50 protein-coding genes, 1 other RNA gene, 1 pseudogene and 1 riboswitch are annotated in these 49,181 nt (G+C 63.8%); of the genes and pseudogenes, 23 read left to right on the top strand and 29 right to left on the bottom strand.

Annotated features, from left to right (window positions below; translation table 11 throughout):
• Positions 1 to 75: 75 nt before the first annotated feature.
• From PSET11_RS10955 to PSET11_RS10925, 8 genes are all read right to left on the bottom strand, one after another.
• Positions 76 to 1,221 (bottom strand): phage major capsid protein, encoded by a 1,146-nt coding sequence (locus PSET11_RS10955; RefSeq protein WP_124092227.1) that lies wholly within the window; start codon positions 1,219 to 1,221, stop codon positions 76 to 78.
• 281 nt (positions 1,222 to 1,502) lie between these two features.
• Positions 1,503 to 1,784, bottom strand: coding sequence for a hypothetical protein (locus PSET11_RS10950; protein WP_124092225.1), 282 nt, complete (start codon positions 1,782 to 1,784; stop codon positions 1,503 to 1,505).
• Positions 1,784 to 2,116 (bottom strand): hypothetical protein, encoded by a 333-nt coding sequence (locus tag PSET11_RS10945; RefSeq protein WP_124092223.1) that lies wholly within the window; start codon positions 2,114 to 2,116, stop codon positions 1,784 to 1,786. Before PSET11_RS10945 ends, PSET11_RS10950 begins: the two co-directional genes overlap by 1 nt.
• On the bottom strand, positions 2,113 to 2,439 hold the full coding sequence (locus PSET11_RS10940) for a hypothetical protein (RefSeq protein WP_124092221.1): 327 nt from the start codon (positions 2,437 to 2,439) through the stop codon (positions 2,113 to 2,115). Before PSET11_RS10940 ends, PSET11_RS10945 begins: the two co-directional genes overlap by 4 nt.
• A gap of 260 nt (positions 2,440 to 2,699) precedes the next feature.
• The gene (locus tag PSET11_RS10935) at positions 2,700 to 4,775 is read right to left on the bottom strand and encodes an AAA family ATPase (RefSeq protein ID WP_160118985.1); all 2,076 of its coding nucleotides are present in this window, start codon (positions 4,773 to 4,775) and stop codon (positions 2,700 to 2,702) included.
• The gene (locus PSET11_RS16655; RefSeq protein WP_160118984.1) at positions 4,772 to 4,924 is read right to left on the bottom strand and encodes a hypothetical protein; all 153 of its coding nucleotides are present in this window, start codon (positions 4,922 to 4,924) and stop codon (positions 4,772 to 4,774) included. Before PSET11_RS16655 ends, PSET11_RS10935 begins: the two co-directional genes overlap by 4 nt.
• On the bottom strand, positions 4,921 to 5,109 hold the full coding sequence (locus PSET11_RS10930; protein WP_124092217.1) for a MerR family transcriptional regulator: 189 nt from the start codon (positions 5,107 to 5,109) through the stop codon (positions 4,921 to 4,923). The genes PSET11_RS16655 and PSET11_RS10930 overlap by 4 nt, the downstream gene beginning before the upstream one ends.
• Before the next feature lie 238 nt (positions 5,110 to 5,347).
• Positions 5,348 to 6,769: a recombinase family protein gene (locus PSET11_RS10925; protein ID WP_124092215.1), complete on the bottom strand. Its 1,422-nt coding sequence runs from the start codon at positions 6,767 to 6,769 to the stop codon at positions 5,348 to 5,350.
• A 20-nt stretch (positions 6,770 to 6,789) separates the two neighbouring features.
• Here PSET11_RS10925 and PSET11_RS17180 point away from each other — a divergent pair.
• The 11 genes and pseudogenes from PSET11_RS17180 to ssrA form a co-directional block, all read left to right on the top strand.
• Positions 6,790 to 6,888 (top strand): annotated as a pseudogene (locus PSET11_RS17180) (type II secretion system F family protein); the annotation flags it as partial.
• An 86-nt stretch (positions 6,889 to 6,974) separates the two neighbouring features.
• Complete coding sequence (locus PSET11_RS10920) at positions 6,975 to 7,208, top strand: hypothetical protein (protein ID WP_124092213.1); 234 nt, start codon at positions 6,975 to 6,977, stop codon at positions 7,206 to 7,208.
• 222 nt (positions 7,209 to 7,430) lie between these two features.
• Entirely contained in the window at positions 7,431 to 7,775 is a 345-nt protein-coding gene (locus tag PSET11_RS16910) for a TadE family protein (protein WP_282432691.1), read from the top strand.
• The gene (locus PSET11_RS10910; protein ID WP_124092209.1) at positions 7,756 to 8,250 is read left to right on the top strand and encodes a hypothetical protein; all 495 of its coding nucleotides are present in this window, start codon (positions 7,756 to 7,758) and stop codon (positions 8,248 to 8,250) included. The genes PSET11_RS16910 and PSET11_RS10910 overlap by 20 nt, the downstream gene beginning before the upstream one ends.
• Positions 8,247 to 8,705, top strand: coding sequence for a pilus assembly protein TadG-related protein (locus PSET11_RS10905; RefSeq protein ID WP_238989122.1), 459 nt, complete (start codon positions 8,247 to 8,249; stop codon positions 8,703 to 8,705). Before PSET11_RS10910 ends, PSET11_RS10905 begins: the two co-directional genes overlap by 4 nt.
• A gap of 63 nt (positions 8,706 to 8,768) precedes the next feature.
• Complete coding sequence (gene prfB / locus PSET11_RS10900; RefSeq protein ID WP_124092207.1) at positions 8,769 to 9,884, top strand: peptide chain release factor 2; 1,116 nt, start codon at positions 8,769 to 8,771, stop codon at positions 9,882 to 9,884.
• A gap of 176 nt (positions 9,885 to 10,060) precedes the next feature.
• Positions 10,061 to 10,840: a cell division ATP-binding protein FtsE gene (ftsE, locus tag PSET11_RS10895; protein ID WP_124092205.1), complete on the top strand. Its 780-nt coding sequence runs from the start codon at positions 10,061 to 10,063 to the stop codon at positions 10,838 to 10,840.
• The gene (gene ftsX, locus PSET11_RS10890) at positions 10,837 to 11,751 is read left to right on the top strand and encodes a permease-like cell division protein FtsX (RefSeq protein WP_124092203.1); all 915 of its coding nucleotides are present in this window, start codon (positions 10,837 to 10,839) and stop codon (positions 11,749 to 11,751) included. Before ftsE ends, ftsX begins: the two co-directional genes overlap by 4 nt.
• 26 nt (positions 11,752 to 11,777) lie before the next feature.
• On the top strand, positions 11,778 to 13,202 hold the full coding sequence (locus tag PSET11_RS10885; protein WP_124092202.1) for a M23 family metallopeptidase: 1,425 nt from the start codon (positions 11,778 to 11,780) through the stop codon (positions 13,200 to 13,202).
• Positions 13,203 to 13,276: 74 nt separating this feature from the next.
• Entirely contained in the window at positions 13,277 to 13,750 is a 474-nt protein-coding gene (smpB, locus tag PSET11_RS10880) for an SsrA-binding protein SmpB (RefSeq protein WP_124092200.1), read from the top strand.
• A gap of 89 nt (positions 13,751 to 13,839) precedes the next feature.
• Positions 13,840 to 14,208, top strand: a transfer-messenger RNA (tmRNA) gene (gene ssrA, locus PSET11_RS10875).
• A gap of 176 nt (positions 14,209 to 14,384) precedes the next feature.
• On the opposite strand, the gene PSET11_RS10870 is transcribed toward ssrA, so the two are convergent.
• On the bottom strand, positions 14,385 to 15,995 hold the full coding sequence (locus PSET11_RS10870; RefSeq protein WP_124092198.1) for a DUF2142 domain-containing protein: 1,611 nt from the start codon (positions 15,993 to 15,995) through the stop codon (positions 14,385 to 14,387).
• Between the two features lie 198 nt (positions 15,996 to 16,193).
• On the opposite strand from PSET11_RS10870, the gene PSET11_RS10865 reads away from it, so the two are divergent.
• Positions 16,194 to 16,571: a GtrA family protein gene (locus PSET11_RS10865; protein WP_238989121.1), complete on the top strand. Its 378-nt coding sequence runs from the start codon at positions 16,194 to 16,196 to the stop codon at positions 16,569 to 16,571.
• A gap of 9 nt (positions 16,572 to 16,580) precedes the next feature.
• Here PSET11_RS10865 and PSET11_RS10860 read toward each other — a convergent pair whose 3' ends face one another.
• From PSET11_RS10860 to PSET11_RS10815, 10 genes are all read right to left on the bottom strand, one after another.
• Positions 16,581 to 16,949, bottom strand: a complete 369-nt coding sequence (locus tag PSET11_RS10860) for a hypothetical protein (RefSeq protein WP_124092194.1) — start codon at positions 16,947 to 16,949, stop codon at positions 16,581 to 16,583.
• 102 nt (positions 16,950 to 17,051) lie between these two features.
• Positions 17,052 to 17,453: a fluoride efflux transporter FluC gene (locus tag PSET11_RS10855; protein ID WP_124092192.1), complete on the bottom strand. Its 402-nt coding sequence runs from the start codon at positions 17,451 to 17,453 to the stop codon at positions 17,052 to 17,054.
• Positions 17,450 to 17,857 carry a fluoride efflux transporter FluC gene (locus tag PSET11_RS10850; protein ID WP_124092190.1) on the bottom strand — a complete coding sequence of 136 codons (408 nt, stop codon included), beginning with the start codon at positions 17,855 to 17,857 and terminating at the stop codon, positions 17,450 to 17,452. The genes PSET11_RS10855 and PSET11_RS10850 overlap by 4 nt, the downstream gene beginning before the upstream one ends.
• A gap of 2 nt (positions 17,858 to 17,859) precedes the next feature.
• A complete protein-coding gene (locus PSET11_RS10845) occupies positions 17,860 to 18,573 on the bottom strand; it encodes a metal-dependent transcriptional regulator (RefSeq protein ID WP_124092188.1) in 714 nt (237 codons plus the stop codon).
• Positions 18,570 to 19,367: a class I SAM-dependent methyltransferase gene (locus tag PSET11_RS10840; RefSeq protein WP_124092186.1), complete on the bottom strand. Its 798-nt coding sequence runs from the start codon at positions 19,365 to 19,367 to the stop codon at positions 18,570 to 18,572. Before PSET11_RS10840 ends, PSET11_RS10845 begins: the two co-directional genes overlap by 4 nt.
• 72 nt (positions 19,368 to 19,439) lie before the next feature.
• Entirely contained in the window at positions 19,440 to 20,864 is a 1,425-nt protein-coding gene (locus tag PSET11_RS10835) for an aminotransferase class V-fold PLP-dependent enzyme (protein WP_124092184.1), read from the bottom strand.
• A gap of 33 nt (positions 20,865 to 20,897) precedes the next feature.
• A riboswitch (SAM riboswitch) is annotated at positions 20,898 to 21,011 on the bottom strand.
• Between the two features lie 171 nt (positions 21,012 to 21,182).
• Entirely contained in the window at positions 21,183 to 21,995 is an 813-nt protein-coding gene (gene hisN, locus PSET11_RS10830) for a histidinol-phosphatase (protein WP_124092182.1), read from the bottom strand.
• Between the two features lie 48 nt (positions 21,996 to 22,043).
• Positions 22,044 to 23,159, bottom strand: coding sequence for a ribosome small subunit-dependent GTPase A (rsgA, locus tag PSET11_RS10825; RefSeq protein WP_124092180.1), 1,116 nt, complete (start codon positions 23,157 to 23,159; stop codon positions 22,044 to 22,046).
• On the bottom strand, positions 23,143 to 24,522 hold the full coding sequence (gene aroA / locus PSET11_RS10820) for a 3-phosphoshikimate 1-carboxyvinyltransferase (RefSeq protein ID WP_124092178.1): 1,380 nt from the start codon (positions 24,520 to 24,522) through the stop codon (positions 23,143 to 23,145). Before aroA ends, rsgA begins: the two co-directional genes overlap by 17 nt.
• Before the next feature lie 7 nt (positions 24,523 to 24,529).
• Positions 24,530 to 25,078, bottom strand: a complete 549-nt coding sequence (locus PSET11_RS10815; protein WP_124092176.1) for a DoxX family protein — start codon at positions 25,076 to 25,078, stop codon at positions 24,530 to 24,532.
• A gap of 187 nt (positions 25,079 to 25,265) precedes the next feature.
• Between PSET11_RS10815 and PSET11_RS10810 the strand changes: the two genes are divergently transcribed.
• Positions 25,266 to 26,198, top strand: coding sequence for a sigma-70 family RNA polymerase sigma factor (locus tag PSET11_RS10810; protein WP_124092232.1), 933 nt, complete (start codon positions 25,266 to 25,268; stop codon positions 26,196 to 26,198).
• Positions 26,195 to 26,455, top strand: coding sequence for a mycothiol system anti-sigma-R factor (gene rsrA, locus PSET11_RS10805; protein WP_124092175.1), 261 nt, complete (start codon positions 26,195 to 26,197; stop codon positions 26,453 to 26,455). Before PSET11_RS10810 ends, rsrA begins: the two co-directional genes overlap by 4 nt.
• 84 nt (positions 26,456 to 26,539) lie before the next feature.
• On the opposite strand, the gene PSET11_RS17175 is transcribed toward rsrA, so the two are convergent.
• From PSET11_RS17175 to PSET11_RS10790, 4 genes are all read right to left on the bottom strand, one after another.
• Positions 26,540 to 26,614, bottom strand: coding sequence for a 50S ribosomal protein bL37 (locus PSET11_RS17175; protein ID WP_369299106.1), 75 nt, complete (start codon positions 26,612 to 26,614; stop codon positions 26,540 to 26,542).
• Positions 26,615 to 26,741: 127 nt separating this feature from the next.
• Complete coding sequence (locus PSET11_RS10800) at positions 26,742 to 27,548, bottom strand: DUF4097 family beta strand repeat-containing protein (RefSeq protein WP_124092174.1); 807 nt, start codon at positions 27,546 to 27,548, stop codon at positions 26,742 to 26,744.
• 109 nt (positions 27,549 to 27,657) lie between these two features.
• Positions 27,658 to 28,257, bottom strand: a complete 600-nt coding sequence (locus PSET11_RS10795) for a GDSL-type esterase/lipase family protein (protein ID WP_124092172.1) — start codon at positions 28,255 to 28,257, stop codon at positions 27,658 to 27,660.
• Positions 28,258 to 28,446: 189 nt separating this feature from the next.
• Positions 28,447 to 32,253, bottom strand: a complete 3,807-nt coding sequence (locus PSET11_RS10790; protein WP_124092170.1) for a multifunctional oxoglutarate decarboxylase/oxoglutarate dehydrogenase thiamine pyrophosphate-binding subunit/dihydrolipoyllysine-residue succinyltransferase subunit — start codon at positions 32,251 to 32,253, stop codon at positions 28,447 to 28,449.
• 472 nt (positions 32,254 to 32,725) lie between these two features.
• Between PSET11_RS10790 and PSET11_RS10785 the strand changes: the two genes are divergently transcribed.
• From PSET11_RS10785 to PSET11_RS10765, 5 genes are all read left to right on the top strand, one after another.
• The gene (locus PSET11_RS10785) at positions 32,726 to 34,099 is read left to right on the top strand and encodes a hemolysin family protein (RefSeq protein WP_124092168.1); all 1,374 of its coding nucleotides are present in this window, start codon (positions 32,726 to 32,728) and stop codon (positions 34,097 to 34,099) included.
• Positions 34,096 to 35,166: a hemolysin family protein gene (locus PSET11_RS10780; protein ID WP_124092166.1), complete on the top strand. Its 1,071-nt coding sequence runs from the start codon at positions 34,096 to 34,098 to the stop codon at positions 35,164 to 35,166. Before PSET11_RS10785 ends, PSET11_RS10780 begins: the two co-directional genes overlap by 4 nt.
• 100 nt (positions 35,167 to 35,266) lie before the next feature.
• Positions 35,267 to 36,280 carry a metal ABC transporter solute-binding protein, Zn/Mn family gene (locus PSET11_RS10775; RefSeq protein WP_124092164.1) on the top strand — a complete coding sequence of 338 codons (1,014 nt, stop codon included), beginning with the start codon at positions 35,267 to 35,269 and terminating at the stop codon, positions 36,278 to 36,280.
• Positions 36,277 to 37,095 (top strand): metal ABC transporter ATP-binding protein, encoded by an 819-nt coding sequence (locus PSET11_RS10770; protein ID WP_124092162.1) that lies wholly within the window; start codon positions 36,277 to 36,279, stop codon positions 37,093 to 37,095. Before PSET11_RS10775 ends, PSET11_RS10770 begins: the two co-directional genes overlap by 4 nt.
• The gene (locus tag PSET11_RS10765) at positions 37,095 to 37,970 is read left to right on the top strand and encodes a metal ABC transporter permease (protein WP_124092160.1); all 876 of its coding nucleotides are present in this window, start codon (positions 37,095 to 37,097) and stop codon (positions 37,968 to 37,970) included. Before PSET11_RS10770 ends, PSET11_RS10765 begins: the two co-directional genes overlap by 1 nt.
• Positions 37,971 to 37,980: 10 nt before the next feature.
• On the opposite strand, the gene PSET11_RS10760 is transcribed toward PSET11_RS10765, so the two are convergent.
• Positions 37,981 to 38,442: a Fur family transcriptional regulator gene (locus tag PSET11_RS10760; protein WP_124092158.1), complete on the bottom strand. Its 462-nt coding sequence runs from the start codon at positions 38,440 to 38,442 to the stop codon at positions 37,981 to 37,983.
• Between the two features lie 92 nt (positions 38,443 to 38,534).
• Between PSET11_RS10760 and PSET11_RS10755 the strand changes: the two genes are divergently transcribed.
• Positions 38,535 to 39,191, top strand: coding sequence for an MBL fold metallo-hydrolase (locus tag PSET11_RS10755; protein ID WP_124092156.1), 657 nt, complete (start codon positions 38,535 to 38,537; stop codon positions 39,189 to 39,191).
• Between the two features lie 23 nt (positions 39,192 to 39,214).
• On the opposite strand, the gene PSET11_RS10750 is transcribed toward PSET11_RS10755, so the two are convergent.
• Positions 39,215 to 40,327, bottom strand: a complete 1,113-nt coding sequence (locus PSET11_RS10750) for a PLP-dependent cysteine synthase family protein (RefSeq protein ID WP_124092231.1) — start codon at positions 40,325 to 40,327, stop codon at positions 39,215 to 39,217.
• Between the two features lie 93 nt (positions 40,328 to 40,420).
• Between PSET11_RS10750 and PSET11_RS10745 the strand changes: the two genes are divergently transcribed.
• Genes PSET11_RS10745 through PSET11_RS10735 form a run of 3 tightly spaced genes read left to right on the top strand, consistent with a single transcriptional unit; the run spans position 40,421 to position 42,887 of the window.
• A complete protein-coding gene (locus PSET11_RS10745; RefSeq protein ID WP_124092154.1) occupies positions 40,421 to 41,326 on the top strand; it encodes a sulfurtransferase in 906 nt (301 codons plus the stop codon).
• A complete protein-coding gene (locus PSET11_RS10740; protein ID WP_124092152.1) occupies positions 41,323 to 42,462 on the top strand; it encodes an NAD(P)-dependent alcohol dehydrogenase in 1,140 nt (379 codons plus the stop codon). Before PSET11_RS10745 ends, PSET11_RS10740 begins: the two co-directional genes overlap by 4 nt.
• Positions 42,459 to 42,887, top strand: coding sequence for an HIT family protein (locus PSET11_RS10735; RefSeq protein WP_124092150.1), 429 nt, complete (start codon positions 42,459 to 42,461; stop codon positions 42,885 to 42,887). The genes PSET11_RS10740 and PSET11_RS10735 overlap by 4 nt, the downstream gene beginning before the upstream one ends.
• Here the strand turns inward: PSET11_RS10735 and hrpA are convergent.
• From hrpA to PSET11_RS10715, 4 genes are all read right to left on the bottom strand, one after another.
• Positions 42,884 to 46,888 carry an ATP-dependent RNA helicase HrpA gene (hrpA, locus tag PSET11_RS10730; RefSeq protein WP_124092147.1) on the bottom strand — a complete coding sequence of 1,335 codons (4,005 nt, stop codon included), beginning with the start codon at positions 46,886 to 46,888 and terminating at the stop codon, positions 42,884 to 42,886. The two genes, PSET11_RS10735 and hrpA, sit on opposite strands and share 4 nt — an antisense overlap.
• Before the next feature lie 49 nt (positions 46,889 to 46,937).
• Positions 46,938 to 47,225 (bottom strand): protealysin inhibitor emfourin, encoded by a 288-nt coding sequence (locus tag PSET11_RS10725; RefSeq protein ID WP_124092145.1) that lies wholly within the window; start codon positions 47,223 to 47,225, stop codon positions 46,938 to 46,940.
• 36 nt (positions 47,226 to 47,261) lie between these two features.
• The gene (locus PSET11_RS10720) at positions 47,262 to 48,302 is read right to left on the bottom strand and encodes a M4 family metallopeptidase (protein WP_238989119.1); all 1,041 of its coding nucleotides are present in this window, start codon (positions 48,300 to 48,302) and stop codon (positions 47,262 to 47,264) included.
• Positions 48,303 to 48,518: 216 nt separating this feature from the next.
• On the bottom strand, positions 48,519 to 49,181 hold a 663-nt coding region (locus PSET11_RS10715; RefSeq protein ID WP_203415958.1), incomplete at its 5' end, for a hypothetical protein.

The raw sequence follows: 49,181 nt of genomic DNA, 5'->3' as shown, positions 1-49,181 counted from the left end.
TATGGGTACACCCCCACCCCCGGGTGGGGAGGTGAGGGTGTGGTGGGGGTCCCTTGCCTGGGCCGTGACGGGGGTCTAGACGGTGACGAAAGTGCCCTTGAGGACGGCGGAGGGGCGCCGGACCTCGAGGTTGAACCGGCCCTCAGTCCGCGCCTGTACCTGGTTGCGGGTGAACAGGTCGCCGGGGACGCCCCACTCGGTGACGACGCCCTTGTCCCGCCCGATGACGGCGGCGTCCTCGCCCAGCAGGTAGTAGGTGTTTGCGGCCAGGGAGTTGGACAGGGCAACGGGGATGCCCCAGGCGGTACGCTTTTCCGCGTCAATGGCGTTGCCGGTGTCGAACTCCCCGGAGGCGTTCCGCTTGATGGTTAGCGCCTCCCAGTCGTTGGGGTTGAGGATGAACTGGACGGGGACCTCCCCAGCCGTTTCCAGCTTGGTGAGGGCCTTCCGGAGTTCCACCAGTTTGTCCGTGTTGCCCGCGGCGGACGTGAACAGCTGGATCCCGGACGTGTTGGCCAGGCCGGTGAGGTTGTCGCCGGTGCCGTCACCATTGAGGACTTGGGCCTCCAAGGCGGTGAGGATCGCCTGGGACAGCTCCGCGCCAATCCAGGTGTCGAGCGCCTGCGCGTCCTCCAGAACGAACTTGTCAATCGGTTCGGAAAGGGTGGCGATGACGGACAGCTTGCCCGGCTTTTTGACCAGGGACAGGACCGAGACGGGCTTGACGTTGCCGCTGGACACGACGGCGGCGTTTTCGGTCCGGACGGACTGGGCCAGGTAGGAGTAGGCGGCGGGCCGCTCAACCGCCGGGATAGCCTGGAGGAAGGACCGGAGCGGGCGCCCCAGGGCTACCGGGGTGCTGTCGATAATGGGCGTTCCCACCACCACGGAGCCGTTGGGGACTAGGGCCTTGGTACCGTCCGGGCGTGTGCCTTTCATGGCGTTTGCCAGGCTGGTGGCGTGGGCTTTGGAGCCGAGGTCCAGGTAGTGGGCGCCGTCGGTTTCCCCGCCCTGCGGTCCCGCCAGGTCGGCAATCGCCTGGACATAGGACTTCTGGCCGGAGATCCGTGCAATCTCCGCGTCAAGGCCCTTGATTTCGGCGACGGAGGCCTCAACCTGCCGGTATTCCTGGTCCGTGAGGTCACGGCCTCCGGCTTTGGCCCCGTCGATCAGTTCAGTGGCGGACTTGAGGGCGGCTTGGCGCTTCTCTTTGAGGTTCATGATGTTTACCCGTTCATGCTGTGAGAGGGGACGCCGCGGTCCTTTGGGGACGGGCTGGCGCCGATGAGGGGGTGACGCGGAGGTGAGCGGACGGGGTTACCGCGGGCATCTGCCTTGCGCGTCATGCATGAGACGGGTTACTGGAGCTACTTACTCGCTGGTTACCGGGTTGCCCCGGCCTCCACAGCTTTAGCGTGCTCCGCTATGTGGCCTCAGAAACAGAATAGCCCGCGGACCGGCCGATTAACAGCCAGCCCGCGGGCGCGTCCGGTTGGGGCGTCCTAGGGGCGCGTCTCCAGTTGGTACAGCCGGGCTAACACCTGCTCCACGCGCGGCGTCAAGACGCTCACCAGGACCACCCTGGCGCCCGCGTAGTGGGGGGATTCCAGCCCGCGCTCCGCCAGGCGGTCCTGCTCATCACAGGCGAGGGCGTGGAACTCGTCCTCCGCGGATTGGCTCCATTCGTGTTCCTCCCGCCGTTTGGCTAGTTCGATCCTGGAAACGTCCACCCCGGGGGAGATGACCAGGCGGTGACCGGCTGGGGTGAATCGCTTGGCGCCCATCAGAGGTCCCTCGGTCCCAGTTCGCGGCGGAGCGCCTCATACCGGGTTTGGGCTACGCCGTGGCGCTGGCGTGCCATGAGGTCTGCCGCCAGGCACAGCAGGGCGACCGTGAACTCATCATGGCTTTGGTGGCCCAGGATTTTCGACACGAATTGCCCCATGGTCAGCCCGTCCGCGAGGCCGGAGGCGTGGAGGTTGTCCATGTACTGAACCCCGATGATTTTGACGACTTGCGGGTCACCCTCCACCAGGGCGGTGACCGCCTGGACGGCCAGGGTGTGCTTGTCCGTGCTCAAGGCGTTCATGACGGGCCAGACTTCGTTGGTGTTCACTTTGTGCCCCTGCTTTCGATGGTGAGAGTTGCCTCATTGATGAGGTGGCGGAGTCCCGCCGTCGCTGCGTTGTCGGTGTGTTCGTCCAGGGCGCCAACGTTCATTCCCAGAATGCGGCCCAGGCCCAAGATGAGGCCCGTTACGGCCCGGTCGTCTTTGTCCACCGCGGCGGCCGAGAGGACGTCTTCCAGGAGGGCGGCGATTCCCATCCGGTCCTGGTGGCGGAACGCTACGGCCAGGCGGGCCGCGTTCCGGAGATCCTCCGGCCGGATTACCACGGCCTCCTCAAACGGTTTGGTTGTTTGGAAATGGTTGCTTGTCATGCTGTCCTCCGTGGGTGTGTCTGTGTGGTTGTTTTCTCGTTTGTGGGCCGCGGTGACCGGGACGCCGCTCCTATAGGGAGGAGGAGCGGCGGTCACCTGCCAGGGATTACCGGTGACCGTGGGTGACCGGAGGGGCGCGGTCACCCTGTATCCCTGTATTGGCGGGGTTTTTGGGGTGGGTGACCGTGGGTGACCGGGCGGTCCACGGTCACCTTTTTGGGTCCGGTCTGGAGGGCAGGTGACCGCGGGGTCGCGGTCACCTAAACCAGCCCCTCAAGGGAGTCCTGTATGGGCATCCCGTGACGCTCCCGGCGGGCCTTGATCGCCGCATCCAGCACAGTGTTTGAGGCGGTGATCCCGGAGCCGCTCATGGCCGTCCGCAGTGACTTACGGCCGGTGTCGAGCGGGAGGTTTCCCTGGTCCATGAACGCCACCACCGCCGCCTCCTTGTGCCGGAACGCGGCTACCGGACCGGCACCCTCCACCTTGTGCCGGAGCGGATCCTGGAGGCGCTCAAAGATGAGCGTTTTCTCCGTGATGGGCATCCGGGCCGCCTCACAGTCCAGCCGGAACGTTTTGTCCGGGACCACGGTGGAGAGGCGCCACACGGCGTCCACGTCGCCGCTTTTGGCAGACCCGCCGCGTTGGCCTTTCGTTTCGTCCTTGCCGGAGTGGTCGAGCCGGACCAGCGAGACGCCGCGCTGCTTGAGCTTGAGGCCGGTGTGCCGGTAGAAGTTGAGCCAGGTGTCGTTCTCGTTTTCCAGGCCCTCCACGGCGCGGGAGACGGTGTCCACCACCACAACTTCGGACCGGTACGTGTCCAGGGCGGCCATGAGTTCCAGGGATCCGCGCTCCGTGTCCAGAGCGCTCATTGATGGGAATGACAGGTAGTCGAGCCGCCCCAGGTCCGCTGCCTGGTATCCCATGGCCTTGAGCCGCGGGATCACGTCCGCGTCAATGTCGTTCTCAAAGTCCACGTACAGGACCCGCCGGGGTGCGGGGACGGTGCCCAGGACTTCACGGCCGGACGCGACCGCCGCGGCGATCTCCAGCATGAGCAGGGACTTGCCCATCTTGGGCGGGGAGTAGAGCGCGACCAGGCGCCGGGCCGGGAGGATCGGTTCCACAATCCACTCCTGGACGATGGGACGGTCCCAGCGGTCCGCCCAGTTCACTACCGGGAGGACGCGCTCCACCACGCCCTGGGCGTCCGGAGCCGCGGCGGCCGCCTCAGCAACCGGGACTGGCGCCGCCAGCTCTGCGAGCGCCACGGGCCGGTCCTCCGGCGTGATGAGGCCGTCCAGTTGGCTGAGCGGATCCGCGCAAGGGTCCGCGGTGACCAGGGAACCGGCGGCGGCGATACTCACGGCGCCGTCTTGGAGGCGGTCCCATTCGGCGGCGGCCTCCTCCCGGGTGCGGGCACCGGCCACGGCGTCAAGGAACGCTGACCGGACCACGCCCAGGGCCGCCAGCGCTCCGTTGTGGCCTTCCGCCGCCAGGTGGCAGACGCCCATAGCGGCTTCCATGGCGGTGTCATGCCTGGAGCGTTGCCCGGAGGCGAGCGCCGCGGCGTAACCCTGGGCGGCGTGGACCATCCGGCGGCATGGTTCCCCGGCCCCGCGGGCGATCAGCCAGGCGTTGACGGAGGCGCCGTCCATGGTGGCGGCGGTGACGTTCTGTTCCGCAGCGCCGGACGTGAGGCCGTCAACCCATGCCTGGGGCAGGTGTGCGAGGTCCGCCGCGGAGGGGACCCCGCTGGCGCGGATAACGCCGTCCGGCCCGGTCCACCGGTACGTACCGCCGTTGGGGTGGACGGAGGGCCAGACCACGGCGTAACGGTGCCTGGTCTGGATGACCTCAATCCCGTTGCCCAGGTCCCCGGGCCAGCGGAGGCCCTCCGGCACCTGGTAGAGGCGTATCCCGGAGACGCCGTCAGCCCTGGATCCGGTCCGCCAGGTTTGCGGCAAGGGCCCGTAGGTGTCCTGGAGGGCGGTTAGGGTCCCGCCGCCGTCTTTGCCGTCGTAATGGTCCACGTCGATCCCGATAACACCGGCGGGCAGGCGGAGCGCTATGTTGCCGTCCGGGAACTGTTCGGACCAGTCATAGGCGTCCGAGTAGCTGGGCCACCCGCCGTCGCGGCCCGTGTACCCGGCGGGGACCGGCTTTTTCTGCCGCGCCGGTAACGGCAGGACGCCCACCCATCCGGCGTCCCGGTATTGGTCGAATGCCTCCGCGTAAACGGCGCCTCCGGCCGGTAAAATCGGGGTAGGTAAAGCTTGGTCGCCTTGCTGGTGAATCGCCCCGGACGCTGCGCCGGGGCTTTTCTCTGCCGTCACGCTGACGCACCGCCCGGGCGGAGCAGGACGGCGATACGTTCGGACTGTTCCGGGGTGAGCGGGGGCCACGTCTCAACCAGGCGGCGAACGTGTTCGGCCATGGGGACGGGTGTGGTTTCAGTCTCCGGCTGGCGCGCCAGGGCGCTCATCGGGCACCACCGGCGGGGGTGAGGATGCCGTCTACCTGGTTCAGGTCAACGCGGATGACCTTGGCATTGACGCGGTAGGCCGTGAGGAGGCCGCGCGAAATCCAGTTGTGAATGGTCCGCGGGGTGACGTCGGCATATTTGGCGGCCGTGGCCGGGGACGCGTAGCGGGGTGTTATCTCGGGCATCGAAGCCTCCAGGACAGTAGTTAGCTGCCGCTGGCTCCGGGGGACTTGGACTGGCCTGAATCCTGCCTACCCACGTGATGCGGTGAAAATGCCGAGTTCGACGTGATCGTTCGTTTCTCCCGCTTAGGTATTCAGGCTATACAGCGGGACTACTATTGCGACCAAATTAACACGATTTTCCGTGTTATTCGTTGTTCGGCGTGGCGCGTCTTGCTTGATCTTGAGTCAAGGCCGCCTGTCATCTTGGTTCAATGCGTACCTGTTCGGCGGAGAACCGGACGCCCTTGCCGGCCTTTTCTACGGTGATGGTCATGAGAGCGCGGATGATCTGCCGCTTGTTCTCCAGGGGGAGAGCCGCCCACTGTTCCGGGACGTTGTCCGCCCCAGCGATAGCGGCCATGGGGTTGAGCGTCTCGTGAGCGCCGATAGCACCCTCAACGGCGGCCAGGTCCGTGCCCAGCTTGCCCGCCTGCTCCCGTACCGCGGCCGCGGAAAGCAGGCCCTCAGCCAGCATGGCCGCGAGGGCGTCACGGCGCTCACGTATCTCCACAGCCCGCACCCGCAACTCGCGGAGATCATCCGACCGAGAGAATAGCCGGGCCGCGTCCGGCCGGGACAGAATGCCCATGACAACCCCCTCCACGACGCCGTCCACCAGGTCTAAGCGGCGGGTGAGGTGGTAGCCGCCCAAACAGCGGTACACCATCCACTCCTTGCCCTGGGTCCGCATGGGGGAGGCGTACATTTTCCCGCCGCACACGGAACAGAGGCAGATCCCGGATAGGAGGTATTTGCTGTTGAGGTCATCGGGCGCGGTCCGCCGCCGCGGATCCGTCAGTTTCTCCTCCAGGCGGCGGTGCGTCTCCTCATCCAGGATTGCCTCCCATTTCCCGGCCCCTTTGTCTTCGCCGTTGTATATGCGGCGGCCCGCCATGCGCGGGTTGATGAGGAGCCGCCGGACCTGGGTGACGCCCCAGGTGCCTCCATCCTGGACGACTTCCTTCGTATTTTTGTCCCGCCGCGTGAACGACGTTTTGTGCCCATCTTTGTTCCACTGCCTGGCAATGGAGGCAATTGTTGAACCTGCCAGAACTGCCGCGGCCGCGGAGCGTATCGCCTCAGCCTCAGCGGGCACGACGATCACCTCGAATTTGTCTCCAACCTTTCTCCGGTCATAGCCGAACGGACGCCGGGTCCAGTAGGCGTTTCCGTCCTTGGCGCGTGTCTCGTTCGCGGTCCGCTGGCGGTTCCCCTTGTGCTGGACCTCCATGGCGGCAATCGCGGCCAGGATGGTGGCCACGGCAATGCCCGTAGGGTCGCCCAGGTCGATGGAGACGCCATGCACGGACGCAATATTCACGTTCCTCGGCTTACCGGCGTCGATGACCCGCGTGAGGTCCGCAATGGAGCGGGTCAGGCGGTCCAAGTGCCACACCACCAGGGCGTCCACCTGTCCGCGCTCAATGTCGCCCACCAGTTGCTCAAAACCGGGCCGGTTCTTGCCACTGGACGCGCTGATGGAGTTGTCCCGGTAGACCATTGCCACCCCCCACCCCTTCGCCTCCGCCAACAGGCGGCAATCCCGCTCCTGGCGGTCAATGGCGGCGCCCTCGCCGGTCTTGTCCTCGCTCTGCCTTACATACACCGCTACTCGCTTCATGAGGCCAACAGTAAGGGGTAAAGATCACTAGTGGGGTCCCGCTCGTCTTCGGCGTCCTTCCCCTGACAGTCATTTTTGCAGTCTTCCCTGGTCTCGCCGCCATCAATCTTGGGCTCTAGACGATGACGGCCCGCCCAGGAACCTCATACCAGACCACTCGAGATGGCTGCCTTGCCAGCTCCGCCCACCAAGAAGAGGACTACTCATGAAAGACATCGGAATCCGCGCCATGCTGGCGTTCTGCACCACCGTTTCTGCACGGCTCTCGGCCACCATGCCCGCAAGCAACTCCGCTGATGACCCGTCGGAACGCGGCGATGTGCCCGGGTGGGTGATGATCACCTTAATGTCCGCTGTATTGGTAGCTGCGCTTCTTGCGGTCGCCGGGCCGGCCCTTGAATCCATGTTCAACCAAGCGATGGACACGGTGGGCGGATAGGCCATGCGTCAGCCCTCGGGCCGGTTCAGTGGTGCAGCGTACGACGGCGGTCCGGTGCGGAACCGCAACTGCGATCACCCTTCAGACGCTGCTGAAGGCAACGGGCACCTCGGCCAGAATGAGGACGGTGGTCCGGCCCGGAACTGTAACAGCAAGCCCCAGAAGTACGGCGACCCCAGCCAGCACAGCGGTGCCCGAAACAGTGAGTCTGGCGCCGCCGTCGTGGACTTTGTCATGGTTGGCAGCCTCCTCACCGTCTTCTTCGTGGCGATCGTGCAGCTGGCGCTCGTACTCCACGTTCGCAACACCTTGATCGACGCTGCGGCTTCGGGGGCACGCTACGGAACCCTGGCTGACAGGACTGCTGGCGACGCCGAGGAACGGACCCGGGCGTTGATTGGCACGGCCCTGAACCAGGACTTCGCAGCCGAAGTCAGCTCAACGGAGGCCACGTATCAGGGGATGCGCACCCTTGAAATCATCGTCCGGGCACCCACACCGGTTATCGGCTTGATTGGCCCGCAAGGAACACTTGAGGTTCGTGGCCATGCTGCCATCCAGCGCTGATAATGCAGGAAAGCCGCGAAGGAGTCGGCTCGCGGTTGTCCTTTGTCGTGGCGATGAGGCAGACAACCAGCAGGGGAGCGCCATTGTCGAGTTCACGTTTCTGTCTGTCCTGTTGATGGTCCCGCTGGTGTATTTCATCATCACGGCCGGTCAAGTCCAAGGTGCGTCGTTCGCGGTGGTTGGTGCTGCCGACCAGGCCGCCAAGGTTTACGTTGCCCAACCTCGCGCTGTCGATGCCCAAGCCGCTGCGGAGCAGGCAGTCGCCGTGGCGCTCGCCGACTTTGGGCACGGAATCGACCAGGCCACGGTCCAAACCAGCTGCGCTCCGGCGGATTGCAGCAAAGCTGGTTCCAGCGTGACGCTCACCGTCCGGCTTGCAGTGCCCCTGCCCTTCATTCCGTTCAACAACGCCCTGCGGCTTGGTGCAACCGAGGTAGAGGCCTCGGCCACGCAAGTGGTCGGTAGGTACCGATGACGCTCGCAACACCTGAATCCGGGGACAACGAAAACGGGCAGATCATGGTCCTTGCCATTGGCTACGTGGCCATAGCCCTTCTGGTGGCCACGGTGATGTTAGCCGTGACGTCCCTTTACCTAGAGCACAAGCGGCTGCTTTCCTTGGCCGATGGCGCCGCGATCGCCGCCGCCGACAGCTTCACCTTGGGTGAGGTGGCAGCCACATCGGGCCGGCCATCCGCTGTCCTGAACGCCGACAGGGTACGGAATACCGCCCAGGAATTCCTCGCCAACAGCCCCGCATCGCAGCGATTTGATGCGCTCGCCGTCGCCGGTGAAACTGGAACACCAGACGGCGCAACCGCCGTTGTGATTCTGACGGCCGCCGTCCATCCGCCCATCATCAATTTCCTGGTCCCGGACGGATTCAGTATCTCCGTAACCTCCACGGCGCGATCGCAACTTACCCGATGACGGAGACCCGCAATCGTCCAGCATTCCTGTCGGTTTCGCGACATAGCGTAGGCTTAAACCACCATGGCCACTATTGATTTTTCTGCTGAAATCCGCGCGCTCCGCGGCACCTACTCCTCCATCGAGAGAGTCACTGACGTTGAGGCGCTCCGCGAGGACATCGCTGAACTCAGCGAACGGGCGGGGGAGCCGGATCTGTGGGACGACCCCGCAGCAGCACAAAAGATCACGTTGCGGCTCTCGCACCGACAATCCGAGTTGCAACGTCTCACCAGCCTCGAATCACGGATCGATGACCTTGAGGTCCTCGTTGAGCTGGGTCAAGACGAGGACGACGCCGACTCCATGGGCGAAGCGGCCACGGAACTGGAATCCATCCGTAAGGCCCTCAAGGACCTGGAAGTGGTCACGCTCCTCTCCGGCGAATATGACGAACGCGAGGCCGTCGTCTCCATCCGCGCCGGCGCTGGTGGCGTCGATGCCGCAGACTTCGCCGAAATGTTGATGCGGATGTACCTCCGCTGGGCCGAACGCCACGGCTACCCCACCACCGTCATGGACACGTCCTACGCCGAAGAGGCGGGGCTGAAATCGGCCACGTTCGAAGTCAAAGCCCCCTACGCCTTCGGTACCCTCAGCGTCGAAGCCGGCACGCACCGGCTGGTCCGGATCAGCCCCTTCGATAACCAGGGCCGCAGGCAGACCTCCTTCGCCGCCGTCGAGGTCATCCCGCTGATCGAGCAGACGGACACCATCGAGATCCCGGACAACGAGATCCGCGTTGACGTGTTCCGTTCTTCCGGCCCCGGTGGTCAGTCGGTCAACACCACCGACTCCGCGGTCCGCCTGACCCACCTTCCCACCGGCACTGTGGTGTCGATGCAGAATGAGAAGTCCCAGCTGCAAAACCGTGCTGCGGCCATGCGCGTGCTCCAGTCGCGGCTCCTGCTGTTGAAAAAGGAACAGGAAGACGCCGAAAAGAAGGCCTTTGCTGGCGATGTCAAAGCCTCCTGGGGTGACCAGATGCGCTCCTACGTCCTGAACCCTTACCAGATGGTCAAAGATCTCCGAACGGAACATGAGGTCGGCAACACCTCAGCCGTTTTCGACGGGGAGATCGACGACTTCATCGATGCCGGCATCCGCTGGCGCACCGACAACCGCAACGCCGAAAAGTAGAACAAGGCGCCCACTGGGACGATTCCACCGCGCGACACGCCCCGAGCTGGGAGTTCCATCCCAGCTTCACTGCGTATAGTCGAGGGGCCGGGGCCATAATCCCCCACACGAAACCCGTGCACCGGCTGCAGAACTGGGCTGCATAGATCAGCCATGCCTGCAGGGTATTTAGGGTCATGATCCGATTCGAGAATGTCACAAAGGTCTATGACCAAAAAGCCCAGCCTGCGCTGGACTCGGTCACCCTTGAGATTGAACGCGGCGAGTTCGCCTTTTTGGTCGGCGCATCCGGCTCGGGCAAATCCACGTTCCTCCGCCTGGTCCTGAAAGAGGACCGGGCGTCCTCCGGTGCGGTCTACGTGGCCGGTCAGAACGTCGCCACGATCTCCAGTTGGCGGGTTCCCAGGCTCCGCCGCGGCATCGGCGTCGTCTTCCAGGATTTCCGGCTGCTGCCGCAGAAGAACGTCTTCGCCAACGTTGCCTTCGCCATGCAGGTCATCGGCCGTAGCCGCAGCGTCATCCGCGACACCGTCCCCGAGGTTCTCAAAACTGTGGGCCTCGACGGCAAAGGGCACCGGATGCCGCACGAACTTTCCGGCGGTGAGCAGCAGCGCGTCGCCATCGCCCGGGCCGTGGTCAACCGGCCGGGCATCCTGCTCGCCGACGAACCCACCGGTAACCTGGACCCCACAACGTCCATGGGCATCATGGGTGTCCTCGACAAGATCAACCAGAACGGCACCACAGTGGTCATGGCCACGCACGACGACGACATCGTCAACGAGATGCGCAAGCGTGTGGTGGAACTCAAGAACGGTGTGGTTATCAGGGATGAGCGCAAGGCGCTCTACACGTCGATGATTCCCGTCGTCGGCCAGTCTCGACGACTCAAGGATGCCAGTGGTCGGGACGAAGCCCAGCCGGGCACGTCCACTGAGGGCGAGGTGGCCCCGTGAGGCTCGCATTTATCCTCGGCGAAATCGGCAGCGGCCTGCGCCGCAACGTGTCCATGGTGGTCTCGGTCATCCTGGTCACGTTTGTCTCCCTAACCTTCGTTGGCGCCGCAGGCATGCTCCAGATGCAGATCAACCAGATGAAGGGGTACTGGTACGACAAAGTCCAGGTTGCCGTTTTCCTCTGCAGTGACGGCTCGACGGCGGCCAGTTGCGCGGGCGGTCCGGTCACCCCGGAACAGCAGGACAGCCTCAGCGCTCTTCTGAAGTCGCCAGCGGTCAGCCAATACGTCAATGACTTTGCCTTCGAGTCGCGGGAGGAGGCATACTCGCACTTCAAGGAGCAGTTCTCCAATTCGCCGATTGTGGACTCCGTAACGCCCGATCAGCTGCCCGCATCCTTCCGTATCAATATGAAGGACCCGGAAAAGTACCAGATCATCAGCGAGACTTTCGCCTCCCAGCCGGGCGTGGAAACAGTCATTGACCAGCGCCAACTCCTCGAACGGCTGTTCTCCGTCATGAACGGTGCATCGTTGGTAGCCGTGACCATCGCCGGGGTGATGATCGTCTGTGCCATCCTGCTGATCGCCACCACCATCAGGCTATCGGCCTTCAGTCGGCGCCGCGAGACGGGCATCATGCGCCTCGTGGGCGCGTCAAAGATGGTGATCCAATTGCCGTTCATTCTGGAAGGTGTGATTGCCGCAGTCATCGGTGCGGCCCTTGCCTCGGCCACTTTGTGGGCTGTCGCGCACTTCTTCCTGGGCGACTTCATGGCCAAGCAGTACCCGGACACTGCCTTTATTTCTTCAAGCCAGACGCTGATCCTTGCGCCTGCCCTGCTACTGCTGGGCGCCGGCCTGGCTGGAATATCTTCGCTCCTGACCCTCCGTAGATACCTGCGCGTCTGACTATGCGCACCGATCAAGGAATCCCCATGAATCTCTCGGATCACCACCTCCGCCGCCGAACCAAGGACACGGGTGCGGCGCGCCGTCGATCCGGGATTGTTGGTGGCGTCCTTGCCCTCATCATGGCTGCCGGACTCTCCGTGTCCGGCCCGGCTGCGCTGGCTGACGATCTGGAAGACAAGCAGGAGGCCCTCAAAGCTGAAGCTGCCCGCGTCCAGCAGTCCCTTGAGTTCGTCGATTCCCGCATAGCCAAAGCTGCCGGCGACCTGGTGATCTACCAGGGCCAACTGCCCGGCGCACAGCAGGCACTCCTCGAGGCACAAGGTCGCGTAGCCGGTGCAGTCAGGGAAGTCGAAGCGCTGTCAGCCCGGGTGGACATGGCCCAGCAAAACAAAGCCAAGATCACCCAACAGATGGAAACCGACAAACAGAAGATCGCCGACACCAAAAAGCTGATCGGGCAGATCGCAACCCAGGCCTACAAATCCGGCGGAGTTCCGTCCAACCTGTCGCTCTTCTTTGGCTCCAACAGTGGCGGAAGTCTGACGGAGACCATGGACCTGGCCGACCAGGCAATGCGCAGCCAGAACGCTGCCATGGACAAGCTCACCCAACAGAACGCCACCAACGTCAACTCCCAGGCCCGGTTGCAGGCCGTTGAGGAGGAGATCAAGGACCTGAAGGCCAAGGCAGACGCTGCCCTGGAACGGGAAAAAGCTGCGCGGGACGAAGCCGAGTCCAAAAAAGCCCAGGTGGACCAGTTGATCTCCGACACATCTCGGCTTGACGCCGAGCTGCAGGCCGCCAAGCCTGGTATCCAGGCCCAGTTGGCTGGCGTGCAGGCAAGTCAAAACGCTGTTGCCGCCGAGATCGAAGAGCGCGACCGGAAACTTCGCGAGGCTTGGGAAGCTGAGCAACGCCGGCTTGCTGCCGAAGCTGCGGCGGCGGCCGCCGCTGCAGCCGCCGCGGCGAATCAGCCCGCCCCGCCGGTGCAGACGTTTGTCCCCCCGGTTGGATCGCCGTCGGCCTTCGGCTTGCGCCATCCGTTCGCGTCCAGCGTCCCCATCACCTCCGGCTTTGGTTGGCGGGCCACCCCGCCGGGGACCATCGATTTCTACGGCACCGGAGGCTACATGCACACCGGCATCGACTTCGGGGCGCCTTGCGGCACTCCCGTTTACGCGGCTGCCGCAGGTGAGGTCTTCAGCTCCGGCTGGAATTCGGCCGACGGCGGCGGCTGGCGGGTCAAAATCTCGCACGGCTTGCTGCAGGGCAACACCCTGAACACCATCTACTACCACAATGCCAGCATTGTGGTCTCGAACGGCCAGCGCGTCTCGCAGGGCCAACTGATCGCGTACTCCGGTAGCACCGGTAACTCAACCGGCTGCCATGCGCACTTCGAAACGTGGGTCAACGGCCAGGCCGTCAACCCGATGGGACTGCTGTAAGGCTGCCGTACACTGGTATGACCCTGCGGCATGAGGCTCCGGGGTCAACAGCGTAAAGATTGAGGAGCATCCCCGTGCCCAAAGAAAGTGGCCGTAAAGTCGTGGCCACCAACCGCAAGGCCCGGCACGATTACTTGGTGCTGGACACCTATGAGGCTGGTATCGCCTTGATGGGGACAGAAGTGAAGTCCCTGCGCGAGGGCCACGCCTCCATGGTGGACGGTTTCTGCACGTTCTACAACGACGAACTGTGGATGGAATCCATCCACATTCCGGAGTACAACCAGGGCAGTTGGACCAACCATGCAGCCCGACGTCGACGCAAGCTACTCCTGCACCGTGAGGAACTCATCAAGATCTCCCATAAGGTTCGGGAGTCCGGCTTCACGATCGTCCCGTTGCAGCTTTACTTCGTTGACGGCCGGGCCAAGGTGGAGATTGGTGTTGCTCGTGGCAAGCGCGAATACGATAAACGCCAGACCCTCCGCGAGCACCAGGACAACCGCGAAGCTCAGCGCGAAATGCGGGAGCGCAACCGCCGCCGCTAAGCCTGGCCGCGACCAGGAATGCACCTGGCGCAACATGCGTTAGTATAGGTAGTCCAGTGGGCTTGCCCGCTGGTTTGAAAACACAATACGGGGATGATCGGTTTCGACGGTGTTAGTCGCGACAGGTGAAGCGGGCCGAGGATGCAGAATTATCTCGTAAACGCTTTCTGCAAACCAATAAGTGCCGAATCAAAACGCACTGACTTCGCTCTCGCTGCCTAAGCAGTAAGACAGTCCGTCAGCCCGAGGTTGCTATTGCCCCGGATCCTGGCGTCATTTAGATAGCCACTGCTGTTTGCCTCCGTCATCGGGGTAAACGGGACTCTTAGATGACTGGGCCCGGATCAGCCAGCTGTTTGCGGCATGGCTGGGGCCGAGTAAATCCGCAGCAAACTGCGCCCGGAGAAGCCCTGACAACACAACATCGGACGGGGGTTCAATTCCCCCCATCTCCACTTTGTGATGAGTCGAGACATCCTTCACGGATGAGTCGAGTTCATACAAAAACACCCCGGTCTTCGGACCGGGGTGTTTTTTTGCCCTTTTCGGAGGCGTCCTCCAGCCAGCAAGGTGCCGTTCGTCCCTTGTCGAGAATTGCCCCGCCCCGGCATGTCTGCGCCAGAGCCCTGCGAGGCTATGAGGTGGGCGCGACCGGCTCCGCTACCCGATCACTGAGCAGCTGTCCTGCAGGCCTAGCATGCCGCACTTGCTGGCGCTGGGGTTTGCATAGCAGTCGATAGAGGCAGACTCCGGCCACTACCAGGAGTGCAACATAGAGCAGTGTAAGCCCCTGCCACGTGAGAGGCGGCTGCCAGGCTGGTTCGAACATCTCGCTCCAGTTAACGCGGCCATTTGCCGTTCCGATGGTGTACCGCCTCAAGCCCTCGAGGAACAGGTAAACGTGGCCCAATGACCCGAGCACGATGCTCCAGCGAATGATTGACTCCGTGCGAGGAGTCCGCATGATAGGCCGGAACCGAGCAGCGACGCCGCACGCCAGGAGCAGCACTACGAGAATGGCCTGAATATAGCGACCTTGCCAGATCTGGCCGAGCTGTTCGCTTACGGAAGCTTGTAGGGCAATCGGGGCGATCAGGACTACAAGGGTCGGAAGGGCAACAGACCAGCGGCCCCGAACCGGCCGCGACGTCATCCCTGTGAATAGGACGACGGCAAATCCAAATACCCACGTGAAGAGAACGGCGGGGGGCGGTAGCGTGTCCAGCCAACCCAACACTCCGACATAGTGCTGAACGTATATAAATGTATGGTCGAGCATGCTGACTGCCGACACGTCTGCTGGGATCGGCGCGCCGCCCAGGAGGCTGTCGAGGCTCTTCGCGGAGACAAGCCACCACAGGGCAAAAGCACTGGACGCAACGACGAGGCCCAAAGGCAGGAACGTTCCTTTGAATGAAAGAACACGCCAAAGGGCGGGTAGGCCGTAAGCCAGGACTGCGGAGACCACCGCGATGGCCAACCAGAGCAGCGATATGGGGCGGGTGCAGGCCAGCAGTGCGCCGGAGAGTCCAACCAGCCAGATTTGGAGCCGTGCAGTCGACAGGTCCCGGCTCTTTTCCATAACAGCGCACAATCCAATGAATAGGCTGCCTGCGGTGGCGATCTCGAGTGCATTAGGATTGATGCCTGCCGAGAGGAACAGCACATTCGGCGTGACGGCAACAGCTGCGGCAGCAACGGGCAACACATGGCGGCGCAGGGATGAAGCGCTGGAGATCATAGCGGCCAAGAAAAATGCCGACATCCATACACTGAGCAGGCGCATGCCGTAAACAGCTGCGTCGCCGCTGATACCGCGGCTGGCAAGCCCAACCAAGCCATAATACAGCGGGTTATAGTTTCCGGCGCTGGTCTGGGCCGATGTTGCACCGCGGTCATTGGCGTCCAGGGGAGGGGCACAAGCCGCTGTGAGGTCGGTCCTGGACGCGTAACAGGTTTGACCATTGAGCGCCTCGATATACCCGGGCACGGTGACTGTGAGCCGTTCGCCCTGTACGCCGGAGTCTGTGCCGGAGATCTGGCCTCTGGCGACGGCTGCTGCCTTGATCGCGTGCGCTGGTTCGTCAGGAATGGACATAATCGGAGATGCGAGGGCCCAGATACTGCCGAGAAGTCCGAAGATCAACCACGACGCAAAAAGTATTCTGAGCGGTTTTGGCGTCTTGCGATTGTTGGAACGGGAACCGGGCCGCTGCGCGGGAATCTTCGAGGGGGCGATGCTCATGATAATTTATCTTACTAGGAGCCCGGCTATCTACTGTCCGGAATCTCCGCGTCCAATGGAAGGTACCAAGCGCGAATGCGCCCCAATAAAGCATCTGCGGCTGCTGCGGCATCCACTGCGCCGCCGCTACCGTCCGAGGCAACAGGCACAAAGAGGGGCTTGTTTCGGTCCTTGGCCGTCCGGCTCTATGAGCATTCCGTGATCCGATTCCTTCTTGTGGGTGGCCTCTCGTTTGCCCTTGACCTCGGGCTTTTGGTCATCCTGCACGAGGTCGTCGGTGTGGATTTGGCTATTGCCACGCCGATCGCCTTCGTCACCAGCCTCGTTTTCAATTTTCTGCTCCAGAGGCTTTTCACATTCCGTTCCGACAGCCACGGAGCCACGAGTGCCGCCAAGTACCTGGCACTAGTTGTGTTCAATATCCTTGTCACGGAAGTACTGGTGACTGGTTTCCACGCTGTTGGTTGGTCTTACATTGTTGGCAAGGCGACCGCGACCATCATCACCACCGTCTGGAACTACTTCCTCTATAAGAAGTGGATTTTCAAGCGGACAACCACCGACCCCAGCGCATAGCCAGCCGTCTTAGGCCTCCGTAGCCACGTCCACCACACCCACGAACCGGGTTTCAACGCCCTCAAATTTGGACCGGACTGCGCCAGTGGGACGCTCGGGGACTTCATCCTTGGTGTGGTGCTCGCAGGCAACAAAGGTGAAGTCAGGCCACCACTTCTTGGGCCGCGCAGCTTCCTCGTAGCCACAGACGGCGCACACCAAGTGGACCCACACCGGCCGCTTGCCGGTCCGGTTGGCGCGGGACTGCACCAACCACGGGGGAGGGGCGTCTAAGATCGAGCCGAGCTCGGCCTCACTCATCCATTTGGGCAGGCCATGGCGTTGGGCCATTTCCAGGGGTACATCGAGGGCAATTGCCGCGTCACGTCTGCTGATCATCAGGATCAACTTTACGTGAGTGTTCCAAATCGGTTCCCGGCGGGATTCAGGGACGCACCAGCGGCCCTAACAATCAGCCTCAGTTCAGGCCAGTCCGCCCAGCTACCGAACTATGGCCATTCCTACTGCAGCAGCGGCAAGGCCGAGCACCAGGTTCGCGCCGATGTTGGCGGTAGTGGCAGCGTAGCGGCGCTCGGTCAGCAGCTTGATGGTGGCGGTGGTCCAGGAACTGAAGGTGGTTAGCCCGCCAGCCAATCCCGTGGCCAACCCGAGCTGCCAGTCCGAGGAGAGTCCCAGCCGTAAGGTGATGCCCGCCGCGGCGCCAATGATCACTGAGCCCACGACGTTCACCACCAAGGTCGCCCACGGCCAGTGCTGCGCGCCGCGTGTCCGCGCGCCACCCGCCGCGCGCTTGCCGGCCAGGGCAGTGAACCACGCATCAATACCGAAGCGGAGCAGCGCCCCGGCCACTCCAAAGAGTCCTACGAGCAGCGCGGCGGTCACGGCTCACCTCTCAGCGGTATCCGGCCACCAATGCGCCACCCTAGGGCGGCAGCCCCGAGCCCAAGCAGGAGAGACAGCCCAAGGTAGGCCAGCCACACTCCGTGCAGTCCTGCTTTGGCCAACTGGTCGGTGGCAAAGACGACAGCCGAAAAAGTCGTGAAGGACCCCAGTAGTCCAGGGCCCAGCCCAGCCCGGAGCCAGAACGAAACCTGGGGGCGTCGAAGCCAGTAGGTGGTCAGGGCGGCCAATACGAAGCTACCCAGCACGTTGATGCAGAGCGTTGCCCAGGGGATGCCGCCGGGTGCGTCTGGGAACACGAGGCTCAGCCCATACCGCAATTCACTGCCAACCAGGCCACCAACAGCGACTGCCCACCACGCAGAAGTCGGTGGCATTGCGCTCATGGTCAGTCTTTCGTGAGCAGGCAGCCCACGTGTGGGGAATCGCTCTGCACCCACAGCGCTGACGTGACCTCGTCCGCCAGGTCATGGTCACGCATCTGGCCAGCTGTCCGCACCCGGACCATCAAGGCGCCGCCAAAGGGTTTGCGCCCCACCACTTCCACATCGGCATCCAGATCAATTTCCTCGGCAGCTAGGTAGCGCAGCAGCTCAGGATTATCGTCGCTGATCCTGATGATCCGGCCCGTATGACCTTGATCCAGCTCGCCCATGAGGTGCGCGTCAGGCATGAAAACCTCACCCGTGGCCGTGGGAATTGGATCGCCGTGGGGGTCCCGTTCCGGCTCACCCAGCACGGCAGCTATGCGCTCAACGAAAGTCTCAGAGACGGCGTGTTCGAGCAGCTCAGCTTCATCATGGACTTCATCCCAGCTGTAGCCGAGTTGTTGCACCAGGTAGGTTTCGATGAGCCGATGCCGCCGCACCATCGACAATGCCAACCGCCTGCCCGCCGCAGTCAAGGTGATGGCACTGTACGGCTTATGGTCCACCAGGCCCTGGTCCTTCAGCTTGCGGACCATCTCGGAGACTGAAGAGTTCGCAACACCCAGCCGCTGGGCCAATTGCGAGGACGTGATGGGCTTGTCCTGCCATTCGGTGAACGAATAGATGACCTTGACGTAGTCCTCGATCGAGGACGATGGCGGGCTGGTCTTCACAGGTTCAAGCCTACCGGTTGCTGGCCTGCCGCTGGTGAGGCCTTGGTGGCCCGCCACGCCAGCGTCAGGTAGGGCAGTTCCAGGACGTCCGACTCCGAGTGCCCCAGGTGATCATGAAGGTACCAGTCCAAGTTTCCCAGCACCTTGGCCCGGGTCGCCGCGTTGGCACGCAGGTAATAGCTGCGCGACTTGGTCAGCTCCATCAGGCCCGCAGTGCTTACAGCATCACTCCACCGGAAGACGGTGCCCTCCAGGGCGCCGAATTCCGGCCCTACGTCCGGTCGGTGGTCGGGCTTATAGACGTCACCCGCGTGCATGATGCGGGACAGCCGGTGCACCCACGGAATCGACGTATCAAGCTGATTCCACACCAACCCCAGCGTCCCGCCTGGCCTGAGGACCCGGGCCAGTTCCGTGCTGGCGGACGCCGGATCGCACCAGTGCCACGCCTGGGCGACGCTGACGACGTCGAACGCGGCCGCAGCGAGGCCGGTCGCCTCAGCCGTCCCCAACGCCGCCGCGGCACCAGGGTGCTGAACCGCCAACTGCTCCAGCATGTCGGCCGACGGGTCCACGGCGGTGACCACGAGCCCGCGTTCAAGAAGCAAGGCTGTGAATTTCCCGGTGCCGGCGCCGACGTCGAGCGCGTCCTTGGCTGCGTGCGGGATCAACCACTCTGCTGCAGTCGGCGGATACCCGGGCCTGACCTGCTCATAGCGTTCGCCGCCGTCCTGGAAACTTTGCCCCAGTTCTTCGCGCCGTCCCTGCCCCAGCTTCGGGCCACCCCGTGCCACGTGGAATCTCCTTCATTCAGGCCCAGCAAATACCACCTGAATTTACCGTATCCCCGGCCGAATACCTGCGGCTCAGTCGGTGACGCAGGGAGCAGCGCCTGCGGTTCCCGGCGTGTTGGGTGCCCAGTGCGGGTAGGTACGGGTGTCGTTCGCTGGCACCCAGCGGCCAGCGTCCACCACGTAGTCCCAGCCCAGGCCCGTGTTTCGCAACGCACGGAGCCCCGCCAGGAGCCGCTCTGCGTCCTCGAGCCGGGAGCCAACGCCGAAGCTTGCCCGCAGCGAGCCCGACGGCAGGCCAAGACGCTTCAACAGCGGGTGGGCGCAGAATCGGCCGTCCCGTAGGCCCACGCCATGTTGGGCGGCCAGGAACGCCGCCACGAGCCCGGGGTCGTAGCCAGCCACGGAGAAATTCACCACGCCAATGGTGTCGGACTCGGCCACGGTGTCCTTGAAAATCCGGTGGACGCTCACGCCGTCAATGCCCTCAAGCCCCGCCACGAGGAATGACCGGATAGCCTGCTCGTGTGCGTGCCACTGTTCGAGGTCCAGAGCAGCCACCACCTGAGTGGCGCGCGCCAGCGTTGCGGCGCCCAGGACGTTGGGTGAGCCGCCCTCGTGCCGTGCCGGGCCGGTGGCCCAGCTGACGCCGTCGAGCCTTGCCTCTTTCACAGCTCCGCCACCCGCGAGGTGCGGTGTGCCGGCATCCAGCCAGTCGGAGCGCCCCACCAGGACGCCGGCGCCGAAGGGTGCGTAGAGTTTGTGTCCCGAGAACGCAACGTAGTCGATATCTTCGGCGCTGATGTCCACGCGACGGTGCGCGGCCAACTGGGCGGCGTCCACCACGATCCGTGCCCCGTGCTGGTGTGCCAGGGCGGCAAGGGCACCAATGGGGAGGATCTCACCCGTGACGTTGGAGGCGCCGGTGACGGCCAGCAGGGTGACGCCACCTTCCTCCAGCTCAGCCCTTACTGCCTCGAGGGTGCCGGCGATGGTGTCCGCCGCCACCACGCTGCGGTGCGGGACGGCCTGCCACGGGAGCAGGTTGGCGTGGTGTTCAATGTCCAAATAGAGCACGTCGCCGCTGGGCACCCCGTTCACGGTGGGCAGGCAGCCTGCCAGCAAGTTGAGCGAATCAGTAGTGTTGCGCGTAAAAATAACCGAATCGTCGGGCCGTCCACCGACAAATTCGCGGACGATCGTCCTGGCGTTTTCGTAAACAGACGTGCTGATCTGGGAGGCGAATCCCGCGCCGCGATGCACGCTGGCGTAGTAGGGCAGGATCTCGTTCAGGTAGGCGGAGACCACCGACAGCGCCGGGGCCGAAGCACCATAGTCCAGGTTGGCGTACCTTACCTGGCCTCCGGTGATTAGCGGGGCCTGGATCTCGGCGCCGGTCACAGCCGCCAAGGGGCGGGTGGCAATGCTTTGGTCCAGCAGGACGCTTGCCTGGTTGCTGGTGTGCGAAGGGGCAGCGGGAAGCACAGCAATAGATGTCATGGAGACCTCACGTCAGTAGGACTCCCACCAGGGAATCCGCGCTTGCCGCATCCAATCCGGACCGGCCTGGTCGTCACCCGGGGCACCCCACCGCGAATGGAGGGTTGCCGGCCAGCAAACCGGGGTTTAGCGCTGGCACTCGTGACCTGATGAAAAGACTAGGACATTCCGCGGGCTGGTTCGAAGGCCAGAAGGAATGTTAAGCGGAATATGACGGTGTGGCCCCGGCAGTCCCAGGCTTGTTCGCGGCTCAGAACCTTGAGGGTCAGGTTTCGCGAACAAGCTTAGGACAGGTGGCGGCGCCGCTGGCTGAGCGAGTTAGAGAAGGTCGTCAAGCCCCGGATTGAGGCGCTGCAGTACTTCCGAGTGCAGGATCGAGTTGGTGGCGAGTGCATTCCCGCCGAAGGGGCCATCAGCACCCTCCAGCGAGGTGAAGCGGCCGCCGGCTTCCGTCACGATGGGGACCAGCGCAGCCATGTCGTAGAGGTTGAGCTCAGGTTCGCAGGCAATGTCAACGGAACCCTCGGCCACCATGCAGTAGGACCAGAAGTCGCCGTAGGCACGGGTCCGCCAGACGTCCTCGGTGAGGCCGAGGAACTCATCGAGGTTGCCGCGTTCCTTCCAGCCACTCAGGCTCGAGTAGGACAGCGAGGCATCAGACAGTGTGGAAACATTCGAGACCCGCAGACGGGTGGCCGAGGCGAGTGAGCGGCCCATGTAGGCGCCCATGTCCTTCGCGGCCCACCAGCGCTTGCCAAGTGCAGGAGCACTGACCAGGCCCACCACCGGTTCGCCCTCATCAACCAACGCGATCAGGGTGGCCCACACTGGCACACCGCGGACGAAGTTCTTGGTGCCATCAATGGGGTCGATGATCCAGCGGCGGGAGCCATGTCCACTGCTGCCAAATTCCTCCCCGAGCACGGCGTCGCGGGGACGTGAACGGGACAGCTGGCCCCGGATCGATTCCTCCGCGGCCTTGTCTGCATCCGTGACGGGCGTCAGGTCCGGCTTGGTCTCCACGTGCAAGTCAATGGCCTTGAAGCGGCTCATGGTCTGGTCATCGACGGAGTCGGCCAGCACGTGCGCCAGGCGCAGGTCATCGTTGTAGGTTGAAGCAGCTTGGATCATGGTTCCAAACTACCGTCTGGCGCCGGTTCTGCTGGGAGATCGGTCGCGTCAGTTGATGCTGCCGAGTTCCTTGGTCTCCTGTGCCTCGAGCCGCGGATCAGCACCAAGCAGCCGACGCAATGATGCCAGCCGGGCTGCGCCGGTGGGTCCGGCATCGCCGCTGGCCACCCATGCGTCCAGTCCGCACTTCACGGCGGCCGCTGTGTGCTTGCAGCCGCGCTCACACTCGTCAGTCCCGGGGGAGAGGTCCGGGAAGGACCTCAGGATTCTGTCCGGATCAACCAGGGCCAGCCCAAAGGAGCGGATCCCCGGCGTATCGATGATCCAGCTGCCAGCTGGGGCATCGGCAAGCCGGAGGGCAAGCGCCGACGACGAGGTGTGCCTGCCACGGCCCGTCACCGCGTTGACGCCACCGGTGGCCCGCTCGGCGCCTGTCAGGGCGTTGACCATTGTTGATTTGCCCACGCCGGAATGGCCCAGCATGACGGTGACGTTGCCGTTGAGGAACGCGCGAAGAGTGGCGACGGCCTCAAGGTCCAGCCGCGCAGAGAGGCCGTCGTCGGAGCGGGCGTCGATGCCGGAGGCCTTGTTGTCGGCGGTCTTGGAGATGATGACGGGGAAATCTAGGTGCGCGTAGTTGGCGAGTAGCTCCGCAGGATCCTTGACATCAGCCTTGGTGATCAAAAGAATCGGCTCGATGCCGGCGTCGTAGGCCGCGGCGAGGGCCCGGTCGATGAAGCCGGTGCGCGGTTCCGGGTTGGCAGCTGCCACCACAATGACCAGTTGGTCGGCGTTCGCCACCACGGCCCGCTCGATCGGATCAGTATCGTCTGCCGAGCGGCGAAGCAACGTCCGCCGGTCCTGGATTTTAACCAGCCGCGCCAACGTGTCCGGCTCACCGGAAACGTCCCCCACCAGGGACACGAAGTCGCCAGCTACGACCGGGTTGCGCCGCAGCTCGCGGGCGCGGGCAGCAATCACCACGCGCTCGGTATCGGTATCCTCAGCCACTACCGCGGTGTACCGGCCGCGGTCCACGGTGATAATGCGCCCGGTGACGGCGTCATCGTGGCTGGGCCTGTCCTTGGTGCGGGGTCGGGAGCCCTTTTTACTGGGCCGGATCCGGACGTCCGACTCGTCCCACGAATCAGTGCTGCGGGCCAACGGGTGCACCTTCCGAGCCCAAATCGGCGGCGCCGCCCTGGGCCAGCATGTCCGCCCAGAGCCGGGGGAAGTCAGGCATGGTCTTGGCGGTGGTGGCAATGTCCTGCACCTGCACCCCGGATACGGCCAGGCCTAAGATGGCGCCCGCGGTAGCCATCCGGTGGTCGGCATAGGAATGCACGACGCCGGCATGCAGCGTCGCGGGACGGATCACCAGGCCGTCGCTGGTCTCCTCAGCGTAGCCGCCCAGGCGGTTGATCTCGGTGACGAGCGCGGCGAGCCGATCCGTCTCGTGGCCGCGCAGATGCGCGATTCCGGTGAGTCGGGACGGGGTGTCGGCGAGTGCGCACAGCGCAGCCACCGTAGGCGCCAACTCACTGGTGTCGGCGAAGTCACCGCCCTTGATCCGGGACCCGGCCGTTACGGTCAGGACGCCGTCGTCCACCGTGACAGTGGCACCCATTTCCGTGAGGATGTCGCGCCAGAGGTCACCTACCTGCTGGGTGTTGACCGGCCAGCCAGGAATCCGGACAGTACCGCCGGTGGCCAATGCCGCAGCGAGGAAGGGGCCGGCGTTGGAAAGATCCTGCTCAATGGTCTTGTCGAAGGCGCGGATGGGTCCCGGCTGGACGAGCCAATGGTTCGGCACGGAGTCGTCCACCACCACGCCTGCCTCGCGGAGCACGGCAACGGTCATGGCAATGTGGTCGAGGCTGGGCACCGGCTTGCCAACGTGCTCCAGGTGCAGGCCATCGGTAAATCGGGCTCCCACCAGCAACAACGCCGACACGAACTGGGAGGAGGCGCTCGCATCGATGATCAAGTGCCCTCCGGGGACCTGGCCCGTGCCTGCTACCACGAATGGCAGGGCAGACGCGGTACCACCGCTCGGTGAGCTGACTGCAACACCCAGCGCCGACAAGGCTTCAATGATGGTTCCCATGGGCCGCTGCCGGGCGTGGGGGTCGCCGTCGAACGTACTGTTTCCCTGCCGCAGAGCCGCCAGTGGCGGAACAAACCGCATGACGGTGCCCGCCAGGCCGCAATCGATCGCCGCTGCCGCCGCAGGTGCGCTGGGATCCAGCGGCACCACCTCAAGGTCCGGGCCGTAGGCGCCCTCGCCGGGAACCTCGGTGATGGTGGCGCCCAGGTTCCGCAGCGCCTCGATCATCAGGGCGGAGTCCCGCGAGTGCAGTGGAGCCCGGAGGCGCGACGGCCCATCTGCCAGCGCCGCAAGCACCAGGTACCGGTTGGTCAACGACTTGGAACCTGGCACCGTGACGGTGGCGTCAACGGGCCGGGTGGCGAACGGTGCTGGCCAATGCGGTATCAGCGTCTCGGCCTGGTGTGCAGCGGTGGTCATGGTGCGCTTAGGCTCCCGTTGCCTGGTCTACGGCGCGGCGTACTGCCTTGTCAGCCTTGCGGAGTCCCTTGTTGGTGGTGGCCCGAGCGTCCGCTGCGAGGTGCGAGGCGTTCTTCTTGGCATCGGACGCGAGGTGTTCCGCACGCCAGGCCAGGCCGGGCTTGCCTGCGGTGTCGACGGCGGCCAGCAAGGCGCCCCCGCTAAGCGAAACGTTCTTCAGGAGCTGGTTACGGCGGTCCTGACGGCCAACCTTGGTGCTGATGTCCGCGCTGCGCCACTCAACAAAGGTGTTCAGGAGCGAGATGACGGTCAGGAGGCCGGCTGAGAAACGGGAAAACTTGCCGAGGCCAAACAGCACGCCGGCGCCTACCTGCGTGCCACCGATAACGCGGGCCAGGGCGCGCTCGTCTGCCTTGAACGGCAGGGACGCGGCAGCTTTGCGAAGCAGCGGCGAAAGGTGCTCCGCCGTGTCATCGGCATTCTTGAGCTTGTCCACGCCAGCCACAACAAAACTGGAGGCCAGCATGGGCCGGGCGATCGTGCGGATAAAGGACATGGGTTTCCTCCTGGGTGGACCAACCGCGCCGTATGCGGCGGAAGTCCGTTCTAGTCTTGCACTTTTGGGGAATATTTGCCGAAGGCCAAGGGTTGTTGCAAACGGGTCCGGAGACGCCGGGCAGCCCCAGACGGAGCGGAGATGGGCCTTGGCGAAGGTGTTGATTGAACCCGGAAAGTCCGGTCCAGTGGTCCTTGCAGCGCTGTCCGCGGACGCGCCCGAGTACGGCTCGGCCCAGCCCCAGCGGCTGACACTAGACTTGACCGCAATGAACACTGTGGATCCGGCCCTATCGGCCATGTACGAGGCAACGTCCAGCTCGCCCAAAGGCAGCCAAAACCAGGCAGGCACGACGGCGGCTGGCTCAGGCACGACGGCAGCTGACACTGTTGCGCCCAGCCCAGCTAACACCGAAGCGGCTGCTCCGGAACCTGCCGCGGCTGAGGCTGCAGCGGCGAGTCCTGCCGCTCCGGAATCGGCCGATGCCGGCGTCGACGTCGCTACTGAGAGTACCGACCAGCGGCGTGCGCGGTTTGAACGTGACGCCATGCAGTACGTGGATCAGCTGTATTCGGCGGCCATGCGGATGGCCCGGAACCCCGCTGACGCGGAGGACCTGGTCCAGGAGGCGTACACCAAGGCGTTCTCGGCGTTCCACCAGTACCGGCCGGGGACCAACCTCAAGGCCTGGCTGTACCGCATCCTGACCAACACGTACATCAATCTGTACCGCAAGCGTCAGCGCGAACCCCTGCAGTCAAACTCGGACACCATTGAGGACTGGCAGTTGGCCCGGGCCGAATCGCATACCTCCAGCGGGCTCCGCTCGGCGGAGGCCGAAGCCTTGGACCACCTGCCCGATTCCGATGTGAAGCGAGCGCTCCAGGAAATTCCGGAAGAGTTCCGTCTCGCGGTGTACTTCGCCGATGTAGAAGGCTTCGCCTACAAGGAAATTTCAGACATCATGAACACGCCTATCGGCACAGTGATGTCACGGCTCCACCGCGGCCGGAAAATGTTGCGGGACATGCTGGGCGGTTACGCCGCCGAGCGCGGATTCAAAACGGCCGTTCCCGCTGCGGACCCGGCAGAAAGCAACCAACAGGAGAAAACGAAATGAGCGACTGCCAGGGATTGGGCGACTGCGACGACAGCAGGATGCAACGCATCTACGAGTACCTTGATGGTGCCCTGACCAGGGAAGATATTGCCGAGATCAAGACGCACCTCGATGACTGTCCTGAATGCACCGAGCAGTACGATCTCGAGTGCGTCATTCGCAACCTGGTGAAGCGCTCCTGCAAGGAAGCGGCTCCGGAAAACCTCAAGAACGCCATTCTCGACAAGATCCATGCCATTCGCCCGGTAGACGCCTAAGCAGTAAGAACTTAAAAGCGAAGGACCCCGGAAGCCATCTGGCTTCCGGGGTCCTTTACTTGAACCGTAGTCCCTGGCATTTGCCTAGGTGTTGGGGCGCTTCCCGTGGTTCGCGCCGCCACGCTTACGGTCACGACGCTTGCGTGCACGCTTGCTCATAGCTGGCCTCCTTACTGTTGTACTCAAAAGAGCTGCCCTCAAGTCTCGCACATGATCTTGGTGCCCGCGAACCGCGACTGGCACATGACCTGGGCAAGGTCCTGGCGCTGTTACCCAGCACCGTGCATCAGGATTCGTGCAGGATCGCTGTCCGGCCGGAGACCGAGTTGGTGCGGATGAGGGTCAATTGGTCATCTGGGCCAAGAATCGTTTCCACCGTTCCGGTGACCTGGGCGAAGTGTTGATTCTCGATCACCACCGCACCGCTGGCGGCCTTGGCCACGATATCTGCCCCGACGTCCGCGGGCAGGGTGATGGTCACGTTCCCCGATACGGCGTTGGTGCCGATGTCTTGGGGTTGGCCGGTGAGCCCAAAGATCAGGTCTCCGCTGACGGTACTCGCCCTGACATGGGTCATCGGTCCAGAGGCATCTACGACGCCGGACACAGCCTTTGCGGTGAGGACACCAGAATGGTCTGTGGCGGACACCGCGCCGCCGACAGTATTGATGTGCAGCTCACCACGGGTGTGATCGGCAGTGAGGGACCCGTTGACGGTATTGAGCCGGATCACGCCGGTGAGGCCCACAACGGCGCCGTCACCGCTGACGGTCCCTACCTCAAGGTCCACCACGGCGTCCGTGGGGTAGTAGATGTGGATCACCGCGGAGTTGGCCCCTGCGTGGCTCACCGTCTCCATCAGGCTCTTGAGCCAGCCTTGTGGCCCGTGCAGCTGGTGCCTGATGTCCACGTGGTTGCCCACGCGGGAGATGGCCACAGGATCGCCGATCACCTCACTGATGTCGACCAGGATCCCGGGCTCCGCATGCGGGCGGATGTCGAAGCGACCGCTGATCATGCCCAGTTTCACCGCTGTCACGTCATCAAGGCTGACGGCCTGCGGTTCGGTGATGGTCCAGGTCTGATCGGACATGGCTCCTCCAGCGGAGAGTTGGTGTGCGGTCGATTCAACGTATCGGCGCCGGGACGGGGGAGTCAACGGCGCCAGGTAGCTTCGGTGCCCTGGCTACCTGGCGGCCAGCCTATTCGGGCGCGTCCATCTTCAGCCACTGGAACCAGCCACGGTGCAGGACCAGCCAAGCCATCAGGCCGTAGCCGGCCTGGCCAGGGGTGCCGCCGTTGGCTGCCAGGTCCTGGCGCCACTGTTCGTGGTTGAGGAGCGGCGAGAACGTGTCCACGTACAGGTGCTTGCGCCGCGTGGACACGTCAGCGAAGGCAGTGTTCAGTTCATCGAGCCGGCGGTTCTGGAGTGGATCCAGGGTGGGCGGCGGGCCAACAACAAAAACCTCGATGCGGTTTTGCGAGGCCGTGTCCAGGATGTTGGCCAGATTCAGGCGGCTCCTGGCAGTGGAAAGGCCAAACTCGGTGTCCCGGCCGGAGAGGCCGATCACCAGGCGGTTTTCGGTTTCCGGGCTGAAACGTCGGCCCGCTTCCTCGAACCAGCGCGCCGCCAGCGCCTCGGTTCCTTCCTGCGGACAGGGAAGTGGGTAGCTTTCGAGCACGACGCCGTCCTTGGGCGTGCGCGCCAGCACCCGTCCCAGCCAACCCAGCGCCCGGGGGTCGCCGAGTCCTGCCAGTAATTCGTCGCCTACTGCTGCGATGCGCAGCTTCCTGTCTTCCACACGTTCCTCTTCACTTCTGTGCCTGGCCGCTAGCCGCTGTCCGACATGGCAGCCATGATGCGGTGGTTCATGGCAGCGTCAGAACCAATAAGCGGCGTTGGTCCTGTATAGCAGCGTTGGTTCCATTAAACAGACCTGCCCGGCGGGAAGTCGGCATTTCGACGTCCAGCCGGGCAGGTCGGCTTGGATCTACTTCTTCGCGAAGGCCTGCTTGAGCAGCAGATCCTGCTCAGCGGCGTGGCGCTTCATGGAGCCTGCGGCCGTGGAGGCCGAGGCGGGACGGGAGGCCAAGCGCACCCGGCGGTCCAGTGCATCGGGCAGGTTCAGGCCCATGAACGGCCACGGGCCCTGGTTTGCCGGCTCGTCCTGCGCCCAGACAACCTCGGCGTTGGGGTACTTGGCAAGCTCCGCGGCGATCTCTTCGCTGGGCAGCGGGTACAGCTGCTCAACGCGGACGATCGCGGTGGTCTTGTCCTCGGTCTTCTGTCGGGTGGACAGCAGATCGTAGTACAGGCGGCCGGAAACCAGCAGGACACGTTCGACGGTGTCTGCCACCAACGGTTCGTGGTCCGGGATGACCGGGAGGAACGTTCCGGTGGTGAAGTCCTCCACCGACGAGGCAGCGGCCTTGAGGCGCAGCAACTGCTTGGGGGTGAAGATGATCAGCGGCTTGCGCGGCCGGCTGTACGCCTGACGACGCAGCAGGTGGAAGTGCGAGGCGGCCGTGGTGGGGTTCGCCACGATCATGTTCTGCTCGGCACACATCTGCAGGAAGCGTTCAATCCGAGCCGAGGAGTGGTCCGGTCCTTGGCCTTCATAGCCGTGCGGGAGCATCAGCACCAGCGAGGAACGCTGGCCCCACTTCTGCTCGGCGGAGGAGATGAACTCATCGATGATGGTCTGGGCGCCGTTGACGAAGTCGCCAAACTGCGCTTCCCACAGAACCAGGGCATCGGGGCGTTCCACCGAGTAGCCGTATTCGAAGCCCATGGCTGCGTATTCGGACAACAGCGAATCGTAGATCCACAGTTTTGCCTGGTTGTCGGACAGGTTGCCCAGGGGCAGCCATTCCTTGCCATTGGCGCGGTCGTGGAAGACGGCGTGCCGCTGCACGAAGGTGCCACGCCTGGAGTCCTGGCCGGCAAGCCGGACGGGGACGCCTTCCATGATCAACGAGCCGAACGCTGCGAGTTCGCCGAAGCCCCAGTCGATCCCGCCTTCACGGGACATTGCTTCGCGCTTTTCCAGGAGCTGCTTGAGCTTGGTGTGCACGGTGAAGCCCTCGGGGACGTCCACGTGTGCCTGGCCGATCCGGGCCAGTGTCTCTTTCGAGATGGCAGTGGACGCGGGGGAGTTGATGCCGCTGTCGGACTGCTGGGCGATGGGCCGCTCCAGGCCTGAGACGGCTGCTGAGTCGGCGGTAATGATGGGGATGGGCGAGGTCTGGGCGGCGTGGGTTTCCGCGAAGACGCGCTCCAGCCGTTCCTGGTAGTCGCGGAGCAGCTGCTCTGCTTCTTCCTCGGTGATGTCACCGCGGCCAATCAGCGATTCCGTGTAGAGCTTACGGACGGAACGCTTGGCCTCGATCAGGTTGTACATCAGCGGCTGGGTCATCGAGGGGTCATCACCCTCGTTGTGGCCACGACGCCGGTAGCACACCATGTCGATGACAACATCCTTGTGGAACCGCTGGCGGAACTCATAGGCGAGCTGGCCAATACGGACCACAGCTTCGGGATCATCGCCGTTGACGTGGAACACCGGTGCCTGGATCATCTTGGCGACATCAGTGGAGTACGTCGATGACCGGGATGAGGACGGCGCGGTGGTGAAGCCCACCTGGTTGTTGACCACCACGTGGATGGTGCCACCGGTGCGGTAGCCGCGCAGCTGCGAAAGGTTCAGCGTTTCCGCTACCACGCCCTGGCCGGCGAAAGCGGCGTCGCCGTGCACCATGATGGGCAGAACGGGGAACGATTCGCCCTGGTCCAGGCGATCCTGCTTGGCGCGGACGATGCCTTCGAGGACAGAATCGACTGCCTCAAGGTGTGACGGGTTGGCAGCCAGGTAGACCTTGGTTTCCTTGCCGTTATCCGACGTGAAGGTGCCCTCGGTGCCCAGGTGGTACTTGACGTCACCAGAGCCCTGGACGGAGCGCGGATCCTGGGTGCCCTCGAATTCGCGGAACACCTGCGCGTAGGTCTTGCCGGCGATGTTGGTCAAGACGTTGAGGCGGCCGCGGTGGGCCATGCCGATCGCAACCTCGTCCAGGCCGTCGTCGGCGGCGTCGGACATGATGGCGTCGAGCAGCGGAATCAGCGATTCGCCGCCTTCGAGGGAGAACCGCTTCTGGCCAACGAACTTGGTCTGCAGGAAGGTTTCGAACGCCTCGGCAGCGTTGAGCTTGGAAACGATCCGGAGCTGCTCTTCACGGCTCGGCTTGGAGTACGGGTGCTCCAGCTGGTCCTGGAACCACTGCCGTTCGGCAGGGTCCTGGATGTGCATGTACTCGATGCCGGTGGTGCGGCAGTAGGCGTCGCGGAGGACGCCCAGGATGTCGCGGAACTTGAGCATCGGCTTGCCGCCGAAGCCACCCGTGGGCCACTCCCGGTCGAGGTCCCACAAGGTGAGGCCGTAGGTCAGGATGTCCAGGTCCGGGTGCTTGCGCTGGACGAACTCCAACGGATCGGTGTCCGCCATCAGGTGGCCGCGCACCCGGTAAGAGTGGATGAGCTGCTGGATCCGGGCAACCTTGTTGATCTGGTCTGCCGGGTCGACCTGCAGGTCGGGGCTCCACCGGACGGGCTCATACGGAATGCGCAGGGATTCGAAAATTTCGTCGTAGAAACCCTGGGCACCGAGCAGCAACTGGTGGACCAGCTTGAGGAACTCGCCACTGCCTGCACCCTGGATGACGCGGTGGTCATAGGTGGAGGTCAAGGTCAGGACCTTGCTGATCGCGTTGTGGGCGATGATCTTCTCGCTGGCACCCTGGAATTCAGCGGGGTAGTCGAGGGCGCCGACGCCGATGATCGCAGCCTGGCCCTTGGAAAGCCGGGGCACAGAGTGAACGGTGCCAATGCCGCCCGGGTTGGTCAGCGATACCGTGGTGCCCTGGTGGTCATCGGCGGTGAGCTTGCCGGCGCGGGCCCGCTTGATCAGGTCCTCGTAGGTGTGCCAGAACTCGGCGAAGTTGAGGGTTTCGGCCTTCTTGATGTTGGGAACCATCAGGAGCCGGGTGCCATCGGGTTTGGGCATGTCGATGGCGATGCCGAAGTTCACGTGGGCTGGCTGGACGGCGGAGGGCTTGCCGTCGATCTCGTCGTAGAAGACGTTCATGGAAGGGAACTGCGAGAGTGCACGGATGACGGCGTAGCCGATCAGGTGCGTGAAGGACACCTTGCCACCGCGGGCACGGGCGAGGTTCGAGTTGATGACGACTCGGTTGTCGATCAGCAGCTTCGCGGGGATGGCACGAACGCTGGTGGCCGTGGGAACTTCGAGGCTGGAGACCATGTTGGTGGCAATGGCCTTTGCCGGGCCGCGGAGGACGGAGACAACGTCCTCTTCTGGCGCGGTAGGGGCTTTGACGTTTTTGGGCAGCTGAGCCGGGATGGGCTGGGCGCCATTGCCCGCACCGACTTTCCGGCCTCCGTCGCGCGCTTCAGTGGCGGGGGCCTTCTTCGCAGCGGGCGCAGCGGGAGCCGCTGCAGGTGCGGCTGCGACCGGGGCAGCAGGCTGGGCCGCGGCGGCAGGAGGAGCGGCAGGCGCCGGGGGAGCGGCAGCCTTGACGACCGGGAGTTCCCGAGTAGCCGGGTTCACGTCGGCAGCGTGTCCGTTGGACGACGCAGGCCCATCCTCGAAGGAAGCGAAAAGCGGCCACCACTTGGAATCAACGGCGTTCTTGTCCTGTTGGTACTGCTCGTACAGTTCGTCCACGAGCCACTCGTTTCCGCCAAATTCCTCTGGTAGACGGTGGCTTGGCTGCTCTGGCACTTGAAATACGCCTCTTCCATGAGTTTGATGTCCCTCCGGCCCCACGGTGCATCGGCACGTCGTTGGAACCAGTTTCTGCGTCCTCTGAACCCAGACCTTTGCAAGTCTAGTAATCATTCTCTGTTAACTACCAATTGTGGTGACGCAATTCATGTGGCGTCCGTCAACGTTTCGGGGCGCCCGATTCGCCGCTTCGAATGGCGCGTTCGGAACCCTGAGGAGACGTGCTCAGGAGCTCTACGTGCGCGTCAAACCCTCCTGGTGCCTCCTGTAGACTGAAGGCCTTATGGACAGTAAATCTAGGTGCCGGCCTGGGGGCTGTCAGCGGAGCAAGAATCACAGCACCGCGCAGTCCACCCGCAGAGCCGGCAAACCCCGAAAATCCGCCCATCACCCACAGGTTGAGCACCCCTACCAGAATCTAGTTTCTGCCGACGTGCGTGGGCTCGACCAACAGTTGGGGCGTTCCTGAATGGAATGGCTTCTCCTCGCTGCAGGCCTCCTGCTCATCGCCGGGACCGGGTTCTTTGTGGCCGTCGAATTTTCCCTCATCGCCGTTGACCAGCCCAGCGTGCAGCGCGCAGTCGATGAAGGTGACACGCGGGCGGTGGCCTTGTTGGCCTGCCTCAAATCCCTGTCCACCCAGCTTTCCAGCTGTCAATTGGGCATTACCCTCACCACGCTGCTCACCGGTTACGTCATGGAACCCTCAGTGGGCCGCCTCCTCGAGGGCCCGTTGGCCGCCGTCGGGCTTCCCGAAATCGCCGTGAGTGGGGTGTCCCTTGCCTTGGCGATGATCCTGGCCACCCTGCTCTCCATGCTCTTGGGCGAGCTGGTTCCCAAGAACATGGCGATCGCGCTGTCGTTCCGAGTCGGCCGTGCGCTGGCCCGCCCGCAGTTGATCTTCACCGCCATCTTCAAGCCGGCCATTGTGCTGCTTAACGGCTTTTCCAACCGGGTCCTCAATGTTTTCGGCCTTGAAGCCAAGGAAGAGCTTTCCGGGGCCCGGACGCCGTCGGAGCTGGCATCCTTGGTTCGCCGCTCGGCGGCCATGGGAACGCTCGACGCCGGTACCGCCAACTTCGTGGCCCGCACCTTGAACTTCTCCACTCGCACGGCCTCAGACGTCATGACTCCGCGATTCAGAGTGGAGACCATCGACGCCGACCAGCCCGTGTCGGACATCGTGGAGGCAGCCCGTCGGACCGGGTACTCACGGTTCCCCGTCATTGGCGACTCTCCCGACGACATCCGCGGCCTGGTCCACGTCAAGAAGGCTGTAGCCGTGCCGTCTAATCGGCGGCAGAAGCTCCAGGCCGGTGCCATCATGACGGACGTCCTGCGCGTGCCGGAGACCATCCACCTTGATGCGCTGATGGCTGAGCTCCGGGAGGGCAACCTGCAGCTCGCCATCGTTCTGGACGAATACGGTGGAACTGCCGGGATCGCCACCCTCGAGGACCTGGTCGAGGAAATCGTGGGCGAGGTGGCTGACGAACATGACAAGGCCCGTCCCGGTGTGCTGCAAAGCGCTTCCGGAGACTGGTTTTTCCCCGGCCTTCTCCGCCCCGACGAGGTCTCGGAGCAGGTTCCCGGCCTGGTTGTTCCGGACGAATCTGCGTATGAAACGGTGGGCGGATTTGTGATGAGCATTTTGGGCCGAATTGCCACCGTGGGAGACACCGTGGACGTCGCTGGCGGCACGCTGAGCGTGACCCGGATGGACGGTCGCAGGATCGACAGGATCTACTTCCGGCCCGCCGACCCCGAATCAAACGAGCAGGCTGTTACGGGCGCGAATCCCGCGGCCCAGCAGACTGCGCACGACGACGGGACGCGACCATGAGCGACTGGGCCGGGATCTTCTGGCTGGCTGTGCTGTTGCTGGGTAACGCGTTCTTCGTCGCCGCCGAGTTCGCCATCATGTCCGCCCGACGCAGCCAGATTGAGCCGCTGGCCGAGGCGGGCTCCAAGCGGGCGCAGACCACGCTGAAGGCGATGGAAAACGTGTCGCTGATGCTGGCGTGCGCGCAGCTTGGCATCACGGTGTGTTCGCTGCTGATCTTGCTGGTCGCCGAGCCTGCCATTCACCATCTCCTGGCCGTGCCGTTGGGAGCCCTTGGTATTCCTCTTGAGGTTGCCGACGTTGCGGCCTTCGTGGTGGCGCTGATCCTGGTGACGTTCCTGCACGTGACCTTCGGCGAAATGGTACCCAAGAACATCTCCGTGTCTGCTGCGGACAAGGCGGCCCTGTTTCTGGCACCGCCACTGATGTTCATTGCCCGCCTGGTGAACCCCGTCATCTCGGTTTTGAACTGGACCGCCAACCACATCCTGAAACTGCTCCGGATCGAGCCGAAGGATGAGGTCAACTCATCCTTCACGCTCGAGGAGGTGCAATCGATCGTGCAGGAGTCCACCCGGCACGGACTGGTGGTCGACGATGCGGGTCTCATCACCGGTGCCCTCGAGTTCTCTGACTACCGAGCCGCGGACATCATGGTGCCCGTCTCGGATCTGGTCATGCTGAAGGCGGGCACCACCCCGGTGGAGTTCGAGAAGGCAGTCAGCCGGACGGGGTTTTCCCGCTTCCCCATGCTGGACGACGACGAACTCCTGTATGGCTACCTTCACGTCAAGGATGTCTTGTCCATTCCCGACGAGGAATACAACACGGCGATCGCCGAGGTCAGGGTCCGTTCCCTCGCGAACGTGGCCATGGACGACGAGGTGGAAACGGCAATGTCCGTGATGCAGCGCTCAGGGCTGCATTTGGCCCGCGTCATTGGACCCGGCGGCACCACCCAGGGAGTCCTGTTCCTGGAGGACGTTATTGAACAACTCGTGGGCGAAATCCGCGACGCTACCCAGGCCACTGGAATCAGGCGGCTGGGCCAATCGAATGACGCCTGAGCCCTGACGCTCGGTGCCCGGCGTACATCTAAATAGGAATGATTCCTATTTAGATGTACGCTTGAGGGGTTCTTTCCGCCGTTTCAAAGTGAGGTTTCCCGTGCGCCGATCCGTCGCAGCCCGTCTATCCGTGGCCACTCTCGCAGCGGCCAGCTTGTTGCTGGCCGGTTGCGCCGCCCCGGCTCCCGCACCCGCTTCGGGCGGGTCGGATGGGATCGACGTCGTGGCCTCCACCAACGTCTACGGCGACATCGCGCAGGCCATCGGTGGCGATAAGGTCAGCGTCACCGCCATCATCACCAAGACCAGCCAGGACCCGCATTCCTATGAGGCGACTGCCCAGGATCGGCTGGCGGTGTCCAAGGCAGACGTGGTGATCGAGAACGGCGGCGGCTACGACGACTTCCTCACCACCCTCACCAAGGACAGTGCCGCTGGCACTGTGCTGAACGCCGTCGAACTTTCCGGCCTTGAGCACGAGGGCGCGCACGACGACGGCGCCCACGGCGACGCGTCGTCCGGCACCGCAGGTGCTACGGCCACCGCCACGGAAGCCGCCGACGATCACGGCCACGATCACGGCGATTTCAACGAACACGTCTGGTACAGCCTGCCCGCCATGGAGAAGGTCGCCGACGGTATTGCCGCCAAGTTCGCTGAGTTGGAGCCAGCCTCGGCGGCCACGTTTGAGGCAAACGCAACTAGCTTCAAGACCGCCGCGGCAGCAATTACGGGTACGCTGGAAACGCTGAAGACAACCGCCAAGGATGACAAAGTAGCCGTCACCGAGCCTGTGCCGCTGTACCTGCTCGCGGCAGCTGGGCTGGTCAATGTCACCCCCGAGGCGTACACGGCAGCGATCGAGGAGGGCTCTGACGTGCCGCCGGCGACACTGAAGGAAGCAACGGACCTGGTCGCTTCGGGCTCGGTGCGGCTCCTGGCCTACAACGAACAGACCGCCGGACCGCAGACCGAGGCACTGAAGAAAGCCGCCGACGCTGCCGGTGTTCCGGTCGTTGACTTCACCGAAACCCTGCCTGAGGGCAAGACGTACCTGCAGTGGATGACAGACAATGTTGGAAACGTCAGCAAAATTCTGGAGAAAAATAGTTGAAACCTGTGGTCAGCCTTTCCGGGGCGTCCCTGAAGTTCGGTAAGCGGGCGCTGTGGGAGGACCTGGACCTCACCATCAAGCCCGGCGAGTTCTTCGCTGTGCTGGGACCCAACGGGAGCGGTAAGACCAGCTTCCTCAAGGTGCTGCTGGGGCTCCAGGAATTGCATCAGGGGACCGTCACCATCGGCGGGTTGCCGGTGGAACGGGGAAGCAACTTGATCGGCTACATCCCGCAGCAGAAATCGTTCGCCCCTGACCTCCCCATGCGCGCCAGGGACTTGGTGGGTTTGGGTGTGGATGGCCACCGCTGGGGACTTCGGGTGGGCCACACCAAAGTAAATCGCCGCATCGATGAACTGCTCGAGTTGGTGGGCGCCTCCGATTACGCCAAGGTACCGGTGGGGCAGCTTTCCGGCGGCGAGCAGCAGCGGCTGCGAGTGGCCCAGGCCCTGGCCACCAACCCCAAAGTCCTGCTGTGCGACGAGCCGCTGCTGTCCCTGGATTTGCATCACCAGCAGGCGGTCAGTGCGCTGATCAATAAGCAATGCCACCAGGAAAACAGTGCAGTGGTTTTCGTGACCCACGAGATCAACCCGATTATCGACTACGTGGACCGGGTCCTGTACCTCGCCGGTGGCAGGTTTCGGGTGGGTCCGCCGGAAGAGGTCATGACCACCGAGGTGTTGTCCGAGCTCTATGGCAGCCACGTCGAAGTCATTCACGCCAACGGCAGGATCGTTGTGGTGGGACTTCCCGATGCCACCACCCACCACCACCACTCCGACACTGACGGTGTCACCGGAGAGGCTGCCTGATGGATCTCGACAGTATTCTCGGGGCCATCTTCAGCTTCGAAAACTACGGTGAACTCCTGGTGCTGGTGCAGAATTCAATCTGGGCTGGGGCAGTCCTGGGACTCTTGGGCGGACTGGTGGGAACGTTCGTCATGAAGCGGGACCTGGCGTTCGCCGTCCATGGCATCTCTGAGCTGTCCTTCGCCGGGGCGGCGTTTGCGCTGCTGATCGGTGCCGATGTGGTGTTCGGTTCGCTGATTGGGTCCGTGGCCGCCGCGCTGCTGCTGGGCCTCATGGGCGTCCGGGCGCGGGACAAGAACTCCATCATTGGCGTGATCATGCCGTTTGGGTTGGGACTGGGAATCTTTTTCCTCTCGCTCTACGAGGGCCGGACGGCCAACAAGTTCGGCTTGTTGACGGGGCAGATCGTTTCCGTCGATTCAGTCCAGTTGCAGGCTTTGGCTGGCACGGCCGTGGTGGTGATGCTGGCCTTGGCTGCTATTTGGCGGCCCCTGAACTTTGCCAGTGTGGACCCCGAGTTGGCTGAGGCGCGCGGCGTTCCCGTGCGCACCCTCGCCCTGGTGTTCATGGTGCTCCTGGGCGTGAGCGTGGCCCTGTCCATCCAGGTAGTGGGCGCGCTCCTGGTGCTGGCATTGCTCATCACGCCTGCGGCTGCTGCCCTGCGCGTGACGTCCTCGCCGGTGGCGGTGGTGGTCTTGAGCGTCACCTTTGCCGTGGTGGCCACGGTGGGCGGGATCCTGCTGGCACTGGGCGGCCGGATCCCCATCAGTCCCTACGTCACCACGTTGTCGTTCCTGATCTACGTGGTGTGCCGGGTGATCGGTGCCGTGCGGGCTAAAAAGGGCCTGAACGGCCGGGTGCTGGCAACGCGCTAGTGAAGCGGTCTTACAGCTGCCCGGCAGCTTTCAGCTTGGTGCAGTCTGGGCAGAGACCAAAGATTTCCACGGTGTGCGCCACTTCGGTGTAACCGTGTTCCGCTGCGGTCCGGGCAGCCCAGGTCTCGACGGCGGGTGCTTCCACCTCGACGGCCTTGCCGCAGTTGCGGCACAGCAGGTGGTGGTGGTGGCCGGTGACGGCGCAGCGGCGGTAGACCGCCTCACCGTCGCCGTTGCGCAGCACATCGACCAAGCCGTCATCGGCGAGGGACTGCAGGATCCGGTAGGCGGTAGCCAATGACACGGAATCGCCTTGGTTCTGCAGGATCCGGTACAGCTCCTGGGTACTCACAAAATCGTTGAGCTCGTCCAGTGCGGCGCTGACAGCCTTCCGCTGCTTGGTGACGCGTTGTTCCTTGCCACCAGTTGCTGGGGAGGGCGTAGCGGCGTCTGCCTGGGTGCCGTGGGGCATGGGGACGTCCTTCCGGAGGAGTACTGGCAACGTTAAAGGCTACCAGTGACAGGCCCGTGGACAGTGGTGGTAACGGACCATAGGCTGGCCAGATGCGACTCATCAAGTATTCCCACGCCTGCGTTCGGCTCGAAAAGGACGGCCGGGTGTTGGTCCTTGATCCCGGCACCTTCTCCGAAGCGACCGAAGCGTTGGCCGGTGCGGAGGCGGTCCTGATCACCCACGAACATGCTGACCATCTTGATGTGGCTGCGGTGACGGAAGCTTTGGCTGCCAGCGCCGGGCTTGAAGTCCATGCGCCGGCTGGCGTAGCGGAAAGTTTGCGGGCCGCGGCCCCTGGTGCGGCCATTCGGATTCAGACCGTAACGCCCGGTTCCACTTTTGATGCCGCCGGCTTCAGCATCCGCAGCTTCGGCGGGCAGCATGCACTCATCCATCCACAGATTCCCGTGGTGGCGAACATTGGCTACCTCGTTGATGACAACGTGTACCACCCTGGGGATTCCTTCATCATTCCCGACGGAATCAGTGTGAAGACCTTGTTGGTGCCGCTGCACGCGCCGTGGAGCAAGATGTCGGAGGTGGTGGACTTCGTCATTGGCGTCCGGGCCCCGCAGGCTTTCCAGATCCACGATGCCCTGCTCAACCCAAACGGACTGAAGATCGTCGAGTCGCAGGTGGAACGCTTGGGCGCTAAGTATGGCGTGGCGTACCGGCACTTGGCCGCCGGTGAGGCAGTGGAGGTCTAGGCGGGAGTTGCTGGGCGGGAAGTCTAAACCCCAGCTGCCGGCCATCTACCGGTGGCGAAGAACTCGGCAATCGTTGCCTGGTGCGGGGTGGGGTCCAGCTGTCGGGCCGCCAGCCACCCCTCATTGAAGTAGCTGCCAGCGTAACGGTCACCGCCGTCGCACATCAACGTGACGATGCTGCCGGTGCGGCCTTCCGCGATCATGCCGGCGATGGTCTGCCAGACGCCCCAGAGGTTCGTGCCGGTGGACGGGCCGGCGTGGAACCCGGCCAGCTCGTGGAGGTGCCGCATGGCGGCGATGGAAGCCGCATCGGGGACTTGGATCATGGCGTCGATCACAGACGGCACGAAGCTGGGCTCCAGCCGTGCCCTGCCGATTCCTTCGATCCGGGAGGGTAGGCCTGCCGGTTCGGAAGCGCCCAACCAGCCGGGGTAGAACGCGGAATTTTCCGGGTCGACAACCAGCAGTTTGCTGGCGTGGTTGTGGTACCGAAGGTACCGGCCGATAGTGGCGCTGGTGCCTCCGGTGCCGGCACCTACCACGATCCATTCCGGAACGGGATGCTGTTCCATGCTCAATTGCTGGAAGATGGACTCGGCAATGTTGTTGTTCCCGCGCCAGTCTGTGGCCCGTTCGGCGTAGGTGAACTGGTCCATGTAGTGCCCGTTGGTTGCTGCAGCGACCTTTTCGGCCGCTGCGTAGACCTCTGAGGCGTGCTCCACCAGCACACACGAGCCGCCAAAGTCCTCGATCAAGGCGATTTTTTCGGGGCTGGTGCTGCTGGCCATGACGGCCACAAACGGCAAGCCGAGCAGCCGGGCAAAGTAGGCTTCCGAAACGGCCGTGCTGCCGCTGGAGGCTTCCACAATGGTGGTGCCTTCCTTGATCCAGCCGTTGACCAAGCCAAAGAGGAACAGCGAGCGGGCAAGCCGGTGCTTCAGGCTCCCGGACCGGTGCGTGGACTCGTCCTTGACATACAGCTCGATTCCCCACTGCGTGGGCAGCGGGATCGAGTACAGGTGGGTATCCGCGGACCGGTTGTTCTCGGCTGTGATGGTGCGGATGGCGTGATCTGCCCACTCCCGTTCCGAGCTGGTGGTGCTGTCGCGGGTGGGGGATGCATTGGGTTCGTTCATCACCGGATCAGCCTACCTGCGGACCAGTGTGCGACTGCCCACGGCAGGACCCTAAAGTGGAAGCTAGCCGCCAAGCATGATCGAAGGAGTTCAATGCAACCGCTCATCACCGTGGCCCACTTGGCCGATCGGCTCGAGACTGGACAGCGCACGGTGGTGCTTGACGTCCGCTGGGCGCTGGGGGACCCGCTAGGCCATGAGCATTATCTGGCTTCCCATCTGCCCGGAGCCATCTTTGTGGACCTGGCAACGGAGCTGGCCGACGCCAGCGTCCAGGGCCGGGGGAGGCATCCACTGCCCTCGGTGCCCGCGTTCCAAGCTGCGGCCCGACGCTGGGGTGTCAACACAGGTGACACGGTGGTGGCGTATGACGACAGCGGCAACATGGCGGCGGCCCGGCTGTGGTGGATGCTGCGGAACGCCGGTGTTGACTCGGTGTTGATGCTCGACGGCGGCCTGTCGGCGTGGCGGGATGCTGGCCATCCGCTGGTGGCCGGGCCAGTCATCGCGACACCGGGCACCGTTGAGCTGTCCAGCGGCGGCATGCCGACACTGGACGCGTCCGATGCGTCGGGATGGTCAGCCGACGGCGTTCTCCTCGACGCTCGAGCCGGGGAACGCTACCGGGGTGAGCACGAACCCGTTGACCCGCGCGCGGGCCACATTCCGGGCGCCGTCAGCGCGCCGACGTCGGGAAACCTGGACGCGGCAGGGCACTTCCTGCCTGCCGAACAGCTGCGTGCGCGGTTCGACGCCTTGGGCGTTCGCGATGACGCGCCACTGGGGGTGTATTGCGGTTCCGGTGTGACCGCCGCGCACCAGGTGGCCGCGCTGGAGATCGCCGGATTTCCGGCGGCGTTATATCCGGGATCTTTCTCCGAATGGTCAAATCGGCCCGAACTGCCGGTGGCCACCGGCAGCGAGCCGGACGGCGCTCTCGCCGAGCCCTCAAGGTCGAGTGGAATCGACGCCGGGCATGAGGGTAGCGTCAAGCCATGACTCCCGGACGCCCCGTGCCACCGCCGCTTGCCCAGATCATCAGCCCCACGTCCGACGGCGGCCGGCTGGCTGCTGCGTACGGCGCAACGTCCGCGGACAGCGGCCTTGTCCCGCTTACCGTCAACCGGCGCGAACCGCAGGTTGACGACGTCGAGATTGACATCCAGTTCTGCGGCCTGTGCCACTCCGACGTACACGCGACGCGGGGGGAGTGGGGCGAACGTCCGTACCCGCTGGTGCCTGGCCACGAGATCGTGGGAACTGTCCGGCGGACGGGAGCTGGAGTCAGCGATTTTGCTGTTGGCGACAGGGTGGGTGTCGGCTGCATTGTTGATTCCTGCCGGGAGTGCGAAAGCTGCCGCAACGGCCTGGAGCAATATTGCGAGCGGGGCATGACCGGGACGTATGGTGCCAGGGACCGGCGAAACGGCGATGTCACCACCCAGGGCGGCTATGCCACCTCGGTCGTCGTGGATAAGCGGTATGTCCTGCGGGTGCCGGAATCCTTGGATCCGGCCGCTGCTGCACCTCTTCTCTGCGCCGGCATCACCACGTTTTCTCCGTTGCGGCACTTTGACGTTGAGCCTGGGGACGTGGTGGGCGTAGTTGGCCTCGGCGGGCTGGGGCACATGGCAGTGAAGCTGGCAAAAGCCATGGGCGCGCGGGTGGTGGTGTTTACTACCTCCGCAGCCAAGGAGTCGGCTGCCGTGGAGTTGGGAGCCGATCTGGTGGTGCTGTCGCGGGATGCCGAAGCCATGGCGGCGCAGGACCGGAGCATCGACGTCATCATCGATACCGTTGCCGCTCCGCATGACCTCACCCCGTATTTCGGTGCGCTCCGGTTGGATGGTGCCCTGTACCAGTTGGGTCTGCCGGCAGAGCCGATGCCTCCGGTGGAGCCGCGAGCTCTGCTTCGACGCCGCGTCAGCTACACGGCATCGGCCATCGGTGGTATTGCCGAAACGCAGGAAATGCTGGATTTCTGCGCCGAGCATGGTGTTGCATCGGACATCGAAGTAGTGGCAGCGACGCAGCTCAACGAGGCCTACCAGCGTATGGTGGCGGGCGACGTGAAGTACCGATTCGTGCTGGACACCAGCACCCTGCAGGCACCTGCCGAGGAGGCAAACGCATGAGCACGCTTTTTACCAAGATCATCAACGGGGAGATCCCCGGCCGCTTCGTCTGGCGGGACGAGCAGGTGGCGGCGTTCCTGACCACCGGGCCGCTGGCTGACGGCCACACCCTGGTGGTACCTGTGGAGGAAGTTGACCGCTGGACGGACGCATCACCCGAGACTTTGGCGCAGGTGATGGAAGTGGCCCGGAAGATCGGGGCCGTGCAGGTGTCGGCTTTCGGGTCGCCACGGGCCGGACTGCTGGTAGCGGGCTACGAAGTGAACCACCTGCACGTCCACGTGTGGCCCTCGCACAGCATGGCCGACTACGACTTTGCCACGGTAGACCAGCACCCCGACCCGGCCGTCCTCGATGCCAATGCCGAGAAACTGCGGCAAGGGCTCCGGGACGCCGGGCACGGGGACGCGGTGCCGGCAAACTAGGCCGGCGCCAGCGCCTTGTTGAGTGCGGTGCGGATGCGCTTCTCCGACACGGAATAAGCAGTGCCGAGTTCGACGGCGAACAGGCTCACCCGTAGCTCTTCGATCATCCAGCGCACCTGGGTTAAATCATGGCCGGCTCGCCGCCCCGGCAGGAGGGCAGCCACGGCATCGTCGTAGTCATCCTCAAGGCGTTGCACCACGGCCATGCCCAGTCCATCGCGTTGGACGTTGCCGGGCAGCCGCTCCAGCCGCTTCTCGATCGCTGCCAGATAGCGCGGCAGTTGGCTGAGCTGCGCGTAGCCCGTCTGTGCCACGAAACCTGGGAACACCAGGTTTTCCAGCTGGCTGCGGATGTCATTCAGCGCGCTGATCAGGGCCAGGCTGGTGCTTTCCCGGAGGTGCTTCTCGATCCTGCGGGCACTGGCCAGGATGCGCTCCACCACGGCCGTGACGCTGAAGACGGTGTCGATCAGCTCAGCCCGGACTCTTTCGTAGAGTGCGTCGAAACTAGTCCTGTCCCAGGGCAACGCTACTGGCGTGAGCTTATCCACGGCGGCCAGCGCGCAGTCGGCGATGAGCGCAGACACCGAGCCGTGCGGATTTTGGCTGAACGTCAACTTCTCGTTGTTACTCAAGTGCTCCAGCACGTACCTGTCGGGGGCGGGGACGCGCAGGGCAAGTAGCCGGATGACGCCGCCACGCATCGCTGTCTGTTGTTCGGTGGGAGTCTGGAAGACGCGCAGCGAAACTGCGGTGCCCGAATCGACCAGCGCCGGGTAGCCGGTGACGGTGTGTCCCTTGACTACGCTGCTGACTTCCTGTGGCAGGGTGCCAACCGTCCACTCGGTCAGGCCATCCTGCTCGGCAATCCCGGCCTGGGAAGCAGTAACCTGCGGCTGTGGCCCCGAACCGTGGACTCCTGAATTTCCTTCCCGAGACCCCTGTACCGCAGCGTTCTGCGCTCGCCCGCCCGCGGGTGTGCCGCCGTCGGACACGTGCTTCTTCCTGCCGCCCGCCGGAGCTGTGGTGGCAGGCGTGGCGCCCAGCGATTCGGCGATTGCCCGGCGGGTTGCAGGTGCCAGCTGTTCCTGGAGCGCCGGGAGGTCCTTGCCCTCGCCCACGAGTTTGCCACTGCTGTCCACCACCTTGAAGCTGACCCGCAGGTGCGGCGGAATCGCGTCCCAATTCCAAGACCCCGGCGGCACAATGGCGCCGCGAAGCCTGCGGAGGGCGAGTTCCAGGGCAGTTTCAAGCTCATCGGTGGCGGGGTCGAAGTCAGTTTCCAACATGGCGGTGGCTTGTCGGGCCACATCCGGCGCCGGAACGAAGTTTTTGCGGATCTGCTTAGGCAGCGATTTGATCAGCGCCGTCACAAGTTCCACCCGTTGGCCGGGAATCAGCCAGCGGAACGGGGCGTCATCCAACTGGTTCAGGAAGAGCACCGGCACCTCGGCGGTCACGCCGTCGGAGGGATTGGGTGCCGAACCGGGCGCGACGGGATGAAACTCGTAGCTCAGAGGCAATTCGAAGCCCTTGTGCAGCCAGATTTTCGGATATGCAGAATCGTCGAGGTCATCCGCATCGTCGCTGATCAGGAGTGACTTGTCGTAGTCCAGCAGATCCGGATGGTCCCTGCGGGCGTCCTTCCACCACTTGTCGAAGTGCCGTTCGGACACTACATCGGCGCCGATGCGGGCGTCGTAGAAATCGAACAGTGTCTCGTCGTCCACCATGAGGTCACGGCGCCGCATCCGCGCCTCCAGCTCCTCCACTTCGAGCAGGAGGGCACGGTTGCGGTGGAAGAACTTGTGGTTGGTTTTCCAGTCGCCTTCAACCAGTGCGTGCCGGATGAACAGCTCACGGGCCAGCACCGGGTCCACCCGGCCGTAGTTGATGCGACGTTGGGCGATGATGGGGACGCCGTAGAGGGTGACCTTCTCGTAGGCCATGACTGAGCCCTGCCGGGTTGACCAGTGCGGTTCGCTGTAGCTGCGTTTGACCAGGTCGGGGGCCACCTGCTCGGCCCACAGGGGGTCGAATCGAGCAGCAACCCGGGCCCAGAGTCGGCTGGTTTCGACCAGTTCTGCGGCCATCACGAATGTTGGCGACTTCTTGAACAGGGCGGAGCCGGGGAAGATCGCGAACCGGCTTCCCCGTGCGCCCGCATACTCGCGCTTGCGTTCGTCGAGGATGCCGATATGACTCAGCAACCCGGAGAGCAGGCTGATGTGGATGCCCTCGTGGTTGCCCACCGGGTCCGCCTCGCGATTGTTGTCGAGGCTGATGCCCAGCGGTCGCGCCAGTTGGCGGAGCTGCGCAAAGAGATCCTGCCATTCGCGCACTCGCAGGTAGTTGATGAACTCGTTGCGGCAGAGTCGACGGAAGGCTGAAGAGGAGAGCTCCTGCTGCCTTTCCTGCAGGTAGTTCCAGAGGTTAAGGAAGCCGGTGAAGTCCGAGTTCTCATCCTTGAAACGGTTGTGCTTCTCCGCTGCCAGCTGTTGCTTGTCGGTGGGCCGCTCGCGTGGGTCTTGAATGGTCAGGGCCGCAGCGAGGATCATCACTTCACGGACGCAGCCGCGCTTCCCGGCTTCCACAATCATCCTGCCCAGCCGAGGATCCACGGGCAGTTGGGCGAGCTGATGCCCGACGGCGGTGAGGCCACTGCTTTTCGACCCGCCCTGGGCGTTGCTCGCTTGGGCCGCGGGCAAGGCGCCGAGTTCGCGCAGGAGCGTCACGCCGTCGTTAATGGCTCGAGACTCAGGCGGTTCAACGAAGGGGAAGTTTTCCACGTCCTTGGGCCCGCGGGCCACGCCCATGGCGGTCATCTGCAGGATGACGGCCGCGAGGTTGGTGCGGAGGATCTCGGGATCGGTGAACGATGGCCGGGACTCGAAGTCCTCTTCGGAGTAGAGACGGATGGCAATACCGTCGGAGACGCGTCCGCAGCGTCCGGACCGCTGGTTCGCTGAGGCCTGTGAGACTCGTTCAATGGGCAGGCGCTGGACCTTGGTACGGTGCGAGTACCGCGAGATCCGGGCGGTGCCGGTGTCGATCACGTATTTGATGCCCGGCACGGTGAGTGAGGTTTCCGCGACGTTGGTGGCCAGCACGATCCGACGTTTGGAACCGGGATGGAAGACCTGATGCTGTTCTTGCAGGCTGAGCCGGGCAAAAAGTGGCAAGACCTCGGTGCCGGCGAGTTTCCGATTCGATTGGATCCGGGATTGGAGCGCGTCCGCAGCGTCCCGAATCTCGCGCTCGCCGGAGAAGAAGACCAAGATGTCGCCAGGAGCCTCGGCAGCGAGTTCGTCGACGGCGTCGCAGACCGCATCCAGGGGATCGCGATCTTCCTCAAGTTCGTCGTCGGACGCGTCGTCCTGGTCGTCCTTGGGCTGGGAGAGGGGGCGGTAGCGGATTTCCACCGGGAAGGTGCGGCCCGAGACTTCGATGATCGGGGCCGGCTGTTCCGGCGTGCCAAAGTGGTTGGCAAAGCGCTCGGGATCGATAGTGGCCGAGGTGATGATGACTTTCAGGTCTGGGCGTTGCGGGAGGATCCGCTTGAGATAGCCCAAAATGAAGTCGATGTTGAGGCTGCGTTCGTGGGCTTCATCGATGATGATGGCGTTGTATTTGCGCAGCAGCTTGTCGCGTTGGATCTCTGCCAGCAGGATGCCGTCCGTCATCAGCTTGACCTTGGTGTTTCGGCTGACGTGGCCGGTGAATCGGACCTGGAAGCCTACTTCTTCGCCGATCTCGACGCCGAGCTCTTCGGCAATGCGTTCCGCCACGGTTCGTGCTGCCAGCCGGCGGGGTTGGGTGTGGCCAACCAGGCCGTTATCGCCCAAGCCTAGTTCCAGGCACATCTTGGGTATCTGGGTGGTCTTTCCCGAGCCGGTCTCGCCGGCGATGATGGTGACCTGGTTGGCGGCAATGGCCGCCATGATGTCCTCGCGGCGCTCGGAAACGGGCAGCTCTGCGGGATACGAAATGTGAAATGTCATGGCTGATGAAAAGTCTACTGCGGCGAGTGGAATGTCGCGGGACAGCGGACTAGCGTTGCCGCGATTCTTCGCCTTCAGTTTGGGCGCACTCGACAAGGACGTGCCACGGACCGGTCACCTGGGTTTCAGGCAACTTGGCTTGCCTTTGGCCGGCGCGGATGGAGTAGATAAAGCGGTCAGCCTGGCCTGCTGGTGGGGCAGGTGGCGCCACGTCATCCCAGGGGCACGCCTCCACAAGGGGCATCCAGCGATCCTTTTCCTCGGAACTGGCAGCCACCACCGTCCACACCCGGGTGATTGCTGCGAAGCCCCCGCTGCGTTGAATGGTGATCTTCATCCCTGCACTGCCTTTGCGGTACCGCGGTGGTCCTGTCTAGGACTTGACCTTCACAGTGTCCCACGCCTGCTTCACCGCGTCATGCTGTGGTGAGTCTTTTCCAAAGAGCTCTTCGGCCGCAGAGAGCGTAGCTTTAGCGAACCGGCCGAAGGTGCACGCTTCAGGGAGATCTCCACTGGTAAGTGCGCTGTACCAGATCTGCCCTGGTTGGTCCCAGGCATTGCCGCCCAAGGACAGGGCGGTGAGGCAGAATGCCCGGTTGGGAATGCCAGAGTTGATATGAACGCCACCGTTATCCGCGCTGGTGCGGACGTAACCGTCCATCGAGTCGGGCTGCGGGTCCTTGCCCAGCACGTCGTCGTCGTACGCGGTGCCCGGTGCTTTCATGGACCGCAAGGCTGCACCCTGGACGGCGTCCGTGAAGAGACCTTCGCCGATCAGCCAACTCGCATCGGTAGCCGATTGACCCGCCGCGTACTGCTCCACCAGGGAACCAAAGACGTCCGACATGGACTCGTTCAGCGCGCCAGCCTGGTTGCGATAGGCGAAGCCGGCGGTGTGCTGGGTGACGCCGTGGGCGAGCTCATGCCCGATGACCGTCAGTGACTTGGTGAAACGCTGGAAGATCTCGCCATCGCCGTCGCCGAAGACCATCTGTTTCCCATCCCAGAACGCGTTGTCATACAGCTTGCCGAAATGCACTGTGGCGTCCAGCTTCATCCCGGCGCCGTCGATCGAGTTGCGGTTGTAGACGTCTGCGTACAACTTGTGCGTTGCGCCCAAGCCGTCATAGGCCTCATCTGCTGCTGGATCACCGGTGGCGGGTGCACCTTCTTTGCGGACGAGCTTGCCGGGCAGCGTTTCCGTGGATTCGGCGTCGAAGATGCTGCGCTGTGGCGGCTGAGGTGCGGCCTGGCGGGCTGTGGTGCGGGGATTCCCGGTCTGGATTCGAGTGGCCTGAATACCCCGGACGTGAACCAGGGATTCTTTGGCCGCCCGGGCGATGGCCTGCAACCGTGGTTCATCCTGGGTGGCCAGCCTACGCAGCATGTACGGCGGAATGATGGAGCAAAACATGATGATCCCCTTCGCATCTGGCCAGCTGGTTTGCCGGGTATGAACAGCTTAGGAGCGGGTGCCGACAATTGGGTGGGGGAGTAGCGGCATGTCTGGAGTCCGCGGGTGGTTGCTGGGCTGTGGTGCGCTCAACGTGAAGCGGATTTTCTCCGGTGCCGACGGGCTCTTGAAGCTCAATCTTGACGCGGGTACGTACCTGGGTTGGCTGTTGTTGGGTCAGTGTTCTGCTGCGAGGTAGGCGGTGAGGGCGAGTTCGAGGGGGCTGGGGCGTTTGCTGGCGAGCGTTTTGGCTCGTTTTCTGGCCTGTTTCAGGTCTCGAGATTGACTCTTCCGCGCCCGGGGTGAAGACGGCTGCTGGCCAGGCAAAGAGGCTGACCGGTGCAGGTTCTTCAACGAGGGCAGAACCATTCGTCGCTCGGACTTGGCGGGCACGATCCAGGCCACCGTTCCTGGAACCTGCTCCGGAACTGAACCCCGAACCACCTCGGCCGTCGGGTCCACGGAAACCAATGCCGGTAGCGCTTTTGGTTCCTGTACGCCTGCGGGCTCGAGCGTAAGCTCCGGGTCCTGAGCTGCTGCGGCTGGCGGCAGCTCAGATTCCAACCCGGCTGCCAAATCTGACTCCAACTCCGGTTCCAACGCCCATTCAGGCTCAGACGGCAGCTCGAGTAACCCTGCCCGGTCAAGTGCCACCTCCGATTCCAACACCCACGCTGGCTCAGGCGGCAGCTCTGGTGCCAACCCGGCACTGAGCTCACCAGTGGATTCGGCACTGATCACACCACCCCCATCGCCTGTCTGGGTGAGGGGATCTGGTGGGAGGTGGGTGGGTTCCCTTTCGGGTGGTTCCGCCGGATAGTACCTCCCACTCGGGGAGAC

The sequence above is a fragment of the Arthrobacter ulcerisalmonis genome, assembly GCF_900609065.1.
GTDB lineage: Bacteria > Actinomycetota > Actinomycetes > Actinomycetales > Micrococcaceae > Arthrobacter > Arthrobacter ulcerisalmonis.
This window is presented reverse-complemented; position numbering and strand designations above follow the sequence as displayed.

Excerpts from the sequence above, each read along its gene's own strand:
- PSET11_RS10735 (WP_124092150.1), top strand. The coding sequence starts at position 42,459 with ATGAGCACGCTTTTTACCAAGATCATCAACGGGGAGATCCCCGGCCGC.
- PSET11_RS10740 (WP_124092152.1), top strand. The coding sequence starts at position 41,323 with ATGACTCCCGGACGCCCCGTGCCACCGCCGCTTGCCCAGATCATCAGC.
- PSET11_RS10910 (WP_124092209.1), top strand. The coding sequence starts at position 7,756 with ATGCTGCCATCCAGCGCTGATAATGCAGGAAAGCCGCGAAGGAGTCGG.
- aroA (WP_124092178.1), bottom strand. The coding sequence starts at position 24,522 with ATGACCACCGCTGCACACCAGGCCGAGACGCTGATACCGCATTGGCCA.
- PSET11_RS10800 (WP_124092174.1), bottom strand. The coding sequence starts at position 27,548 with ATGTCCGATCAGACCTGGACCATCACCGAACCGCAGGCCGTCAGCCTT.
- PSET11_RS10835 (WP_124092184.1), bottom strand. The coding sequence starts at position 20,864 with ATGACATCTATTGCTGTGCTTCCCGCTGCCCCTTCGCACACCAGCAAC.
- PSET11_RS10870 (WP_124092198.1), bottom strand. The coding sequence starts at position 15,995 with ATGAGCATCGCCCCCTCGAAGATTCCCGCGCAGCGGCCCGGTTCCCGT.
- PSET11_RS10720 (WP_238989119.1), bottom strand. The coding sequence starts at position 48,302 with ATGTTTTGCTCCATCATTCCGCCGTACATGCTGCGTAGGCTGGCCACC.
- PSET11_RS10925 (WP_124092215.1), bottom strand. The coding sequence starts at position 6,769 with ATGAAGCGAGTAGCGGTGTATGTAAGGCAGAGCGAGGACAAGACCGGC.
- PSET11_RS10755 (WP_124092156.1), top strand. The coding sequence starts at position 38,535 with ATGCGACTCATCAAGTATTCCCACGCCTGCGTTCGGCTCGAAAAGGAC.
- PSET11_RS10860 (WP_124092194.1), bottom strand. The coding sequence starts at position 16,949 with ATGATCAGCAGACGTGACGCGGCAATTGCCCTCGATGTACCCCTGGAA.
- PSET11_RS10815 (WP_124092176.1), bottom strand. The coding sequence starts at position 25,078 with ATGTCCTTTATCCGCACGATCGCCCGGCCCATGCTGGCCTCCAGTTTT.
- PSET11_RS10780 (WP_124092166.1), top strand. The coding sequence starts at position 34,096 with ATGAGCGACTGGGCCGGGATCTTCTGGCTGGCTGTGCTGTTGCTGGGT.
- PSET11_RS10905 (WP_238989122.1), top strand. The coding sequence starts at position 8,247 with ATGACGCTCGCAACACCTGAATCCGGGGACAACGAAAACGGGCAGATC.
- ftsE (WP_124092205.1), top strand. The coding sequence starts at position 10,061 with ATGATCCGATTCGAGAATGTCACAAAGGTCTATGACCAAAAAGCCCAG.
- PSET11_RS10765 (WP_124092160.1), top strand. The coding sequence starts at position 37,095 with ATGGATCTCGACAGTATTCTCGGGGCCATCTTCAGCTTCGAAAACTAC.
- PSET11_RS10745 (WP_124092154.1), top strand. The coding sequence starts at position 40,421 with ATGCAACCGCTCATCACCGTGGCCCACTTGGCCGATCGGCTCGAGACT.
- PSET11_RS10955 (WP_124092227.1), bottom strand. The coding sequence starts at position 1,221 with ATGAACCTCAAAGAGAAGCGCCAAGCCGCCCTCAAGTCCGCCACTGAA.
- prfB (WP_124092207.1), top strand. The coding sequence starts at position 8,769 with ATGGCCACTATTGATTTTTCTGCTGAAATCCGCGCGCTCCGCGGCACC.
- PSET11_RS10885 (WP_124092202.1), top strand. The coding sequence starts at position 11,778 with ATGAATCTCTCGGATCACCACCTCCGCCGCCGAACCAAGGACACGGGT.
- PSET11_RS10760 (WP_124092158.1), bottom strand. The coding sequence starts at position 38,442 with ATGCCCCACGGCACCCAGGCAGACGCCGCTACGCCCTCCCCAGCAACT.
- PSET11_RS16655 (WP_160118984.1), bottom strand. The coding sequence starts at position 4,924 with ATGAGCGCCCTGGCGCGCCAGCCGGAGACTGAAACCACACCCGTCCCC.
- PSET11_RS10940 (WP_124092221.1), bottom strand. The coding sequence starts at position 2,439 with ATGACAAGCAACCATTTCCAAACAACCAAACCGTTTGAGGAGGCCGTG.
- PSET11_RS10920 (WP_124092213.1), top strand. The coding sequence starts at position 6,975 with ATGAAAGACATCGGAATCCGCGCCATGCTGGCGTTCTGCACCACCGTT.
- PSET11_RS10950 (WP_124092225.1), bottom strand. The coding sequence starts at position 1,784 with ATGGGCGCCAAGCGATTCACCCCAGCCGGTCACCGCCTGGTCATCTCC.
- PSET11_RS10725 (WP_124092145.1), bottom strand. The coding sequence starts at position 47,225 with ATGAAGATCACCATTCAACGCAGCGGGGGCTTCGCAGCAATCACCCGG.
- PSET11_RS10785 (WP_124092168.1), top strand. The coding sequence starts at position 32,726 with ATGGAATGGCTTCTCCTCGCTGCAGGCCTCCTGCTCATCGCCGGGACC.
- rsrA (WP_124092175.1), top strand. The coding sequence starts at position 26,195 with ATGAGCGACTGCCAGGGATTGGGCGACTGCGACGACAGCAGGATGCAA.
- PSET11_RS10850 (WP_124092190.1), bottom strand. The coding sequence starts at position 17,857 with ATGAGCGCAATGCCACCGACTTCTGCGTGGTGGGCAGTCGCTGTTGGT.
- PSET11_RS10930 (WP_124092217.1), bottom strand. The coding sequence starts at position 5,109 with ATGCCCGAGATAACACCCCGCTACGCGTCCCCGGCCACGGCCGCCAAA.
- PSET11_RS10750 (WP_124092231.1), bottom strand. The coding sequence starts at position 40,327 with ATGAACGAACCCAATGCATCCCCCACCCGCGACAGCACCACCAGCTCG.
- hisN (WP_124092182.1), bottom strand. The coding sequence starts at position 21,995 with ATGATCCAAGCTGCTTCAACCTACAACGATGACCTGCGCCTGGCGCAC.
- hrpA (WP_124092147.1), bottom strand. The coding sequence starts at position 46,888 with ATGACATTTCACATTTCGTATCCCGCAGAGCTGCCCGTTTCCGAGCGC.